A 57,024-nucleotide genomic window follows, 5' to 3' on the forward strand; every position below is an offset into this window, starting at 1 on the left:
CCCTGCCCCAACAGGATGGGTTTCAGATTTTGAATGTGGGCGATATCTTTTTCTGTAAAGCGGACGATAACTATACCGAAATCTACCTGGAACGCAAAAAAATAGTGGTGAGCAAGACCCTGAAATATTTTGAGGATGCCCTGCAGGCCTATCCCTTTGCCCGCATACACAAATCCTATCTGGTAAATGTGGCCGAAGTGGTGAAATACAAAAAAGGGAAGGGCGGGAGCGTGACCCTCTCCAATGGCAAGGAACTCTCCGTCTCCGCTTCCAAAAAAGCCGAACTATTGTCTTATTTTCAGTAATTGCAGGTCAAAAAGAAGAAATCCAGTCGCTGTCACATCGAGCGCAGTCGAGATGTCTTCGCAGTGATGTAATTTTGTAAAATCAAACAAAATAATTATGATCATCAAATCCGTTAGGGGCATATCCCCGGTCATTGGAAACGATTGTTTTATTGCTGAAAACGCCACCATCGTGGGCGAGGTCACCATGGGCGACCAATGCAGTGTTTGGTTCAATGCTGTACTGCGGGGCGATGTGCATTTCATCAAAATGGGCAACAAGGTGAACGTGCAGGACGGGGCCGTGATCCACTGTACCTATCAAAAATCACCAACCACCATCGGAAACAATGTCTCCATAGGCCACAATGCCATCGTGCACGGCTGTACCATCAAGGACAATGTGCTCGTGGGCATGGGCAGCATCATCATGGACGATTGTGTGGTGGAGAGCAATTCCATCATAGCCGCTGGGGCCGTGGTCACCAAGGGCACCCATGTAGAGGCCAACAGCATCTATGCCGGCATGCCCGCCAAGAAGATCAAGGACATCAGTCCCGAGCTCAGTTCGGGCGAAATAGACCGCATCGCCAACAACTATGTCACCTATTCCAGTTGGTTCAAATGATTTTATGTGGAATGACGTATTGCTGAGGTCCCGCCATCCAATAATCCAACCATCCAACTATCCAATCCTCCAAATTATCCCTATTTTTGTCCCACTCAAAAAAACTCGACAACTATGAATGCATATATTTTCCCCGGACAAGGCGCACAGTTCACCGGTATGGGCCTGGACCTTTACGAAAACCACTCCCTGGCACAGGAACTGTTTGAAAAGGCCAATGATATCCTTGGTTTTTCCATCACCGATATCATGTTCGAGGGCACAGCCGAAGACCTGAAGCAGACCAAAGTGACCCAACCGGCCATTTTTCTGCACTCCGTAATCTTGGGCAAAGTGCTTGGGGAGAATTTCAGGCCGGACATGGTGGCCGGACATTCCTTGGGCGAGTTTTCCGCTTTGGTGGCCAATGGAACCCTCAATTTTGAGGACGGATTGAAACTGGTCTCCCAGCGGGCCTTGGCCATGCAGAAGGCCTGTGAGATCAAGCCCAGTACCATGGCGGCCGTTTTGGGGTTGGATGATGAGGTTGTGGAGAGGGTATGTGCTGGAGTGGAGGGGATCGTAGTTCCTGCCAACTATAACTGCCCAGGGCAATTGGTCATTTCCGGAGAGGTGGATGCCGTGAACGTGGCCTGTGAAAAACTCAAGGAGGCCGGGGCAAAAAGGGCCCTCTTGCTGCCCGTAGGCGGTGCATTTCACTCCCCGTTGATGGAACCCGCCCGCGAAGAGCTCGCCGCGGCCATTGAGGCCACCCAGTTCAACGTGCCCAGTTGTCCCATCTATCAGAACGTGACCACCACGGCCGTTTCCAATGCCGATGAAATCAAGAAGAACCTGATCCTGCAGCTCACAGCCCCCGTAAAATGGACCCAGAGCGTACAGCAAATGGTGAAGGACGGAGCAACTTCCTTTGTGGAAGTGGGGCCGGGCAAAGTGCTCCAAGGCTTGGTGAAAAAGATAAGCCCAGAGGCCGAAACCAGCTCCGCGGCGGTTTAGTCGATTGGGCAAACAGTTCATCCGATTAAATAGAGATTTAAACAGATTGGTTGGGGCATTCCTTGCCTTTTTTGTAATATTGACTCATCCCAGATTACCTGCTGTTGCTTGGCCAATTGAACGAACCCCAAATAGATTGAATAGGCCATGTTGTCTTTGTTGAAAAAAACTGCTTCTGCACGCTTGATCCTTCGCGGTCAACGAAAATTCCTGTTCTTTTTAGGAGTACTTTTTGGTATGGGGATGGGGTATGGGCAAGTATCAATTTCGGTAAATAACCATGCTTCCGAACCGAGTACAAATGGTCAATTTTTTGTACAAGAATTAGGTATTTTTCCAGGGTCGGTAACAGTTAATTATCTAGTTACAGGTTCTGCCGTTCCTGATGGAGATTATACTGCTTTGTCAGGTTCTTTAACACTGGCGGGGGGCATTTTTCAAGCTTCAGGGACAATTGACGTAAATGTTATTGATGATTTACAAATTGAAAATTTGGAAACAATAACGGTAACGCTTTTAGATGGAGCCGATTATAATGTGAGTTCTATAAATGGTTCGGCTACCATGAATTTAACAAGTGACGATGTTCCAGGTCCTTGTCCCACGGCACCGAGCGCCCCACCTTTGGATGCTTCAGAACCTACTGTGTTCTGCGATGTCATCAATGTGGACCTAAACGATTATTTGACCAGCACAACAGCACCGCCAGGAACTGTCCTGACATGGAGTGTGGATCCCAATCCTTTGGAAACGGATGCCCACCTGATCAGCAGCAACGTGGTAGATCCCGGTTCATACTACGGTTTTTTCTATGATGAATCCAATGATTGCGCAAGTCCTGTATTGCAGATTACTTTGGTCAGAAATTATACCCCGGTGATGGATATGGAGGAAACAGTCGGAAGTTCCCGTTGTGGGGAAGGCACCGTGACACTTACTGCCTTGGCGACCGTGGAGGATGGCAGCACCATTACCTATAATTGGTTTGCAGCTCCCACAGGCGGTTCGTCCTTGGGCACGGGCAGCAGTTTTGAGACCCCATCCCTCACAGAGACCACCTCTTATTATGTGTCCGCTTCGGCCAATGGTTGCGTTTCGGAAAGAGTGGAAGTGGTGGCGACTATAAATGAAACTCCCTTGGCAGGTGTCCCTTTGGAAGATATTTCCGTTTGTAATGTAACAAGCGATGATGGCCCAAATACCCTGGATCTGGATGACACTTTGATCGGGCAGGACGCTGGCACATGGACCGTGGTCACCGATCCATCCGATGGGACTTTGGTCATTGGCACGGGAAACGTAGTGGATTTTACAGGTTTGCCGAGCGGGGATTATGTGTTTGAATATACCACTAACGGGGCCGTGGCCCCTTGTGAGAACACAACAGCCCAAGTGACGGTCTCTGTTTTGGATTGCGTTTCGAACGAGGCCATAGACTTGGCAGTGACCAAGCAACTGAAAGATGAAATAGCCTATCTACTGGGCGACCCCATCACCTTTATCATTACTTTGGAAAATGTAGAGGGGAAAACCGTCACCGATATTGTGGTCTCCGATCTGTTGGACGATGCCTTCCAGTATGAAGGCCATCAGGCAACCTTGGGAGATTATGATCCCACCACTGGGGAATGGACCATTGCCAATATGGCAACGACCGACGCAACCGCAACTCTGGAAATCACAGTGATATCCACAGCAACTGGAACTTTACAGAACACGGCGACGCTGGTCTCTTCTTTCCCGAATGATGATGTGGCTTCCAACAACACGGCAACGGTATCGCTGCAAGTGAACCGAAACCAGTGTGAAGACCCAGGGACCATTTGTAATATTTTTTCACCCAATGGCGATGGTGTGAATGATCGTTTGACCTTGGTGGATCACGCATCGTACCCAAACAATACATTCGAAGTGTTTGACCGTTATGGGAACAGCGTTTTTCAAATGGATGGGTATGACAGCTCATGGGACGGAACAGGAAAGAATGGAAATCTGCCCAAGGGCACCTATTTCTACATATTGGATTTAGGGGATGGTTCCGAAGTGGTCAAAGGGTGGATTCAAATTGTAAGGAAAAACTAAGATGCCAAAAACGATAGGTTTGCGAACATATAGGATGCTTTGTTGGATGCTTTTTCTGGGAGTTGGTTTCGTCCAAGCCCAAAAAGAGCCACAATACACCCAATATATGTACAACATTGGCAGTTTCAATCCGGCCTATGTGGGCACAGTGGAAAGCCCGGAGGTCATTGGTCTGTACAGGGCGCAATGGGTAGATGTTCCCGGGGCCCCGACCACCATCCGTGCAGGTGCGAATATCCCTTTTAAAAATGAAAGGACGGGACTGGGCATCAACATCGTGAACGATGAACTGGGGCCATCCCGACAGACCTATTTGGATGTGGCCTATTCCTATCAGATCCAATTGTCGGACGAGACCAGGCTTTCTTTTGGACTAAATGCAGGAGGTTCCCTGCTGGACATCGATTATTCCAGGGGAACGTTCGAGAACCCGTCCGATCCTTCCATTTTGGGAGAGAATTACAACAGTTTTTACCCCACCATCGGTGCTGGACTTTTTATGTACCACGAAGAAGATTGGTATCTGGGGGTATCCGTACCCAACTTTTTGACCAATGGACTGTATAATGACGAAGTGGCGACCATTGTGGAGGACAATATGCAGTTCAACGCCATTGGGGGCTATGTGTTCCAATTGGGGGACAGGACCAAGTTCAAGCCCGCCTTTTTGGTGAATTACCTCGAAGGGTCGCCGGTGACAGTGAACCTTTCGGCCAATTTCCAGTTTATCGATGCGCTGACCATCGGGGCCTCATACCGAATGGACAACGCGGTGAGCGGTCTTGCCGGTTTCCAGATTTCCAATGCCATGTTCATCGGCTATTCCTACGATTATGCCACCAATGGGCTGGGCGAATACAGTGGGGGATCCCATGAGGCCATATTGAAATTTTATATAGGCAGGGGAGGATTTGGTTCAGGGAACAAAGGTGACAAATCAAGGGACAAGAACAACAAGAACAAAGGCAAACAGATAGATTCCCCAAGATTCTTTTGATATGATAAAGGCAAAGAAAATACAAGCGGCAATCTGGATTTCCCTTATGGGAATGGCCCTATGTTTTGCCCAAGGAAAAAAATCCAAGGGCGATGTTTTCTTTTTTCAATACGAATACCAAAAAGCCGTGACTGCCTATGAGGCCGATCTGGCGAAGGGAACCCTGACGGAGCAACAATTCTTGAACTTGGCAGATGCCTATTTCAAGACCAACAATTTCAAAAAGGCCTCGGATATTTATCTGGAGCTCTTCAAAAAAGATACCTTATTGGATGGCCATCGGTACAACCGAATGTTACAGAGTCTTTCCAAGACCGCCGACCCAGAGCGAAAGCAAGCATTTTTGACCACCATGGCAGCAAAGTTTCCCAAGGAACTCATGGAGAATAGGGAGTTCAACGAGCAAATGTTGGCAAAGACTTCGGATGGTACGGAACTGGACTATGAAATTTTCAACCTAAGCGTGAACAGTCCGCAAACGGATTTTGCGCCTACCTTTTACAAGGACAAACTGCTCTTTTCCAGTGGCCGTATCCAAGGAAAGGGATTAACGTATGCGCCTGGAAATGAAGGATATTTCAATATTTATGAGTCCACCGTGCAGTTGGACGGACAGGCCGGGGCAGCGCAACCCTTCAAAGGTGTGGCAACTTCCAGCTACCATAAGGCGACACCCTATTATGCCGAAAAGCTCAACAGTGTGTTCTATGTGCTTTCCAACACCCAAAATGGGGAATTGGCCTTTGATCCCAATGGAAAAAATGCCCTTGCCATCGGAAAGCAGACCATGGACGGACAGTTCCAGTTATTGTTGAAAGATTTGAGCACGTCCTTCTATTATCCCTTCTACGATGAGGCCAGCGGGAAACTCTATTTTGCAGCCGATTTTGAGGACGGGTATGGGGGCACCGATATTTATTATGTGTACACCAACAGTGGGCAGGTGATGTCCGCTCCCATCAATTTGGGTCCCAGGATCAATTCTCCGGGCAATGAAGTGGCCCCTTTTATTTTTGAGAACAGTTTTTATTTTGCTTCCGATGTGTTCTACGGCCTTGGCGGTATGGACATCTATAAATCGAACATCGGGGAAGAGGGCGAAGTGGGCATCCCCATCAATTTGGGTAAAGGGATTAATACGGAATATGACGATTTTGGCCTGGTCATGAGGAACGAAGGGGAAGGCCTGTTGGGCTATTTTGCTTCCAACCGTCCGGGAGGAAAGGGAAAGGATGATCTATATGGTTTTAAAGTGGATGAAAAGCCGGGACTGAAAACCTTGGTATTCAAAGGAAAAGTCATCAAACCGTACAATGAGAACAGCATATCCAAAGCGGCCATACGCTTGTTGGATGGTGAAGGTACCTTGCTTGCCGAAACCTATTCGGATGACGGGGGCAACTATCGATTGGAGGTTCCATGGGAAAGTGGGGTGGTCCTTGAAGCATCCAAGGAACGGTATTCCAAATTCAAAAAGCAGTTTTCAGAGGAAGAATTGACAGGGCTGGAAAACAAATCCTATACCATTGGGATGTCCCTCTACGACGATTTGGTGGAAGAAAAAGAAGGACAGGCCGTCGTGAAAATGGATAAGTTCTTTTTCGGGAACGCGGCCACACAGCTGACTCCTGAAATTGAGGCAGAACTGGACCATGTGGTGGACTTCATCAAGGCATTCCCAATGGCGCAGCTCAGGATAGAGACCTATACCGACAGTAGGGGAGGCAGTAGTACCAATTTTAAGCTTACTCAAAATCGTTCAGATGCCATAAAAAAATACTTGATAAAAAAAGGAGTGCCCTCCACCAACATTCTATATTCCATTGGGTATGGGGAAGATAAGATTTTGAACAACTGCACCAACGGGGTCTTCTGCATTGAGGTCCTGCACAAGCAGAACCAACGCTCTCTGATCGTTGTGCTCAATGACAATGTACTTTTCGAATAGGTTCAGACCATCAGCATCCAACAATAATACAGCGCAAATAGCGAAAGGAAGACCATTCCGCAATAGGTGAGGATGCGCAGTCCGGTGCCGGGCCTCTGTTCCAAAGGAACATCCTTGCCCATCACGGTCTTTAGGTTCATCCACCCCAAGAGTGGAGCCAATACAAAGGAAACAAAGGTGGCCAACCCGACCAGATCGGCCATATTGGCACTGAACAACATGATGACCATCCAGTTCACCAGCATCATTAGGATCACGGTATAGGCAAAGGCATTCGTGTTCTTGAAAACAGGTTTTTCCGGGAACAATTTTTGCATCACATCCACACTGACCCTTGAAATGGCATCATGTGCCGTCATGCAGGTGCTGAACATGGTGGCAAATGCGGCCACCGCAATAAAGAAATAGGCCCAATTGCCAATGTGCACCGTAAAAAGGTTCACCAATTGGTCCGCAAAGGTCACAGCATTTCCACTGAGTTCCGTTCCTGTTCCGTACAGGGTCATCCAACCGATGATGAGAAAAAATATGGCCAGGACGGCGGTCAAGATATACCCCACGTTGAATTCCTGCAATGCAATTTTCAAGGTCGGTTTCTCTTTCATGGTTTTTAGGTTTTCCATGTCCCACAGGCTCACCCATCCTGATGCTTCTACCGCTGTGGGCATCCATCCCACCAGCCCGATGAGAAACAGAATGCCCGCTTCATTGAAGATTTTGGGACGTTGGAAACCTTCGGCGATGGATACAGGGCCTTTTTGTAGCACCATTATGGTAGTGATCAAAAGGGCGATGAACAGGATGGAAATGACGGCTTTCAATGAGGTTTCCAAAAAACGATATTTCCCTACGATGAGCAGAAGACTGATGAACAGGAACAGGCACAGGGAAATGGTACCCGCGCCCCACACCGTGATCTGGAACAGGTTGATGAAAAGTCCGGCAGTGACCACATACAGTGCAGCCAGAATGGTAAATGTGGAGATCAAGGTGACAAAGGCATAGATCCATAGATAGGTCTTGCCCATGTTCAAGTAGCCTTCCACCAGACTTTTTTCCGTGACTGTGGTGTAGCGTATGCCAAATTCAAAAAAGGGATACTTGAGCAGATTGGCCAGTAGAATGGGGATGACCATGATCCATCCGTATTGTGCCCCGGCCTTGGTGGAGAGTACCAAATGCGACGTTCCTATGGCCATGCTGGCAAACAGCAGCCCTGGGCCAAGTGCTTTCAACAATGCTCTCATCCTGTTCGTTTGTTGGTTAATTTTAGGGCAGGAAGATATGTTTTTTTGTTGAAATTTTATAGGCTTTCCGTTTGATGCACAACCCATTGTGGATTTCGAAGGTTTCTTGGGTCAAAAATGCACAATGGGTTGTTTGTCAATATTTTATTTGTCCAACAATGCTTCTTGAAACAGGTTGAAGATACGGGTATATTCATCCGTCCAACTGCTGGGCTCCACAAAACCATGGCGCTCCACGGGATAAACGGCCATTTCCCAATTTTCCTTGCCGAGCTCGATCAGTCTTTGGGACAGGCGAACCATGTCCTGAAAATGGACATTGTCGTCCACCATGCCGTGCAATATGAGGAGTTGTCCTTGGAGACCGTCCGCAAAATAGATGGGCGAACTTCTCTTGTAGGCCAGACTGTCCGTGGCAGGGGTGTTCAGGATGCGGGCCGTGTAGCCGTGGTTGTATGCGGCCCAATCGCCCACGGAGCGTATGGCCCCACCGGCACTGAACGTTTCAGGTGCGTTGAACATGCCCATCAAGGTGATGAATCCTCCGTAGGACCCACCATAAATACCGACCTTGTCCGAATCGATACCATATTTTTCCATCAACATTTTGGCCCCGTCCACTTGGTCGGACAAATCTTTTCCTCCCATGTGGCGATAGATTCCGGTACGCCAATCCCTGCCATATCCGGCACTTCCCCTATAGTCGATGTCCAACACGGTATACCCATTGTCCACCAAAAGATTGTGGAACATGTATTCCCGGAAATAGGAGCTCCACCACTTATGGGCGTTTTGCAGGTAACCGGCCCCGTGCACAAAGATTACGGCCGCTTTGTTTTTTACGGATGGATCAGGCTGGTACAAGCGGGCATAGACCTCGGCACCGTCCGAAGCCTCAAAAGTAATGATCTCTGGATCCTTCCAATCATATGCATCAAAGGCCTCGGTGTTGGAACGCGTAAGCTGTACGGCCTCCGTTTTTTGCTTGGCGTTCACTGGATTCTCCTGAAGGAAAAGTTCCGTGGGTTTGTTGGAATACGAATAAAGGATGGCCATATTTTTTTCATCAGGGGAAAGAATGACCTCGTTACCGCCCACTTGATGGGTCAATTGTTCCATTTTACCGCCCTTGAGGGGCATGGTGTAGAATTGGCGATCGCCGGGATGGTTTTTGTTCGCTGTGAAATACCATCTGGATTCGTCCTTGGAGATGAAAGGGTCATAGATTTCAAATTCGCCGGAGGTCAAGGCTTTTGCTTTTTTGGAATTGATGTCCATGGTATATAGATGGGCATAACCGGTTTTTTCGGACATGAACCAGAACTCTTTGTCGTTGGGCATCCAGCCTAGGGAGCCGCCACCCCATCCGCTGATGCCGGGCCCGGCGATCCAGGCCTCGTCATGTTGACGGTCCATTTGCTCCACAGTTCCTTTCTCAGGGTCCAAAAGTACGATCCAACGGTCCTTGTAATCATTGGCCTGTATGTCCAACAAAGCCTTGGATCCATCGTTGTTCCAAGTTGGTCCGCCAATGGAACCGATACGGTCCTCATTTTTATAAGGCTTGTCGGGATAATCTTTGGTGTATTCGGGCACGTAGTCCAATCCTTCCAAATTGTCCAAGACCACAGGGTAGCTCTTGCGTTGTGCGATATTATACACGAACATTTCAAATTTGGTGGGCTCATCACCGACCTTGGAACGGGTATTCTGGTTTTCCGTATAGCCAGATTCCGTCACAAAGTGGGGCATGATGGTACCTTTGGAATCGGGCCTGTCCACAAGGACATAGGTGATGTAGCGTCCAGAGGGATCTATTTGTTGACCGATGACGGTTTTTCCCCCGGTCTCCAATTCCAAGGGTTCCAATGCTTTCAATTTTTCTTCCAGTTTTTCCCCGGCATCCTTTTTGGCCTTTCGTTCCCGAAGCACATCAAAAAGCTCCAACTGGTCTTGGTACAGCCATTCATCCTTGGAGTCCCTTTTGGGCTCCCCATTCTTGGACTTCAAGAAATTGGTCAATTGCTCCGTCGTTCCCGTGGCGATATCCCAAACATAGAGGTCATCCCCTTTGGTGTAGGCTATTTTAGTGCCATTGTTGGTGAAGTGCGGGTCGCCTTCACGATCTTGGGTCTTGGTGATTGGGGTAGATGTATGGGTGGCGAGGTCCATTAGGAAAATATCACCGTTCTTGGAGTAGATGCCCTTGGTCTTTGCCTCATTATAAGTGATGCGGGAAGAGGGCAGTGCGGCAGCAGTCAAAAAATCCACTTTTTGGATCTTTTTGGAAGCTGTGGAATAGGCATAAAGGGAATCGCTCATGGCCCCGTCGGGGTTCCAATCAAAATAAAGGGTTTTCCCATCGGTGGACCAATGGGCGTTTGATGGCCTATGGCCGACAAAATCGTCCCCTTGCATGATGTCTTTGATTTGTAAGGAGGAGATGTTTCCCTTTTGTGCGCACAGTGTGTTAATCACAAGTACGGACACTAAAAAAAATACGGATTGCTTTCCCATTGAGGACATAAGGTTGGTAAGTTGGTTTTAAGTATTCTTCAAATATCGTTTATTTTGATGAAACTTACCAAATTGTCCACCTAAGGGAAAAGGGGAATGATTTTTATGAAAAATCAACCTTCATCAAGGTTTGGGGTCGGATAAGAAAACGTCTGCATCACCCGATATGTGAAGCTCATGCCCAGTTTCGTTCAAATCTGCGGGAATGGTGAACTTATATGTAAAAGTAAGATGGTTGTTCTTGGTTTCATCTAGCATAAAATCCTTGATTTCCATACTTGGCAGGTAAAAGTTCTCATAGGTATGGCTGAGGACAAAATATTTGGCATCGTCACCGATCACTACATATTGGTGGAGTCCATAACCAATATAGGTCACCTTTTGGGATTCCTGCCCCAGATTGGCGATTTTCAGAAAAATCCCGATACCCGTACCTTGGTACACATCTTCTGGGGCACTCAGTCTGCGTACAATGTGGATTGTATGTACATTGTTCACAGGAGGGAACAGTTGGTTGAATGAAGGCCAGAGTGACGGATCTACGGACAAAAACTTGAATATAGTGGAGTCCTGGAACGGCACACCATCGGCCCTGATGCCCTCCAATTGTAGGGAAACGTGACCGTATTTGGCTAGCTCATCATATCCAACGACGTTGGCGCCGTCCTGTCCGTTGGTGCCATCCTTTCCGTCTGTGCCATTGATCCCGTCAAAACCGTCCCTGCCGTTTACGCCATCAGTTCCGTCCTCCCCGTCGGAGCATGAGGAGAGTGAAAGGATCATGGACAGGAACAATATGGCTAGCTGACGCATGAACCCCATGGTATGTTGTGGTTTCTGTAGGATCATTCTGCGGTGGAGGTGAAAAGTTTCACGTCCACGTTGCCTGATATATGTAATTCATGCCCTGTTTCGTTATAATTTCCAGGAAGGGAGAAAGAGTACGAAAAGGTAAGGCGGTTGTCCTTCGTTTCGTCAAACACCAGCCCATCAATATTGAGGTCGGACAAATCGTTATGATCATATGAATGATCAATGACGAAATATTTGCTGTCGTCCCCGATCACTGCATATTGGTGGATGAGATATTCAAAAGACAGTACCTCCTGCTCGTCACCGCCCAAATGGGCCACCGAGAGGTCAAAATACATAAGGTTCTCTTGGTACCAATCGTCCGGGACACTCAAAAAACGGGCCACCCTGAACCGGTGCACGGGCTTGTTGCCCACTAGATGGGTGAAAGTATGTACCGTATTGGAATATTCGATGTTGTAGGGATCGGCCCCTACAAACATGCACTTGAAGAGCGCAGAATCCTGAAATGGAATGCCATCGGCACGGGTACCTTCAAGGTTTAGGGAAATGTCCCCGTACTTGGTGAATTCCGAACCCCTCCCGTCCTGGCCATCGATGCCATCCTGTCCATCGGCACCATTGGCCCCGTCAATACCGCCCCTGCCATTTACGCCATTGGTTCCGTCCTCCCCATCGGAGCAGGAGGCAAGTGAAAGGGCCACTGCCGCCATGGCCATAAAAATCAATCGTATCGATTTCATATTATTTTTTTAGGTCTCATCCGTTGTGCATCATAATGATTTATTGTTTTAAAAAATGGTCAATCAGCTTAGCTAAGTCTAGCTTTGCCTTGTACCATTCCGGTCAGGTTCCCGATACATTTCGGCCCCCAGCTCTATACAAAGTGATTTTTCTTTGGTTTTGACTCCCTTCGACTTCGCTCGGGGATCAACGTCCACCCATTGGAAAAATCACCTGGACGAACAAAGTTGAAGATTGGACGAAGCCAACTTCAGCCATTTTGCACAACGGGTGGTACATAGTGTCCCTGTTGTCATGGCACCTGCGGCCATGAAATGCCATTTATAGTGTTGGGATCAGTTCCAGATCCCGTACATCCACGGTGGCGGTGACGTGCAAATCATGACCGCTCGAATTCTCCCCCGCTTGCTGGGTGAACGAGACCGTGTACACCAAATGGTTGCCGTCGGCGTTCACCTCAAAAGACAGATCGGAAAGGATGGCCTCTGCTGGGGTGTCTAAAAAGAACAACTGAAAGTATGTGTTGTCCTCTCCTATGACCGTATAATCGTAAAGTTCAAAATACAGGTCGGTCAGCTGTTCCCCGGCCCCACCAAGGTCCTCTACAGAAACTCCCATAGTAACATAACTACTTTGGAAGACATCGCCAGGTGCGCTGAGGAAACGAGTGGTGACAAAACCATAATCGTCAGCTTCGCTCACCCAATTGTTGTTTAGGTTCCCATATGGATGTACCATGGAAGTGAATTTGAACACGGCGGTATCCTGAAAGGGCACACCATCGGGCCGGGTACCTTCCAGTTGCAGGGAAATATGGCCATATTTGGCCAATTGGTCATAACCTGCGGCATTGGCACCGTCCTTTCCGTTGGCACCGTCCTGCCCGTCCTGTCCATTGGTGCCGTCAATCCCGTCAATCCCGTCCATGCCATTGGTGCCATCCTCCCCGTCGGAACAAGAAGCCATTGCGATGGCCAATGCCAAAATGGCCATATTGAATATTCTGATCGTTTTCATGTTTTTCGATTTATGGGTTATAGGTTTCATGGGACTATCTTTTCCAAAAGGTTCACATCCACCGATCCGGACACCTGGAGCGCATTGGTGGTGTTGTTGAACGCTCCTGGGATGAGGTAGGAAAAGGTAAAGGTGAGATGGTTGTCCGCCTCGGCATCGAATATGATGTCTTGGACCATAAATTCCATAATTTCAGGGCTTACGGAGTTATATTCATGGTCTAAGGTAAAGTACTTGCCGTCCCCACCGATCACTGCATATTGGTTCAGGTCAAAACCAAAGAAGACGAGAGACTGTGTTTCCCCTTCCCCCGTGGATACCAAATTGAACTGCATGTAAGTTTCTTGATAGGCATCATCAGGTGCACTGAAAAAGCGGCCTACCTGAAAATTGTGTACCACCTGTCCCTCCTCGATACCGGAAGCCACACTATTGAAGCTTTCCACCCACTGGCCCTCCACCGGGGTATATGGGAAGGTGACAGTTTCATCAAAACTTTCCCCGTCAATCCTGACCCCTTGCAGGTTGAGGACAATCTGTCCGAAGCGGGTGAGCTCGTCAAATCCCTGTCCGTCCGCACCGTCCTGCCCATCCTGCCCGTCCTGCCCGTTGGTGCCGTTCTGTCCGTTGGTGCCGTTTATGCCATCGATGCCGTCCTTTCCGTCCTCCACGGAGCAGGAGGCCACGGTAAGGCCCAGGGCAAGCATCGCCATACTGAATAATCTGATGGTTTTCATAGTCTTGTACTTTATATATTGTTCGTTCAAAGTTTTCATTGGTCCAAATTTTCCAGAAGGTTCACGTCCACACCGCCGGATACGGATATGTCCGTATTTAGATAGTTGAAACTAGGCTTGGAGGTGAAGGTGTATGAAAAGGTGAGGTGGTTCATGTCCGCTGGGTCAAATGCCAGGTCCAAGATCTGGTGATCGGGGTTTACGTCTTGTGATGAGTAGCCCACATACATCACAAGGGTTCCGTAACCTTCTACGTATATGGGATAGAATAGCTCGAAATCGAAATTCACCTCCTGATTTTCTGTCCCAAGGTTCCACACCGTAAGAACAATGGCCACGTACACTTCCTGATACACATCATCGGGTGTGGAAAGAAAGCGGGCCATACTGAAGATATGCACCTCGTCGTCCCCGTCCTGTTCCACTCGCACACTGTTTAGTTCGTCCAAAAGGTTTCCTTGTACCAAGGTGTACCTGAGGGTGTCGATTTCCTGGAAAGGGATGTTGTCAACGGTGGTGCCCCCAAGGGAAAAAGCCACATAGCCAAAGCGGAGCAGTTCGGCAAAATCATCAGAATCTGTGCCGTCCTTTCCATTGGCACCATCGGTTCCATCGGCTCCATTGGTCCCATTGGTCCCATCAATGCCGTCAATACCGTCCGCTCCATCCTCGCCGGAGCATGAGGCCATGGAAATGCCCAAAAGGAGGATTGCCATGCTGAGTAATTTGGTAAATTTCATAGTTTAAAATGTTAAGAATTGTTTGTTATGGGATAAAGAATGAGTATGTAGTGGTGAGTCGATACAAAGTTCCCTTAGCCGCAGCCTATCATTGTATCAGTTCCAGTAAATTGACATCCACAGTACCTGAAACACTCAGGTCATGACCAGAGTCATTGTTGGCGGCATCCACGGTAAAAGCAAAGGAAAAAGTGAGATGATTGCCAGCGTTGGGGTCAAAAACAAGATCGGTAAAGACCATCTCCGAAACTCCTTCTCCCCCAGTTTCATAGGAGTCGTTGAGAATGAAGTACTTGTTGTCCGGCCCGATGACTCCCACTTTGATGACAACTACGGCCTCTTTTATTTCCTGTGAGGGCTGTCCGGGGTTGACCACGGTCAGTTCCCAGTCGGTGTAGGTGATGTTGTAGATATTGTCGGGTGAGTTTATAAAGCGGCGGAAGTTGAAGAAATATTCCGTGTCGTCGCCTATCTGCGTTGTCGTGAGGATGTTGTACTGGAAAAAGTCTTCTGGGTCTAAGGGGGTGAACTTGAAAGCGGTGGTCTGTTCAAAGAGCACGTCATCGGGTCTTGTACCGGTCAAGAGCATGCTCACTGCTCCATATTGGGCCATTTCCTCAAGTCCGGCACCATCCTGTCCATCGGCCCCGTCTTGTCCCGGTGCACCATCCTGTCCATCTGTGCCATCTTGTCCGTCGGCCCCGTTCAGGCCATCTTGTCCATCTCGACCGTCAATACCGTCCACACCATCCTTCCCATCCTCAATGGAACAAGAGGTCATGGCCACCCCTAGAGCAAGCACAGCAGTGCCAAAAAGTTTGATCAGTTTCATACCTATATCATTTTGAGTTAAATGAACCAAAGGTAATCGTGCGGAGAATTGGTAAAGGGCCCAATTGACGTATGCCCCGTTTGAATTGACGGATGGGGGTTTTGGGTTGATCTATGCAGTTTTTCATTTTTAAGGACCAGACCATCGATATGATCTGTTTTCAAATGATCGATTTTTTTTCGGACAAACGCGAACCCAAAATGGTTAATCTTGAAGTATCTTTGTTGTGTGAAAAGCAGGTATAAAATACTGGGAGTGTTGCTTTTGGCATCGATCTATGGTTTTGGGGTCGGTGCTGTGGGCAGGTCCATGGCCCCTTCGGAGGTGGGAGATTCTAGCCAGGGCAACTACTTTTCAGTGGCAAAGACATCTCTCTTCTGCCATGTTCCCCAACCTGAAAGTTCTTTTGAAAAGGTCCAGGACTATCCTGCCCCAAGTCCCAATACTTTCTTTACGGACAATGTTGGTGTGCAAAGGCCCCATGATCTGTTGCTGGGGGCCACGGGGCGGCATTACCTTAACTTTTCCATCAATTTTTTGGTAAGGCACAGAAAGGCCGACCTCATTTTCCCCTTCCATTATTTTTGGTGATGTTTTTCTGAACATTCTTGGTTGAAATGGATCTATCCAGGTCCGTGGCTTTTGCCTGTGCAAGGCCAATATCACTTTACATATCATTCAAAATCAAAAAAAATGGAAATAGATTTTGGGACCCTTTTGATAGGTTCCCTCACCGTGGCCATATGTGCCATTCCCTTTGTTCTGACCATCGGTGGCAGAAAAAAGCAGGAAAAACAGATGATGAGATCACTTTGTGCCATAGCTGCACAGTACAACTGCAAGATGGGACAACATGAGTTCTGCGGAAACTACCTTCTGGGAATTGACGAAGCAGGTCGATATGTGTTCTTTTGTCGAAAAACCAAAGAAAGCATAGAGGAGCGGACCGTTGACCTTGCCAAAGTTGTTGCCTGTAAACCCATGAACGTGGGGCGAAAGGTTGCCGGCGAGAGGATAGTCGAACGTCTAGGGCTGGAATTTGTCCCGATAGACCATAACACCCCTGAAATCACCTTGGAACTCTATAACAACGACCATAGTTTCCAACTGCGTGGGGAGCTGCAATCCATGGAAAAGTGGACAAGGCTGGTCAACGATGGGTTGAAGAAGTTACAGCCAATAGAATAGCAGTCAATAAAGCCGGGATGAATGTCCCGGCTTTTTTTGTACTAGGACCTATCGCGTGGGAGAGAGGTCATGTCTCTTTTTTTAATTCATTGTAAGGGACAAAAAGAATATCATACGTTTTTGCATAGACGTAGGTGAACTGTGCTCCGAAGAAAAGGATGAGACAGGAATAGGAGACCCAAAGCAATACGAGAACGATAGTGCCCGCTGCACCATAGGTGGAGCCAGGTTTTGCTTCACCAAAATACAGCCCCAACAAGAATTTACCGATCACGAACATGATTGCGGTGATCAAGGCCCCAAACCACACCGCTTTCCATTTGATCTTGGCATCGGGCAAAAACTTGAACATAAGGGCGAACATGACGGTGATGATGGCAATGGACGAGGTAATGTCCACGATATAGGCCAGATAGACCACGATGTCGGTCAAGAGGGTTTTTAAGTAGTCGTTCAGGGCCGATATGGCCGCAGTGATCATGAAACTGATCAACAACAAAAATCCGATGACCAAGATAAAGGTAAAGCTACGCGCCCTTTCGGAGGCCAGTTTCCAAAAACTGAAATCGGTGGGGCTGTTTATCCGCCATATTTCGTTCAGCGATATTTTTAACTGGTACAGCACACCCGAAGCACCAAAAAGCAGTGTTGCAATACCGATTATGGTAGAGATCAAGTTCTTGTCCTTGTTCTGCGTATCCTCAATGATTTTTTCGATGGTTTCGGCCGCATTGGGGCCCAGTGCCACTGCAAACTCGTCGGTCAATCTTCCTTGGACAATGTCCACCCCCCAAATGGCCCCCACCAGATTGATGATGATCACCAAGAGAGCGGGCAGGGACAATACGGCGTAGTAGGCCACCACTGCGCTCAGGCGCCAGGGCTGTGCTTTTCTCCAGGCCTTAAAGGTATCCAAGACAAGATGGGGGAAATCTCTGGGCTTAAATCGTTCGGAATATATATGGGGCTTTCCCAAAATACAAATGTTTATACGTTGAGGGGTTGTCCACACTTTAAAGTTGGCGTAGTACCACAATACTAATTTTTTTTGAAAATGGATACTGACGCAAATACGATTAATGTTGACGGGATTACGTTTAAAAACTGGATGTTGCCAAGGTAACGGAGAGGATATGCTCTTGTTCGTGGGGTAATAGATGGAAAAGAGGGCCTTTGGTCAATGAGTCCAGATGGGTTAGCACGGGGAATCATATAAGGTGTGATATGAAAATCAGAGAATGGAATACGAAGAAATACCGCTTTATAATTACATAAGTTTTGTAGAGAAACTGTCCTAAAGATTGGGGTATCTACATGGGATATACACAAAACAAATTGTTGAGAAAGTGATTAAGTCTACCGTGAGCAATGATTTATGACAAAATACCGTTATAACAACCGAAATTCTTATATATTTAGGGGTTTCCTAAAATAGTGGAAGTGAATTATATACCGGCACATCAATTTGAAATAAGATTTACAAACATATTGGATTTTCCAAGCTGCATGTATGATATTGTCGCTCCTTTTGTACAATTGACCACTGGGTTGAGAATTGAGAATGAAAACTCCCATAATGCTATCATTCATCTTTTCTTTAAAGATACTTTTGATACAATTTCAATAAGATGGGACAGGATAATTTATAAAAGCGAGAACCATAAAGAAAATCTCATTGGATCTAAATCCTTTTTTCAAGAACCCTTCCTAAATCTATTTAATAAAATAAGGGAGTCCAAGCATTTTGGGCAAATTAAAAACATTCTTTACTTTTCAATGTTTATCAAAATAAACAGAGAGATGACTTTAGATGAAGCCAGTGATAATTTCTTGAAAAATTATTTTAAGGATGGTATAACCAATATAATTCCTCAGAAAACAGATATTGGGATTACAATAGAAAGATTGACCCCTAGTGGTCAAATTTCACTTAATATGGGGCCATATTCTGGACCAATGGAAATTCAGAAACATGGTAAGGGAAACTTCATAATTGAAGACTTAGAAACATTAAAAAACATAACTGGTTTTGGGGAGATTGTAATTCTCAATATTCTCAGAAATACCAATAGTTTCAGTTTTGGAGATTATAAGGATTTACATTCAGAAGCAAAATCAATAGCGGAAAAAAGTTGGTCAAATGAGCAATAAGGGTTTAACTTTTCAAAATACGACTGATTTCCTAGAGGGGGAAATATTTGTTGAAGAGCAAGTAAAAGAAAGGAAGGAAGATCTACCTCGAGCTAACGTTGATGCAAATTATGATAAAGTAGATGTTGATTTTTTTGTTGGTCGCGAAGAACAGAAGGAAGAATACAATCTAACTCATCATGATTTTATTTCTGGAGGATTTAAGGTTGAAGAATCTTGGACAAATAAAATATCATATCAATCAAGAATAATTGAAGTTGGTTTAGATTATGTTGTCTGTGAATGTTTGGTGGATAAAGAAGAAAGGGAATTTGAAGTAAGGGAGTTTGGTAAGGTTTTATTCAAACATCTTGAAGGATTGAAAGAGAACATGCCAGTAATGATTGTATATAAAGAGAGGCCGGGGTCAATGAGGTTCGATCTGTACAACGGGGAGTATCTTGTTGACATGAAGCTTTTTGAACTCAACGATTTATATGAGGGGCTTGAAAACTCTGAATTGACCAAGCCGATTAAGTAGTTTAGAAATTGTTAGAAGTTACGTTCAAGGATGTTGGTCAAGGTGATTCTATTGTTCTTGAATGGGGTCCTGGTGATTCCATTAAGCATATAGGAATTATTGACTGCAATCGAAACAATGATAATCCTGTTTTAAAATTCATTCAGGATAAGAAGCCGGAAAGTATTGAATTTTTGATTCTTTCGCACCCGCATTATGACCATTTCTCAGGCATGCTTGAACTTATTGATTACTGTTATTCACAGAATATTAAAATCAACTACTTCTTACAGACCTGCTCTCATTTTACCTCTGATTTTATTCGGGCAGCCTTAAAAACTACGGTTTCCGAAAAGGCGTATTTAGATTTAATGAGGTATGTTAATGATAGATACGCCGCTAATGGTACCAAAGTAGGGTTGATACAAGCCGATTTAAATTTCAATATTGAATTATGTGGAAAAGGGATTATTTCCTTTTTATCTCCTACTTATGGAGATGTATTAAAATATATAAAGAAGGAGAAGTACAACGTTCATGAAGAAGATGTTCATAATAACCCGTTGGCAAATATTCTATCGACAATTTGCAGGATTGATACAGAAGAAGGCTACGTGTTATTGACCGCGGATACGTCTAAAAAGCAACTTGAAAGGCTAAAATTGGATGGAGAGCTAATAATGTGTCAAAGCCCCCATCATGGTTCTGGATATAATCACAGTAGTTCATTTTGGTCAAGAGTTGTGCGAAAGAAAAAAACGCCAGTTGTTTTTTCAGTAGGCGCAAATAAATACGGACATCCCGCACAAAAGGCAGTTGAATCATTTCTAAAAAACGATTACGACTTGTATTCAACAAATGAGGTGGGATGGCTTTCTAAAGCATCAAAACCATCTTCCAAGCCCAATCCATTGGATGTTATTAGTAAAAAAGTGAAAGCCACGTTGAAATCAAAGACTTCTGGCGATCAAAAGTTTTCTTTCAATATTTAATTTTGATTAAAGTTCTGAAGAAGTAAACTCCAAGTAAACTTAATAAAAATAAATAACCCTGAAAATCAGTTGATTAACAGGGTTAAAAGTACTCGAGGCGGGACTTGAACCCGCACGGCCAAAAAGGCCACAGGATTTTAAGTCCGGCGTGTCTACCAATTCCACCACTCGAGCTTGTCTGCCGTAGGCATGACGGGACTTAATCTTTCGTATGTTGCTTCTTCTGGTTTTGGATCAAACTCCTTAAAAACTCTTTTCCAAACCCAGATTTCAATTTTTTCTCTTCAGCTCTGGCCTCAGTCCTTGTCTGAAACTCTTTTTCAAAAATCAAACCAAAAGGTCTATAAGGCCTAGTGGTTTTGTTTTTGCCTGAATTGTGTTCATTTAACCTTCTTTCCGTATTGGATGTGATACCTACGTAAATATAGTTTCTTTCCAAACTAGATATCGCATAGGTATAGAACATAATCCACTTTTTCAATCTGTTTCTACCAACCTGCCTGCCGGCAGGCAGGTTCCACCACTCGAGCTTGTCTGCCGTAGGCATGACGGGACTTATCAGTAAAAAAAAAACTCCACCCGTGGTGACTGAGCGGAGTCGAAATCGAGCGAAAAACGGGATTCGAACCCGCGACCTCCACCTTGGCAAGGTGGCGCTCTACCAACTGAGCTATTTTCGCATTTTAAAGAACTCGCACTTTTTCCGAGCGCGGACCTGCCTTCCGGCTTAGGCAGGTGCAAATTTAAAACATTTCCTTTAAAATAAAAGAATTTTTTCAGGAAGTCGCCTTTTTCTTTTTTCCCAACAATCTTTTGATCTCGTTCAATTTCATCAATGCCTCCACAGGCGTGAGGGTGTCGATGTCCAAATGCAAGATCTCTTCCTTGATTTCTTCCAACAGTGGGTCGTCCAAGTTGAAAAAGCTCAGTTGCATCTCGTTTTGGGAGGCTTGGAGCTTATCCGAAACCTCTTCGCTGGAATGTGATTTTTCCAGTTTTTTCAGGATTTTGTTCGCTTTTTGGACCACCTGTTGGGGCATCCCCGCCATTTTGGCCACATGGATCCCGAAACTATGTTCGCTGCCCCCCGGCACCAATTTCCGAAGGAAAAGCACATTGTCCTTCAGTTCTTTTACCGAAACATTGTAGTTTTTGATCCGGGGAAAGGTGGTGGTCATTTCATTCAGTTCGTGGTAGTGCGTTGCGAAAAGCGTTTTGGCCCTGGCCGGGTGTTCGTGCAAGTATTCGGAAATGGCCCATGCGATGGAAATTCCGTCATAGGTACTGGTACCTCGACCGATTTCATCCAGCAACACCAAACTGCGTTCGGAAAGGTTATTAAGGATGGATGCCGTCTCGTTCATCTCCACCATAAAGGTCGATTCGCCCATCGAAATGTTATCGCTGGCCCCCACACGGGTGAAAATCTTGTCGATCACGCCAATTTTGGCCTCTGAAGCGGGTACAAAACTTCCCATTTGCGCCAAGAGCACTATCAAGGCCGTTTGCCGCAACAAGGCCGATTTACCGCTCATGTTCGGCCCTGTGATCATGATGATCTGTTGGTCGTCACGGTTCAGCAGCACATCATTGGTCACGTACTGTTCGCCCAAGGGCAACTGTTTTTCAATAACGGGGTGCCTGCCTTCCGTAATGTCCAATTGGGTGGACTCGTCCATGATAGGCTGGACATAATGATTTTCACTGGCCAGTTGTGCAAACCCGCAAAGGCAATCCAACTGCGCGATCAAATGGGCATTTTGCTGCACCGGGGTGATGAATTCCTGCATCCACACCAAAAGGCGTTCGAACAGTTGCTGTTCCAAGTGCAAAATGCGCTCCTCCGCACCCAAGATCTTGGCTTCGTATTCCTTGAGTTCCTCGGTGATGTACCGTTCCGCGTTCACCAAGGTCTGTTTGCGGATCCAACTTTCAGGAACCTTGTCCTTGTGGGTGTTTCGCACCTCAATATAGTAACCGAACACATTGTTGGAATCGATTTTGAGCGAGGTGATTCCTGTAAGTTCGGTTTCCCGCTCCAACATTTTGTCCAGATAATCCTTGCCCGAAAAAGCAAGGTTGCGCAATTCGTCCAATTCCTCGGAATAGCCTTGGGCGATCGTGTTGCCTTTGGCAATGTTCACGGGAGCTTCCTCGTTCAAGACCTCTTTGATTTTGGAGCGAAGGGCTTCGCAGGCGTCCAATCGCTCCCCAATGTTTTGTAGCGAAGGGTTGCTGCTGTCCTGCGCCGCCAATTTTATGGGCACAATGGCTTCCAGTGAATTTTTGAGTTGGATGACTTCCTTCGGATTGATCTTTCCGGTCGCCAATTTGGAGATGAGACGCTCCAGATCGCCCATTTGTTTGATCCAGTGCTGCATCTTTTCCAATTGATCGCCATGTTCCTTCAAATGGGTCACCACTTGATGGCGCTGTTGAATTTTCTCCAGATTTTTCAAAGGAAGGGCCAACCAACGTTTCAACAAACGTCCACCCATGGGTGATAATGTCTTGTCGATGATGTCCAGCAAGGTCACCGCATTTTGATGGGGGGAATGGTAGAGTTCCAGATTTCTTATCGTGAATCGGTCCATCCACACATATTCCTCTTCCGCAATGCGTTGGATCTGGTTGATGTGTTGTAGTCGGCTATGTTGCGTTTCCGATAGGTAATGCAACACGGCCCCCGAGGCAATGATGCCATGGTTGAGGTGCTCTATGCCAAAACCCTTAAGGGTTTTGGTGCCGAAATGGTTGTTCAGGCTTTCGTGGGCGTAATCTTCCTGAAAGATCCAATCTTCCGTGAAGAAGCTGTGGTACTGGTTGCCGAAGCATTCCACAAATTCCTTTTTATGGTTTTTGGAGACCAGCACCTCGTTGGGCGCAAAGTTTTGAAGGAGTTTGTCCACTTGCTCCACAGAACCTTCCGAGGTCAAAAACTCCCCAGTGGAAATGTCCAAAAAGGAGATGCCCAATTTGTTTCGCCCAAAATGCACGGCACATAAAAAGTTGTTGCTTTTGGCCGTCAAAATGTCGTCGTTGAGGGCCACACCGGGCGTTACCAATTCGGTTACCCCGCGTTTTACGATGCTCTTGGTCATCTTGGGGTCTTCCAACTGGTCGCAAATGGCCACCCGTTGCCCGGCTTTCACCAATTTTGGCAGATAGGTGTTGAGGGAATGGTGCGGAAATCCGGCCAGTTCCGTTTTATCGCCACCATTGTTCCTGTGGGTAAGGATGATGCCCAGAATTTTGGCGGCCTTGATGGCATCGCCCCCAAAAGTTTCGTAAAAATCGCCCACACGGAAGAGCAACAACGCATCAGGATGTTTGGTCTTGATGGCATTGTATTGTTGCATCAACGGAGTTACCTTCTTTGTCTTATTGGCTGCCAAAGCGATTTTATTCTTTTATTTTTGCCCCAAAATTGGGTGGAAGACGAATATATCGTTTTCATCAGCTTCCCAAAATTTTTGTTGATATTTTGCCCCCAATGGTTAAAAAAATGAATCGAAAACTGGAAAATAGCGAATTGGAGCGACTGGATGTGGAAGGTTTTAAGGAGGCAGAAAAATCGCCCATCATCATCATCCTGGACAATGTACGTAGCTTGAACAACATCGGCTCAGTGTTTCGGACGGCCGATGCCTTTTTGGTGCAAAAGATCTATCTCTGCGGCATAACGGCAACCCCGCCGCACAAGGATATCCGGAAAACGGCCCTTGGTGCCACCGAAAGTGTGGAATGGGAATACAGGAAGGACACCCTGGCATTGGTGGAGGAACTCAAATCAAACCATATTAAAGTCATTTCGGTGGAACAGGCGGAAAATGCCATCATGCTCAATGAATTTCAGGTGGATACCGACAAAACGGTCGCCCTTATTTTTGGAAACGAGGTCAAAGGGGTTTCGCAAGAAGTGGTATCGGCCAGTGATGCCGTTTTGGAAATTCCGCAGTTGGGCACCAAACATTCCCTCAATATTTCGGTAAGTGCAGGGGTAGTGGTGTGGGACATCTGGTCCAAACTGTATGCCCAAAAATGAAAAAAGCCCTGAAGAATCAGGGCCCGATATAAAGTTTGAGTTAGTTAGTTCCGTATTAAGAGGGCTCTAAGAAAATAAAACCAATCGTTATATCCAAACATTTTCTAAAAATTCTCCTAAAATCAAGATGAAAGGATATTATCATCGAGCATCTCCAAAATGGACTCATAGTCGGTTGGATTGTTCACAAAATCCCGTTCGCCCATGTCGATGATAAGGCTGTTCTGTTCCGGGTGGTCCTTGATGAAATCCAGATACCCCCGATTGATTTTTTCCAAATAATCGGGGTCCATATTCTGCTCATAGTCCCTGCCCCTTTTCTTGATATTGGCCAACAACCGTTCGGTATTTTGGTAGAGGTAAAGGTATATTTCGGGCTTTTTCACCTCCTTGTACATAAAGTTGAACAGCTTTCGGTACAGATTGAATTCTTCCTGCTGCAGAGTGATTTTGGCAAAGATGAGCGATTTGAAGATGTCGTAATCACTCACCATAAAATTCTTGAACAGGTCAAACTGAGAGGTGTCGTCCATGAACTGCTGGTAACGGTCCGCCAAAAAGGACATTTCCAAAGGAAATGCGTAGCGGGACTTGTCCTGATAGAACTTGGGCAGAAACGGGTTGTCGGCAAAGCGTTCCAGTACCAATTTGGCATTGAAATCCTCGGCGATCATCTTGGAAAGCGTGGTCTTGCCCGCACCGATATTCCCTTCAATGGCGATGAACTGCAATTGGGAATATAGTCCCGAACGGTCCTTGAACAGTTGGTATTTCGTTTTGGTGAGCTTGCTGCGGTCCTTGCATTCCTGCAACAGGTTTCGGGTATCCTTTTGGAGCACGGGATGGTACAGTTGTGGGGCAATGTCCGCCAACGGTTTCAACACAAAGTTCCGATGCTGCATTTGGGGATGGGGCACCACCAAGTGATCTGTTTTCACGACCTCGTTGCCATAATAAACGATGTCGATGTCCAGGGTCCGCGATCCATACGTCTTTCCTTCCGAACGCACACGGCCAAATTCCCGTTCAATCTGCATCAAGGTGTCTAATAGCTCTTCCGGCGAAAGTGGGGTCAGTAGGGAAATGCAGATGTTCAAAAAATCGTCCCCCTCAAAACCTACGGCCGGATTTTCATACACCGAAGAAATGTCCAAAATGGATCCTGCACGTTGTTGGATACGAAAAACAGCTTTTTGGAGAGTTGCCCGGCGATTGCCCAAATTGCTTCCCAGCGAAAGATATGCCTTTTGTTTTCTGACCATAATCGAAGAAACAAAGTAAACAAAACAATACAACAATGGTTATATTTGGTACGGATTAAATTTTCATTGGATGAACTTTTTGAGAAACCTATTGGCCTCGATTTTGGGGAGCCTTGTGGCATTTGGGATCATTGTGGCCATGTTCTTTATCTTTTTGGCCTTGGTGGGCAGTGCGGATGATGGTATTGTGGTAAAGAAGAACTCGGTTCTGGAGCTTGGTTTTATGGCCCCTGTACTGGATTATACGGGCAAGGACGAAACCGACCCCTTTGCGGCATTGTGGGGCCCCGAGTTGGGCATGGACGAGATCTTGCACACCATAGAAGTGGCCAAAACGGACGACCATATCGAGGGAATCAGCATCACCACCAGCTTTTTACAAGCGGGCATCGCGCAGACCCGGGAGATCAGGGAAGCCTTGCTCGATTTCAAGGCGTCGGGCAAGTTTGTGCTCGCCCATTCCGACATTTATACCCAGAAGGATTACTATTTGGCCAGTGTGGCCGATGAGGTGTACATGAACCCCGTAGGCGTACTCGATTTTAAGGGACTTGCCACAGAGGTGTTGTACTTCAAGGATCTTCAGGAAAAATCAGGCATAAAAATGGAGGTCATTCGCCATGGCAAGTACAAAAGCGCGGTGGAACCCTTTTTGTCCAATACCATGAGCGATGAGAACCGCACGCAGATCAAGGAATTGATCACTTCCATTTGGGACGTTATCGTGGACGACATTTCGGTCTCCAGAAAGATGAGCCCATCTGACCTTAACACCGTCGCCGATACTTTGGGAGGAAGGACACCTAGTCTGGCGGTAGCCTCGGGACTACTGGATGGGGTGTTGCATTTTGACGAGTACGAAGACCTCCTCCGGGAAAAAGTGGGCGTGAACGAGGGAGAAGAGCTCAACTACATCAAGTTTATGGATTATGCCCAATCGGCAAGCAAGAAAAATATATTGACAGGGGCAGACAAGATAGCCGTGATCTATGCCCAGGGGGAGATATTCTACGGTGAGGGCGGAAAAGACTATATTGGTCAGGTACTGATCGTGGAGGCATTGCAGAAAGCGGTGGAGAACGAAAGTGTAAAGGCCATCGTCTTCAGAGTGGATTCCCCCGGAGGAAGTGCTTTGGTCTCCGATATCATTTGGAGGGAGATGCAACTGGCCAAACAGGAAAAGCCCGTGGTCGTTTCCTTTGGAAACGTGGCGGCATCTGGAGGTTACTACATCGGTGTGGGCGGCGATAAGATTTTTGCCGAACCTACGACGATTACTGGGTCCATTGGGGTGTTCGGGACCATTCCCAACATCAACGAACTGGCCAAGAATGTGGGCATCAATGCCGAGCAGGTAGGTACCAATAAGAATTCGGTGGACTATTCCCTTTTTGAGCCCATGGACGATTCGTTCCGAAACGTGATCCAGGAAAGTATTGAGGAAACGTATGCCATCTTTTTGGAACGTGTGGCCCAGGGCCGCAACATGAGCATTGCCCAGGTGGACTCCCTCGCCCAAGGAAGGGTCTGGAGCGGGGTGGACGCCAAGGCGAACGGGCTGGTGGACGAGTTGGGCAGTTTGGAGGATGCCATAGCGGCTGCGGCCGAGATGGCGGGATTGGATTCCTACGGCATCCGAAAATATCCGAAGTACAAGTCGGGCCTTGAGCAATTCATGGAAAATATGGGCGGGGTAAAGACCAAGATAGGGGAGTCCATCATTCAGGAAGAAATCGGAACGGAAGCCTACCAAATCTTGAAGGAGTTCAAGGAGTTGGGCAAACAAGAGGGCATCCAAGCCAAGATGCCGTTCCGGCTGAACATTAAATAAGGATGACGCAAAAGGACAAAAAGGCGGCATTTTCCATTTATCTGTACCTTGGGGCACTTTTCATCACCTCCTTGGTGGTGTCCAACCTCATATTCCAAAAGTTTTTCCATTGGGCCCCGTTTGGTGACGTCACAGTTTTTGGAGCGCCACTTTTTGAGCTTTCGGTGGGGATCATGCCTTATCCGATCACTTTTTTGATCACCGACCTGATCTCCGAGATCTATGGTAAGAAAAAAGCCAACCAAGTGGTGACGGCGGGTATCTTTGCCTCCTTTTTTTCCATGGGCATTATTTTGTTGGCCATCTATTCCAAGGCCATTCCCGCTTCACCGGTGGATGATGTTACCTTCAGCAAGGTGTTTGGACTATCTCCCCTGGGTGTACTGGCCTCCATGTTGGCCTATTTGGCGGCGCAGTACATCGATATCAGCATCTATCACTTCTGGAAAAAGGTCACACAGGGCAGAATGTTGTGGCTCCGAAACAATTTCTCCACCTTCTCTTCCCAATTGATAGATACGGTCACCGTAGTGGGACTTTTGTGCATATTTGGTGTTTTGCCTTGGGACAAATTCTATGGTCTGGTCATCAGCGGAGTGCTTTTTAAGATAATTATAGCACTTTTGGACACCCCTTTGCTTTATCTTTTCGTATATCTGATGAGGAAAAGATTTAACTTAAAAATAGGGGAAGAAATTTCTTTGGATTGAGGACTTCTCCGTTAATTTGTTGTAAAACATTCTATTATGAAGAAAAAAGTCCTAAAGATTACCGTTATAACCCTACTTGTACTCATCGCCCTTGTTGTGGCCATTCCTTTGTTCCTCCAAGGAAAGATCGAACAGATCATCAAGGATAAGGTCAACAACAGCATCAATGCCACTTTGGATTTTGAGGATGCCAGCCTGAGCCTCCTCAAGAGCTTCCCCAATGCCAATGTACAGCTCACCAACATTTCACTGGTGAACAAGGCCCCGTTTGAGGGCGACACCCTGTTTTCTTCAGGGAACATAGAGCTTACCATGTCCATCAAGGAGCTCTTCAAGTCTGCCGATGAGCCCATCGTTATCCAAAAATTCAATGTGGATAAGGCCAAATTGAATGTCAAAGTGGATGAAAACGAGAATGCCAACTACGACATTGCCAAGGAAGATGAAAGTACACCTTCCGAAGCCACCGAGGAATCTGGGGACAGCTTCAGCCTGAACATGGATTCCTATAGCATCACCAATTCCGAGATTATGTACCACGATCTTTCCAGCGGTATGCGTTTGGCCATTTCCGAAATGAATCACTCCGGTACTGGAGATTTGTCCCTCGAAAAATCGCAATTGAAGACCATGACGGACGCCTTGGTCTCCTTTGAGATGGACAGTACCCTGTATTTGAACAAGAACAAGATCAATCTGGATGCCTTGATCGATATCGACTTGGCGGAGAACAAATATTCCTTTTTGGAGAACAAGGCGTTGGTGAACCAATTGCCCTTGGTGTTCGATGGCTTTGTAAAGGTCAATGAGAACAACCAAGAGGTGGACATTACCTTCAAGACGCCATCATCCGATTTCAAGAATTTCCTTGCCGTGATCCCTGAAACCTATTCCAAGAACATCGAGACCGTGCAGACCACGGGCAATTTTGAGGTGAACGGACAATTCAACGGCATCGTGGATGACGAGCACATCCCTACGTTCAAGATTGCCATCAATTCGGACAATGCGTCCTTCAAATACCCCGATCTGCCCAAGGCCGTGCGCAATGTGTTCATCGATACCGAGATCAACAACGAAACCGGGATCACAGAAGACACTTATGTGGACATTAACAGGCTGTCCTTTACCATTGACGAGGACAAGTTCAACATGAACGCCAAGATCAGGGAGTTGATGGGCAACACCAAGGTGGATGCCCACATGGACGGGCGAATCAATTTGGCCAACATTTCGCAGGCCTATCCCGTTCCCGATGACTACAATCTGAAAGGGATTTTGAATGCCGATGTGACCGCTGGATTTGATATGGAATCCTTGGAGAAAAAGCAGTACCAGAACACCAAGATGAGCGGTAACATGCAGCTCACAGGATTTGAATATGCTTCGGAGGAACTGAAGAATCCTGTGGCCATCAACAAGGCGGCCATGACCTTCAATCCCCAAACGGTTGCCCTGAACTCCTTTGAGGGCAAAACGGGAAGCACCGATTTCAATGCTTCGGGAACCCTGACCAACTTGTTGGGCTTTATGTTCAATGATGAGAAAGTGGAGGGGAACTTTAAACTGACCTCCAACCAGTTTGCCCTGAACGATTTTATGATGGAAGAAACGGCCGAGACGGAAACCAGCACAGGCGAAAAGGAGAACACCCCTGCGCCGACGGGAGAGGAACGCATCAAAATACCTTCCTTTTTGGACTGTACCGTGGAGGCAGCCGCAAATACCGTGATCTACGATAACCTGAAGCTGAAGAATGTGAAGGGGACCTTGGTGATCAGGGATGAAACGGCAACGGTGCAAAACCTCACTTCCAATCTTTTTGGGGGTACATTGGGCTTGTCCGGCTCCGTTTCCACCAAAGAGGCCAACTCCACGTTTGATGTGGACCTGGGCATGAACAATTTCAACATAGGGGAGTCCTTTGCAGGGTTGGACCTGTTCAAGGTGTTGACGCCCTTGGCCACCGCCATTCAAGGAAAACTGAATTCTGACATCAAGATTTCGGGGAACCTCAAGGATGACTTTACCCCCAATTTGGCGACCATATCCGGGAGCCTTTTGGCCGAACTGTTGTCACCAAAGGTGGACACCGAAAAAGCCCCTTTGATTTCGGCCTTGGACAGCAAATTGAATTTCTTGGACACCAAGGAAATCAATCTGGATGGACTAAAAACGGCCCTGAGCTTTGACAACGGGACCGTAAGTGTGAAGCCGTTCACGCTAAAGTACAAGGACATTGCCATCAATGTGGCAGGTAGCCATAGTTTTGAAAAGCAACTGGAGTACAAGGCGACGTTGGATGTCCCCGCCAAATATTTGGGCGCAGAGGTCAACAAGCTCATTGCCCAGATGAACGACAATAGTTTGGAAGAAGTCACCATTCCGGTAACCGCGAACATTGGGGGCAATTTCACCAATCCGACGGTGAGTACGGATCTGACCTCAGGGGTAAAGACCTTGACCACAAAACTGGTGGAGATCCAGAAGCAGAAATTGGTGAACCAAGGCAAAGAAAAAGCGAAGGATCTGTTGTCCGATGTGTTCAAAAAGAACGAAGGCGATACCACTTCCACCAAATCCTCTGGGGTGAAAGAAGCTTTGGGGAACCTGCTGGGTGGTGAGAAGAAATCCACTACTACCGATACCACCAAGACCACCACCAAGGAAGAAGATGTCAAGAATACGGCTAAATCCGTACTCGGCGGATTATTGGGCAAGAAGAAAAAAGATACCGTGAACTAAAAAATATAAAGGGCGATTCAATCGCCCTTTTTTTATTCTCCAAACCCAAGAATAATTGAATAAATTTCAATTCCATTTTCGGTATAGAAGTATGCATCTTCTCCACCTAATTTGTCTTTGATGAACTTATACTTTATTCGTTGTATTTTTTCTTGGTTTTTGTTATTGATGATTTCTGCCTCTCCATTTAGTAAAAGAGCATGAAATTTCAATTCAAACTCCGCAAGAGGTAAGGTCATAATAGTTTTTTCCTTTTTAAAAACCTTGTCAGATTTTAATGATTTTAAGTCCTTGATGTAGGATTCAAAACGAGGGTCGGACCATTCTTTTAAATCTTTCTCATAAAGATTAACCAGACTATTTCTATCAAATTTGATTTGGAAGCTTCCATTATCAACAACAACTTTTATGGCATTTTTTGGAATAGGAGAGAGGGATATGGTTTTGTTTTTGGTTTGAACTATAAATGAGCTTGAACAGCTAGAGATTCCAATAATAGAAGTCAGGATTAAAATTTTCAAATTGAATTTTATTCTCGATTGCATAATGAAGGTCTTTATAGATTAAACCAGTTGTGCTTATTCCTTGATTTCACTGTCCAAAAGGCGTAAAATTTCATTCAGGTCTTTCAGCAACGGAGCATAATGTGTCGTTTCAGTGGATTGACTGGTTATGATGAACAATAAAATATTGTTCTCAAAGGCTATGGATTCCAGTGCGGAAAGATTACTGGTGGGCTCGTTCTCATTGTCTATGCCCAACTGGGACGACATTCCTGTTTGGTCCAAAATGGTTCTTATCCTGTATCCTTCTGTTCGGAACCAATCCACAATAGTGGTGCGTTGATCACCAAGAAATTTCTCTTGGTTGGCAATGTCATCTATAGTGGCTACCCAATTGGTAAGCCTGATTCTAAGGGTATCATTGGTAATGTCCTTAAGGCTTCCCGAGCTTATCATTTCAAACAAAAGGGAATTGTTCGGGTTGAAGAAGATGTCAGGCGCAAAGGCATCCACGAACAATGTGGAGAGTTGTTTTTCTGAAGCTTTTTCCACATTGTCCATCATCGAAACTATATTCTTTGCGGCCTCATAACTTACTTGGTTTACCCTGATCAACTCTTCCAATTTTAATTTACTTGTCCGGAACTCTTCCCTAAGCCCCATCAGATACACCTGTTCCTTTTCCCTTTTGATGTGTTGCTCATTGGCATTGTCAATGGCCAAGGCGATAAGGATGCCGATCACCACCAAAACTATTTCTCCTATGGCATACAGGAGGTAATTGCTGATTTTTTTATCAGCGATCAGTCCCCTTCGGATTTTTCTAAAAAATTTGAGCATGGTACAAGGTTGGTTTTTGGAAAAGGCATCAACCGATGCCAATGCCCACATAATATCCCTCGCTGCCCCGTACATTGAAGACGGTACTGTCCTCAAAGATGAGGTACTGTCCTTTGATGCCCTTGAGCACTCCGGTGTAACTGGGTGTTTTGTCCAGGTTCAGGCTTTTCACCTTATCGGGATATTGCAGTACGGGGAATTCCATGTGGGTCTCCCCATTGTCCTCGATGAAATATTTGGCCGCTTCGTCGGGGATGAAGGGTTTCAGCTTGTTCCGCCATTCCACAAGGTCCACATCCTCAATATCGTTTTGGAGCATTTTTCTCCAACTGGTCTTGTCGCTCACATGGTCCTTGAGGGCCACCTCGGTAATCCCCGCCAAATACCGGTTGGGCACCTCCACAATCTCGATGGCCTCGTGCGCTCCCTGGTCGATCCAACGGGTGGGCACCTGCGATTTTCGGGTGACCCCTACCTTTATGTCGCTGGAATTGGCCAGATAAACAATGTGCGGTTGCAGCTGCATTTTCTTTTCGTATTCCAGGTCACGGTCCTCCTTGTCCAAATGGGCCGTGCTCAATTCGGGTTTCATGATCCAATCCCCGGCACGTGGGGTCTCATAAAAGCAGGATTTGCAGAAGCCCTGTCTATAGATGGGCTTGTCCTCTCCACAGTTCAGGCATTGATATTTGATGAAATCGATTTGTAACTGTTTGCCCAACGCTTGGTTCAGGTTGATAAAATCGTTCTCAAAGACCAAAAAGTACTGTATGGGCTTCCCGTTTTCAGTTTGCATTTTTCGTAAAACTCCTTCGTATAGCATGTGGAATGAATGTTTGGTACTAATTTGAAAATGAATGCCAGAAAAGCTATTTTAGCAATTGCACCCAACTAAATTATTTGGTTAAATATACCCAAAATGCCAATACCATTATTCAACTCCATAGCTTCTTGGTTATTGAAAAAGCGTTATCACCAGATAGAGCTTTTTTTAAAGTACCCCTTGGACGTCCAAGATGAGGTATTGAGACAGTTGATGGATTTTTCCCAGGACACCATGATAGGGAAGGAGTATGGGTTCAGGGATTTGCCCAAATATGAGGAGTTTAGCAGCAGGGTGCCCTTGGTGAGCTATGAGGATGTGGCGCCATTGATAGAACGTACACGAAAAGGGGAGCAGAACCTCTTCTGGCCCACCACCATCAAATGGTTCGCCAAGAGCAGTGGCACCACCAATGCCAAGAGCAAGTTCATCCCAGTGAGCAACGAGGCCTTGGAAGATTGTCATTACAAGTCCAGCAAGGACCTTTTGTGCCTTTACCTGAACAACAATGAGAATTCCCAACTGTTCACGGGAAAGAGCCTCAGGTTGGGCGGGAGCAAGGAACTCTATGAGGACAATGGGACCTTTTTCGGGGACCTGTCCGCCATTTTGATAGACAATATGCCCCTTTGGGCAGAATACAGCAGCACGCCCAGCAACAAGGTCTCCCTGATGAGCGAGTGGGAATCCAAACTGGAGGCGATTATCGAAGAGAGTATCCGGGAGAACGTTACCAGTTTGGCAGGCGTTCCCTCGTGGATGTTGGTATTGCTCAACCAGGTGTTGGAGAAAACGGGCAAAAACCATTTGTTTGAGATTTGGGAAAATCTGGAAGTCTATTTTCATGGTGGGGTGAGCTTCACTCCCTATCGCAACCAATATAAAAAATTGTTGCCCCGTAAGAGCTTCAATTACTATGAGACCTACAATGCCTCCGAAGGATTTTTCGGCATCCAGGACCAGAACAATTCGGATGATCTGTTGTTGATGTTGGACTATGGCATTTTCTATGAGTTCATCCCGATGGGGCCCGATGGTGATGGAAAGGCCATCCCTTTGTGGGAAGTGCAGTTGGGGGTAAACTACGCCATGGTAATCACCACCAATGCAGGACTTTGGCGGTACAAGATCGGGGACACGGTACGGTTTACCAGCAAGAATCCCTACCGCATCAGGATTACGGGGCGTACCAAACACCACATCAATGTTTTTGGAGAGGAATTGATTATAGAAAACGCCGAAGAAGCCTTGCGGCAAATCTGCCAAACCACCGATTCCGAGATCATGGACTACACTGCTGCCCCCATATTCATGACCGATAAGGAAAAGGGGGCCCATGAATGGATCATTGAATTCAGGAAACCACCACAGGATGTCTCCCATTTTATTGAGTCCTTGGACAATGCACTCAAATCGCTGAACTCGGATTATGAAGCGAAGCGGTACAATAACATCACCCTCAAAATGCCCAAAGTACACGTGGCACGCAAGAACCTATTCCACGATTGGCTGAAATCCAAGAACAAACTGGGGGGGCAGCACAAGATCCCTAGGCTCTCCAATGAAAGGTGTTACATAGAGGAGCTGCTTCAAATGAACATGAAATAAGGAGGTTGTTTTATAGTACGGGGAAGGGTGCAGTGAATTTACGAAAACGTTTTCGTAGATTTGGACCCTTTATCGTGGAAACGAATCTTTTGAACAAATAAAAGCGGAGTTTTTCCGTTTATTGATGAAATTTCCCCCATCAAACATTTGATAAACACTAAACCATTGAATAATGACAGAAAAATTGGTAGTCATCTCCGACATGTGGGGCGCTAAAAAAGGACTTTGGATAGCCTCTTATTTTGGATACCTCCAGCAGTATTATGACATCGTGTTCCACGATTGCCAACAACTAGGGGGCATTGATGTGCCGCTTGGCACGGAAGAGAACATCCACAAGGCCTTTGTTGAAGGTGGGATTGACACAGCAGTAGCCCAATTGCTCAAAAAAGAAACAAACCCTGCACATTACTTGGCCTTCAGCACTGGAGGGACCATTGCCTATAAAGCCGCACTTCAAGGATTGCCCATGAAATCCCTTACTTCCTTATCGGCTACACGGATCAGGTTGGAAAGCCAAAGGCCAAACGTGCCACTGAACTTGATCTATGGGGCACATGACGAGTTTATGCCCAGCCAAAAATGGGCACAGGAAATAGGGGTGGACCTCACTGTGGTTCCCCATTTTGGGCATAGCCTTTACACTGATGAAAAAATCATTTCAGAAGTATGCCTAGGGCTTTTGGAGCAAGTGACACAAGTGGTTACCAAGAAAGCGGTTTAGACCCTAAAGGGTCTAGGATACCACTTTCAGTTTTTTGATGGTCTCGTAGGAGAGCATTTTCTCGGCGTAGGCCTTGGTGACCTTGAATTCGGTTTCGTCACTGCTTGGCAGGGTGAACATGGCATCGGTGAAAACGGCCTCGCAGAGCGAACGCAGTCCACGGGCTCCCAATTTGTACTCCACCGCCTTTTCTACAATATAGTCAAGTGCTTGTTCCGTGATGGTGAACGAAATACCATCCATGGCGAACAGCTTTTCGTATTGTTTGATGATGGCATTCCTTGGCTCGGTCAAAATGGCGCGCAAAGTTACGGCATCCAAAGGATTCATGTGGGTGAGCACAGGTAGCCTACCGATGATTTCAGGGATGAGCCCAAATTCCTTCAGGTCTTTTGGGATGATGTATTGCAGGATGTTCTCACTGTCCAGTTTGTCCTCCGCTTTGGAAGCGCTGTAGCCAACGGCCTGCATGTTCAAGCGTTTGGTGATGATACGTTCGATACCGTCAAATGCACCGCCCGCCACAAAAAGGATGTTCTCGGTGTTCACCTCGATGAACTTTTGGTCGGGGTGCTTGCGCCCACCTTTGGGCGGAACGTTCACAACGGTACCTTCCAAAAGTTTCAACAGTCCTTGCTGCACACCTTCCCCGGAAACATCACGGGTTATGGAAGGATTGTCACTTTTTCGGGCAATCTTGTCAATCTCATCGATGAAAACAATGCCCCTTTCCGCTTTCTCCAGATTGTAATCCGCCGCTTGCAACAAACGGGTGAGTATGCTTTCCACATCCTCACCCACATAACCGGCCTCCGTGAGCACGGTGGCATCCACAATGGCCAAAGGCACGTTCAGCATGCGGGCTATGGTCTTGGCGATAAGGGTTTTTCCGGTCCCGGTCTGCCCCACCATGATGATGTTGCTCTTCTGGATCTCTACCTCATTGTCCTTGCCCTTGGGCTGTAAAAGCCTTTTATAGTGGTTGTACACGGCAACCGACATCACTCTCTTCGTTCTTTCCTGGCCAATGACAAAAGTGTCCAGGAAATCGTGGATTTCCATGGGCTTTTTCAGGACCAGTTCGGAAGAGAGGTCTTGGTTCTTGGATTGTTTGGATTCTTCAGCGACTATGCTGTGGGCCTGTTCGATGCATCTATCGCAGATGTGCGCATCAAGCCCGGCGATCAATAAATTGGTTTCCGGTTTTTTCCTACCACAAAAAGAACATTCCAGATTTTCCTTTGCCATACTTCATCAATATTCTGCATTCAACCTACAATAACGTAAAAAAAATGGTTTTGGTTTGCGCTAAGTGGTTGTTTTTTAATAATCTAATTTATTAGGATTTGTCCCGTGCCAAAATTTCGTCGATCATTCCATATGCCTTGGCTTCATCGGCCTTCATCCAGTAATCGCGGTCACTGTCATCATACACCTTGTCAAAAGGTTGACCGGAATGCTTGGCGATGATCTGGTACAGTTCGTCCTTGATCTTCAACACTTCCTTGGCTGCAATTTCAATATCGCTTGCCTGTCCCTGTGCTCCTGACAGTGGCTGATGGATCATTACCCTGGAGTGGGTAAGCCCGCTTCGCTTGCCTTCCTGTCCGGCGCAAAGCAGCACAGCGGCCATGGATGCGGCAATACCGGTACAAATGGTGGCCACATCGGGTTTGATGAACTGCATGGTGTCATAAATACCCAATCCGGCGTACACACTACCGCCCGGAGAGTTGATATATATTTGGATGTCCTTGGAGGCATCCGCGCTTTCCAAGAACAGCAATTGTGCCTGTACAATGTTGGCTACCTGATCGTTGATCCCTGTGCCCAAAAAGATGATGCGGTCCATCATCAATCGGGAGAAAACATCCATGGCAATGGCGTTCAACTGCCTTTCCTCGATGATGTTCGGGGTCATGTTCATGGGGTACATGCTGCTCATGATCTGGTCGTAGTGCATGCTGTTCATGCCATGGTGCTGGGTGGCGTATTTTTTGAATTCTTTTCCGTAATCCATAGGATTTCTTTCGATTTATCTTAAAAAAAAGGTGCCGAAAAAGTTGCTTTTCGGCACCGTAAAGATACTTATTTTTCTTTTAGCGATAGCCTAGCTATATGCTTCCTTGATAAAGTCGTCGTAAGAGACTTCCTTTACCTTGAGGTTGGCCTTTTCTTTGTAAAGGTCCAATAGTTTTTGGCTCATCAACTGCTCCGAAAGCCTTCTGACCTCGTCTTGGTTGCCCAATACCCTGGCGGCAATGCCTTCCAGTTCCTCGTCCTTGGGGTCCAAGTGGCCATATTGCGCCATTTGTGACTTGATGAAGCCTTTGGCAAATTCCTTGAGTTCATCAAACTGTACCTGAAGGTTGTTCTCCTGAATGATCTTGCCTTCAATAAGCTGATAACGAAGTCCTTTTTCGGATCTTTCAAACTCTTCTTTGGCCTCATCTTCGGAAAGTGGTTTTTCGCCGCTGATCTGGATCCACTTTCTCAAGAACTCGGCAGGAAGTTCAAACTTCGTCTCGTCGATCAGTTTTTCAGTGATGTCGTTCAACAACTTCTGGTCGGACTGTTGCTCAAATTGCTTTTCAGAATCTTCCTTGATGCGATCCTTCAACTCCTTTTCAGAGGTTACCTTGTCCTTTCCGAACAATTTATCGAACAGGTCTTGGTCCAAAGCAGCGGGTTCGCGCTCATTGATCTCTTCGATGGTGAAGGTGACGTTGGTGTCCAATTTGTCCGCTTTGTCACGGTTGATGCCCAAGGCACTGGACAAAAGATAGTCTTCCTTGAAAAGTCCTTTGGTGGAAAGGGTCACGGTTTCGCCCACTTTCTTTCCGGTAAGGGCTTCCAAGGCTTTTTTGCCCTTGATCTTGTCTATTTCGATGGTGGTCTTGTGGTCAATGTCCTCGGCCTCATTGGTAAAAGTGCCGGTAACCTCGTCCTTCTTGCCCACTTCGTTTTTGGAAACAAGTTTTCCATATTGTTTCTGGATACGCTCCACTTGCTCGTCGATCATTTTCTTGTCGGCGACAATTTTGTATTGGGTCACCGCCTTTTTGGTCTTGAGTTGTACGTCGAAACTGGGGGCCAGTCCAAGTTCAAACTCAAAATCGAGATGGTCCTTGTCCCAATCAAAGTTTTCCTGTTGCTTGGGCAGAGGATTGCCCAATACATCCAATTTTTCCTCGGTAAGGTATTTGTTCAAGTTGTCTTGGAGCAGTTTGTTCACTTCATCCACCAAAACGGCCTTGCCATATTGCTTTTTGATCAGTCCCATGGGAACCTGACCTTTTCTGAAACCAGGGATATTGGCCTGTTTTCTGTAATCCTTTAGGATTTTTTCTACCTTGTCCTGATAGTCTTCCTTGCTTATGGCGACTTTTACAACTGCATTAAGATCGTCAATCTGCTCTTTAGTAATATTCATCTCCTACCTAATTTGCTATTCAAAAATGGGTGGCAAAAGTAATGCATTTTTGATTTGGTAGCAACTTTTTAAACGCTTGAATGTCAAACAAAATCAATTCTATTGGTCCTCTTTCAAAATGGAGTGCAAAATGGCCTGTAAAAAAGCCAACAATAAACTGAAGATGATGGCCCACCAAAAGTTTACCACCTGAAACCCGTCTATCAGCTTTGCTGCAAGGAGTATGATGATGGCATTGATAACCAGAAGGAAAAGTCCGAGGGTGAGCACGGTGATGGGAAGTGTGAGGATAACCAATATGGGCTTGACCAAAAAATTCAGGATGCTCAGGACCACGGCGACAATGATGGCAGTGAACATCGAGTCCACACCCACACCGGGCAGGATATAGGAAAGGATCACAACGGCCAAGGCGTTCAGTAAAAGTCTCAAAATAAGTTTCATAGGGTTGTTTTAGATTTTTGTGATACTAAAAAAGGCACCGCTTCTGACGGTGCCTTTAAGATAGTGAAATAAAATGTTGTTTAGTTAATATATAGTCCAGTATAATCCAAAGGATTTACACCGGGCAAATTTGATCCGTATTTGGTGTTGATGGCCGCAATGAAGGCATTGGCCAAAATGGCGTAGCCCCTTGGGGTCGGGTGGACACCGTCCAGTGAGAACCCTCCACCAGTGGCAAAGGCCGCAGTTACAGTGCTGCCGTCCGCCAATTGAACACCGTTTGTTTTGATATTGGTCATCAAAGCGTTCGCATCTACAAAGGCCAGATCGTATGAAGTGGCCAAAGCGGAAAGGGTCTGGTTGTACGCATCTGTCGCGTCCTTGACCATTTTTTGCTCTTCAGGGGTCAAAACCCATTTGTCGGCCAAAGGAACCGCTACCCCATTAATGGACGTGGGGTTGTTGGGATCGGCCAGGGTGCCGATGAACGTTCTTGAGGTGAGCACCATAAGGTCTTCCTCGGTAGCTTGCCTCATATTGATCAATGCTGGGTTGAAACCGGTCAAATCAGTAAGGTCCTCATCAATGATGACCACAGCATTGCCTTCACCTGCGGAAAAAGTAATGGTTCTTTTTTCCAACTCATCTTCTGTTATGATGTCCAAGGACTGCAATTGCTGAAGGCCTGCGTTGTAAGCCCCATAAGCGGCCTCGCTGTTCAAAAATGCTGCCGTGTTCGCATCCAAAGGGATGGGATTGTGTGGTACTGTAGTGAAATAGGGAATGTCGGTAACGTAGGGGATGTTGGCAATGGCACCTTTGGCCCCGTTTGCGGTCATCGTCATTAAAATTCCATTCATGACGTTAGCATATACGTTGGGGTCGGTGATATCATCGCGGGAGTAGGTGCTTGGATCCAGATTTCCTGTTTGATCTTCTCCTGCACCTCCGCCAACGGCAAAAAGAACCACATCGTTGGTACCTGTCCATAAGGTAAAGAAAGTGGGATTCTGTGCAGCTGCATCACCAATAACAGTAGCTGATTCTGAGGAGGAGAACCGCACAAAATAGGGATTGGCCACTCCTATGGCCAAACCGGCCAAGCTACCATAGCCCGGTGCCAACAGCTCATAACTTTTGGCTCCCGGAACACCCATATTGTTGAAAGGGCCTGAAAGCTTATTGGTGATTTCGGTACTTCCTTGTCCGGCCACGGGGACGGGGGCGGGTCCAGCGGCAAAGCTCAGTATCAATCGGTTACCTATGTCGGGAGAGCCGTCCATGTTCAGGTCGGTTTCTCCGTTTATGGTCGCGCCGCCCAAATTGTCCGCCATATAAGGTATCTTGAATTCACCTCCGCCGACAAGGGCAAAATTGGCAGCCAACATGTTGGGCATGGAAGCCTCTTGTCCATCAATAAAGAGTGCATTGTCCGAGAAACCGGCGGTCAAGGAATTGCCTACGGCAACATACTTGGAAAAATCTGCTGCTCCTGCGGTGTATTCCACAGGGTCTGGGCCTGGTGGGTTGGTCGGGGTAGTATCATCCTCACATGCAATTAAGAATAGGCCTAAAAAGGGGAGTAAGGCATAAAACTTTTTCATATCGAATAATCTGTTAGAGTTAGTTCCTGATAAAACCAGAATTAACCAAAGCTATATCAAAATTGTTATACAGACAATTAAATGGATGAAAAAATTATGCATGCATAATAAAAAGGGTAAAATTTTAGGAATTTAGAAAATGGAGGCTCTTTTCAAAAAAATGTTGGGGATTCTCAGCGTGGAGCCAGTGTCCCGCATTGTCCACGGTCTCAATATGGGCGTTGGGGAAATGTTTTTTGATCTCGGGAAGATCGGTGGGTTGTATGTATTCGGAACGGTCGCCCCTGAGAAATAGGGTAGGGCCTTCGTAAAGGGCCGTGGGGCTGATATTGTCCCCGATTTCTTCCATTTTGTTCCTGAGCACCTCAAAATTGAAGCGGAACCCCAACTTTCCCTGCTCCACCCAATACAGGTTTTTCAAGAGGAACTGCCTCACACCAAAATTCCTGATGCTTTTGGAGAGGATCTCATCGGCCTCGGTACGACTGGATATTTGGTCAAAATCCAATGTGGACAGCCCATTGACGATATCTTGGTGATGCGGAGGGTAGAATTTGGGCGCTATGTCCGCCACAATGAGTTTGGAGACCAATTCGGGGTGGGAGGTGGCCAACTGCATTGCGGTTTTGCCGCCCATGGAGTGCCCCATCACAATGGCCGGACCCATGTTGTGGTGTGCCATGTAATCCTGTACGTCCTTGGCGAGCAACTCATATTCAAAATCAGGCGAATGGAAACTTTTGCCGTGATTGCGCTGGTCCAGCAAATGCACTTCGTACCCATTCTCGGCATATTGGGTGCCGAGGGTCTTCCAGTTGTCGGACATGCCCAAAAAACCATGTAGGATCACAAACGGTTTGCCTTCTCCCAGTATTTTTGAATGTAGTAGTTCCATTATTTCAGTCGGTGTAGATACATGTTCACCACATTTTCCAGTCCCATATGGATGGATTCGCAGATCAGGGCGTGCCCAATGGAGACTTCCAAAAGGTGGGGGATGTGTTCCTTGAAAAATTTGATATTGTCCAGATTGAGGTCGTGCCCGGCATTGATGCCCAATCCGAGTTCATGCGCCATTTTCGCCGCTTCGGCAAAAGGGGCAATGCTCTTTTCTTTTTGGCCTTCGGCAAACTGATGGGCAAAACTCTCGGTATAGAGTTCTATTCGGTCCGTGCCCGTTTTGGCGGCTCCCTTCACCATCTCCACATCAGGGTCCACAAAAATGGAGGTCCGGATGCCATTTTCCTTGAATGTTTTAATGACGTCCACCAAAAAATCCTTGTGTTTTAGGGTGTCCCATCCGGCATTGGAAGTGATGGCATCTTCCGCATCAGGAACCAGTGTGACCTGGGTGGGCTTCACTTCCAGCACCAAATCGATGAACTTGGGCACTGGGTTGCCTTCTATATTGAATTCGGTGGTAACGATTTTCTTGAGGTCCCTGGCATCTTGGTAGCGGATGTGTCGCTCATCCGGTCTGGGGTGGATGGTAATTCCCTGGGCGCCAAACGACTCAATGTCCTTGGCCGATGTGATCAGGTTGGGGACATTGCCGCCGCGGGAATTCCGTAAAGTTGCCAGTTTGTTGATGTTGACACTCAACTTTGTCATAAACTTCTTTTTTAGAGAGGCAAAAATAAGGATTAGGCACGCCTTTTGCCATTTTAAATTAGTATTTTGCACCTAATAGAACTGTCATGCACATACAAGACCAAATTGTGACCAACGTTCCCATTTTTGAGGTTTCGGAAACCTTGAAGGATGTCATCAAGTTTTTTGAGGAGACCACTTTTTCGCATGTGGCCGTCACTGAAAATGGGATTTATTTGGGGCTGTTGTCCGAAAACGACCTCGCCTGTTTTGAACCTGAAAAGAAAATTGAGGATTTCAGGTATGAAGTGGAAGGATTCTTCGTGACCAAGGAAACGGCTTGGCTGGATGTACTGGAAATGTTCTCCAGGAACGAGTCCAACATTTTGCCCGTTTTGGATGAGAACCAGGTCATTCTGGGCTATTATCGGCTTGAGGACATTGTCAGTGTTTTCATCGACACCCCATTTTTTAGGGAGCCCGGAGCCATCCTTGTGGTTTCCACGGGAATCAAGGACTATTCCTTCAGTGAGATTGCCCAGATCGTGGAAAGCAACAATGCCCGGTTGTTGGGCGCCTTCATCACGGATTCCGAGAACGATGTGGTGCAGATCACCCTCAAGATCGGCACACAGAGCCTCAATGAGGTGACACAGACCTTTAGGCGATACAACTACAGCATCATTTTTGGAAACAGCGACGATCAATTTATGGAAGATCTCAAACAGCGATCGGACTATCTTGAAAAATATCTTAACGTTTAGCATGAAGGTAGCCATCTACGGTCAAACTTTTCTGGAAGAAGACAAACAATGTGTGGAGGAACTGCTGGAAGAGCTGGAGAAGCTGAATGCCAGTATTTTTGTGGAAGAAAAATTCAACCGATTGATTTCCAGTTCCACCAATGGGCATATTGAAGGCACTTTTTCCCAATCCAAAGGATTGGATTCCACTTTTGACATGTTCGTGAGTTTTGGCGGGGACGGTACCATGCTTCGGGCCGTTACCTATATTAAGGACCTGGGCATTCCCATTGTTGGGGTGAACACGGGCAGGTTGGGCTTTTTGTCCACCTTCAAAAAGGAAAACGTGCGCAAACTGGTCACGGAATTTGTGGCGGGTCACTATACCATTGAAGAGCGTGCCTTGGTAGAGGTGGAACTGAATTCCGACCTGGATGAGTTCAACGGGCTCAACTTTGCACTGAACGAAGTCACCGTTAGCCGAAAGGACACCACATCCATGATCACTGTGGAAACCTACCTGAACGATGAATACTTGACCTCATATTGGGCAGACGGCCTGATCGTCTCCACGCCCACAGGATCTACGGGCTACTCCCTGAGCTGCGGCGGACCGGTGATCGCGCCGACGGCAAAGTCCTTGGTGCTCACCCCGATCGCCCCGCACAACCTGAATGCTAGGCCCTTGGTCATTTCGGATGATACCCAGATCAGGCTCAAGGTCTCCGGAAGGGAAAAGACCCATTTGGTGTCCTTGGATTCCAGGATAGCCGACATTCCGAACGGCAAGGAAATCAAGATCAGAAAATCGGACGTTGTCATAAAAATGATCGAATACAAATCGGAGAGCTTTCTGAAAACATTGCGCAACAAATTGCTTTGGGGGGAAGATAGACGCAATTGAACCCATCAAAAACAATAAAAGGAGCGAAAAGCTGTTTAACAAAGGAGAACAATGCAAACATCGTACTTATTGACCTTCCTTTACTCTTAACACGTGAAATTTTTTGGATAGTATGCGGATAGTTTTGGCTGTTTTTCTATGCTGTGTGGTCAAGCTCAGTGCCCAGACCTATGAGGTGGGGGTGTTTGCCGGTGGTGCCAATATGGTGGGCGATGTGGGGAGGACAAACTATATATTGCCTTCCGGTCCGGCCTTTGGCGGAATCTTCAAATGGAACAAGAGTAAAAGATATGCATGGCGCGCCAGTGTCATCTATGGTGACTTTACGGCAGACGACACAAAATCCAGCATGGAATCCAGACAGGAACGCGCCTATATCGTGGACAATTCCGTTCTGGAAGCCTCCTTGGGGCTGGAGATCAACTTTGTGGAATATAATCTGCACAAGCTCGGACCGGCCTTTACACCATACCTTTACACGGGTTTGACCTACTTCAGATACGATTTTAATTATATTGATGCCCTTCAAGTGCAGGATATTAACCAAAAAGAAGGTAGTTTTGCAATTCCAATGACGGTTGGGGCAAAGTATCGGTTAAATCAATTCCTGATCCTCGGCGCCGAAATTGGGGCCAGGTACACGTTTACGGACAATTTGGACGCAAGCAATCCCGAAGGTTCCAATTATGAGCAGTTCCGGTTCGGGAACATATTGAGCGATGACTGGTATGTCTTTACAGGGTTTACGTTGACGTACACCTTTGGACGCAAGCCCTGCCAGGATTGTTTTCAATAAGAATGCACACACTAGAGGACGTAAACAAGGACAGACTTCCCCAACACGTGGCCATCATCATGGACGGTAACGGTCGTTGGGCCAAGCAGCGCGGCAAACTCAGGGTCTTTGGCCATGAGAATGGTGTGGAGTCCGTGAGGCAAACCGTGGAAAGTTGCGCCAAGCTCCAAATCCCCTTTCTGACCCTATACGCTTTTTCCACTGAAAACTGGAACCGACCAAAAGTTGAGGTGGACACCTTGATGAAATTGTTGGTGACCGCGTTGAAGAAAGAACTCAAGACCTTGCACGAGAACAATATACGGTTGAAGGCCATCGGTAAAATGGACACTTTGCCCGAGAAAGTGCGCAAGGAATTGGAGGAGGTCATTTTCAAAACATCAAAAAATACAGGGATGACAGTTACCCTGGCCCTCAGCTATGGCTCGCGGGAAGAGATAAAAACAGCCGTACAGCAGATTGCGACCAAAGTTAAAAATAATATAATTTCACCTGAAAATATTGACGAAGCCGTTATAAATACACATCTTTACGCACACTTCCTGCCCGATGTGGACCTGCTAATCCGCACCAGTGGCGAGTGTAGGATAAGCAATTTTCTGCTTTGGCAGATTGCATATGCCGAATTATATTTTATTGATGTATTTTGGCCGGATTTTAGAGAGCATCATTTGGTAGAAGCAATATTAAGTTACCAAAATAGAGAACGACGATTTGGAAAAACTAGCGAACAACTCAATTAAGGGTATTAGGAACTCTATACATTCATACCTTAAACTACTTCTCCCCCTATTATTTTTTTCCGGCCAGGGCCTCGCCCAGGAAACCTCGTTTGAGGACGGAAAGCAATATATCTTGGGAGATTTGACGGTCACCGGGCTCCAGAGCTATAATGAGCAGACCGTAAAAACGTATACCGGACTACGAGTGGGCCAACCCATAACAGTACCCGGGGACGAGATCAGTGCAGTGATCAAAAAATTGTGGAGCCTTGACCTGTTCAGCAATGTGGAGATGTACTACACCAAGATCGAAGGTGACAAGATCTTTTTGGAACTCAATATCCAAGAGCGCCCAACCCTGAACAATGTCACGGTGTATGGTGTCAAAAAGCGCAAGGTCGAGGACATCATCAACGATACCGACCTCAAAAAAGGCAAAAAGATAACGGAAAGTCTTATTGCCAATACGAAGAACTACCTTCAGAACAAGTACAAAAAGCAAGGATACCTGAATGCCAAGGTGAACATAGCCACTTCTGCGGACACCTCTGGCGTCAATGTCCAGAACATGGTCATCAACCTGAACAAGGGAGACAAGGTCAAGATCAGAAAGATCGTGTTTGAGGGCAATGAACAACTTTCGGACAAGAGACTTCGCAAATCCTTGAAAAAGACCAAGAAGAAGAAATTTTATCGATTCTGGAAAAAGTCGAAGTATATCGAGGAAGACTATAGGGAAGACCTCTCCAATTTGATAGACACCTATGCCGAAAGAGGCTACAGGGACGCCCGTATCTTGATGGACACCTTCACCAAGGTCGATGAGAACAATATCGACTTGAAGATCAAACTGGAAGAAGGCAATAAATATTATTTTGGGGATATCGATTTTGTCGGGAACACGGTCTATACCGACAGGCAATTGAGCCAAATATTGGGAATCAAAAAAGGGGATACCTATAATGGGGTATTGTTGAAGGAACGGATTGCCGACGACAGTAAGCCCGATGCCGTGGATATCACCAACCAATATCAGAACAACGGATATCTCTTTTCCAGCATCAATCCTGTGGAGGTTTCCGCAGTGAACGACACCATTGATTTTGAGATAAGGATCATTGAGGGTAAAGAGACCTTTTTGGATCACGTCACCGTGGTGGGCAACGACAAGACCAACGACCACGTGATCTTTAGGGAACTGCGCACACGGCCCGGTCAAAAATACAGTAAGGACAATATAGTAAGGAGTATCCGTGAGTTGGGCCAATTGGGCTTTTTCGATGCGGAACAGATTGTGCCGAATATCGAAAACCCCAACCCAAATGAGGGCACTGTGGATATTGAGTATAGTCTTGTAGAGGCAGGTTCCAGCCAAATAGAACTACAAGGTGGTTTTGGAGGCGGAGGTTTCATCGGTACCTTGGGACTTTCCTTCAGCAACTTCTCATTGAAGAACATTTTCAACGGCGAGGCATATAAACCCGTTCCAATGGGAGATGGGCAGACCTTTGCCCTGCGTTTGCAGGCCAGTAGGACCTTTAGGGTGTATAGCTTGAACTTCTCCGAACCTTGGTTGGGCGGTAAGAAACCGGTAAGGTTCAACCTTTCCCTCTCAAGGACACAACAATTTGCAACCGGCTATGACAGCCGGGGAAGGATAGATGTGGACAAATCAAGAGGTTTTGCCATCACGGGAGTTTCGGCAGGACTGGCGAAAAGGGTACAATGGCCAGATGACTTCTTTACCATTTCCCATGCTGTGAGTTATCAGAGATACGATTTCAACGATTACAGGAGCGGTCTTTTTAATTTTGGAAATGGTAGTTCCAACTCCCTCAACTATACCATAGGGATTTCAAGGAGCTCCCAAGGACCTAGTAGGATTTTCCCCATGACGGGATCCAACTTTGAGCTTACGGCCAAGTTCACGCCTCCTTACTCTCTTTTTAGCTCCAAGGATTTTAAGCAGCTTAGGGAAGACATAGAAGCAACGACCGATCGGTTGAGAGAAATAGGGCTTGAGCCTAGTACACCAGAAGAACAATTGGAATACACTCAACTCAGTAGTGAATTGGAACAAAAAGAAGAGGAACGGTTCAAACTGTTGGAATTCTATAAGGTCAAGTTCAAAGGAGATTGGTACACCCGTTTGGTGGACAAACTGGTGCTACGCACCAATGCCGAATTTGGCTTTTTGGGTGCCTATAACCACGATATCGGGGATGTGCCCTTCGAGCGTTTCTATGTGGGGGGTGACGGTCTCGGAAACTTTACGCTGGATGGTAGGGACATTGTACAGTTACGTGGATATGAGAACCAATCCTTGACCCCATACATCAACAATGCCATAACTGGAAGGTTGGAACAAGAGGGGGGCACGGTTTATAACAAATTCTCTTTGGAGCTCCGTTATCCCTTCACCCTGAAACCCTCTGCATCCATTTATGGACTAACATTTTTGGAAGCAGGGAACTCGTTCAACAATTTTAATGACTATAATCCGTTTGAGTTAAAAAGATCTGCCGGAGTGGGGCTACGTATTTTTATGCCGGCATTCGGACTCTTGGGAATCGATTTTGGATATGGCTTCGACACTGATGCCAGACCAGGATCGGTCGGACCAAGCGGCTGGCAAACGCACTTCATCATCGGGCAGCAGTTTTAATCAAGGGAAAATAATGTCTTGATAAACGATAAACATTTCATTTTAAATGGATTGTTTATTTTGGCACGATATTTTCTATGTAAAAAGCGGAAGTAAAGATGAATACAAAAGTTCTTTTGTCATTGGTGGTCCTCATGTCGTCCCTCTATGGGTTTTCCCAACGGGGCGTGCGCATAGGATACGTGGATATGGAGTATATCCTGGATAATGTGGAGGAATATAGGGATGCCACCCAGCAGTTGGACATCAAGGCGCAGAAGTGGAAACAGGAGATAGAGCTGAAGCAGAGCGCCATCGAACAAATGAAAAAAGACCTGATGGCGGAAAAGGTGCTCCTCACGGATGAGCTTATCGCTGAGCGGGAAGAAGAGATCCAAATGTTAGAAAAGGAAATGCTGGACTACCAACAGGACCGTTTTGGCCCGCAGGGAGATTTGGTGATGCAGAAACAACTGTTGATCCAGCCCATCCAGGACCAAGTTTTCAACGAGGTACAAAAAATCGGGGCCAATAAAAGATATGATTTTATTTTTGATAAATCGGCAGATGTTGTAATGTTGTACTCCGAAAAAAGACATGACGTCAGCGACTTGGTTTTAAGGGAAATAGCACGGACCAGAAAAGTAAGTGCCTCCAACACCAAGCAAGAACAGCAAAACCGATTGGATAGGTTCATTGAAGAGGAAGGGGACGAAGAGGAAGAAATAAGTGAGGCCTTATTGGAGCGCCAACAACGGACAGACTCCATACAACAGGCCAATACCAAGGCGGTGGAAGACAGAAGGGCCGAACAGTTGAGGCTCCGGGAAGAACGTAAGAAAGCTTACGAAGAACGAAGAAAAAAATTATTGGAAGAGCGCGAGGCCAAACGTGATGCCAAATTGGATGAACGGAAAAAAGCGCAGGAACAACAAAAAGATTCAATAGATTAACATATATTGAACCACTAAATTTAATATCAAATAGTAACTTAGAACCATGAGAAATGTAAAAAGGATTGCTGTGGCCCTTGTATTGTTTGTAGCGGCTACGGGTTTTGTGAGCGCACAGAGTAAAGTTGCACACATCAATGTGCAGCAACTACTGTCCGATATGCCAGAGATGAAGGCCGCACAGGCGGAATTGAAGAAATTGCAGGAAACCTACAGGGCGGACATACAAAACTCCATGAAGGAGCTTCAGACTAAATTGACCCAATACCAGAATGAAGCTACCTCCAAAACAAACGAGGAAAACGAGCAAAGGGCGTTGGAGCTCCAAGGTTTTGAAAGAAACATTCAGGAAGCTGAGCAGGCTGCCATGCAGGAAATGCAGAAAAAACAACAGGAACTGTTCGCACCGATTTCCGATAAGGCCAAAGCAGCCATCGAAAAAGTGGCAGCTGCACAAGGTTTTGACTATGTGATCGATGCCAGCCCAGGATTGAGCCTTATCGTGGCCAAAGGAAAAGACCTTTTGCCCGAAGTAAAGAAAGAATTGGGCTTCTAAGCCAATACCGTATACCATTCCTAAAACCGCTTTTCATTGTGAAGAGCGGTTTTTTTGTTCCATGAACTTTTTAGTCTTTATTTTTGGGTATGGACAAACCAATTGGCATCTTCGATTCAGGCGTAGGCGGAACTTCCATTTGGAAGGAAATCCACAAAATGCTGCCCCACGAGGATACCTTGTACCTTGCCGACAGTGCCAATGCCCCTTACGGCGTGAAATCCAAAGAGGAAATCCAGCGGCTCAGTATCAAGAACACGGAGTTTCTATTGGAGCGTGGGAGTAAGATCATCGTTGTGGCCTGCAATACTGCCACCACCAACGCAATAGATCATTTAAGGGCCAATTACGATGTTCCATTTATCGGCATAGAGCCCGCCATCAAACCGGCTGCACTTCAGACCAAGACCAAAAAAGTGGGGGTACTCGCTACAAAGGGTACACTCGCCAGTAGCCTCTTTCACAATACCTCCAAACTGTTCGCCGAAGGCATCACTGTATTGGAGCAGGAGGGAAAGGGACTGGTAGAACTCATTGAAACGGGAAAGATCCAGTCAAAGGAGATGTACGACCTATTGGACGAGATTTTGCAACCCATGCTGGCACAGCATATAGACTGTCTCGTTTTGGGGTGTACACATTATCCCTATTTGCTGCCCGTACTCAAGGAACTATTGCCCGAGGACATCACCATCATCGATTCTGGGGAGGCAGTGGCACGGCAGACCAAAGCCGTTTTAGAAAAGAATGCCCTTTTACGGACCGATGGGAGTGCCCAAACATCTATTTTTTATTCCAATAAGGACATTGAGGTACTGAAAAGTCTCATCGACTGTCCAAAGGCCCAAGTTTCCTATCTTGATTTTTGATTATTGAAAAGTTAGGCAAGAAAATGGATAAATAGGATTCCGACTTGACAAAAACATCAAGCTCAAGTTCAAACATCAAATCCAAGTGTATTCGTGCAATTCCCGCTCACGCAGGCGAGTGTGCCAAAAAGGTCATAAACTTGAAACTCCTAACTCAGGACTCTTAACTCTTAACCTGATACATACCACCTATGACCCTTTTCTTCGATACGTAAGATAGGTAAAGGCATACTTGTGCCTATCATCCTTTGGATGGTGTTCCTCGCTCACGAGCTCCCATTGGCTTTCATCAATCTTTGGGAAAAAAGTGTCGGCCTCAAAAATACCGTGCACCCGGGTCAGTTCCAGGTCCGTGGCCAACCGCATGGACTGTTTATAGATTTCACCTCCACCAATGATGAACGCCGTTTCCCCCTCATTGACCAATCTAATGGCTTCTTCCAATGAGTGTACCACCGTACAAGGGAATTTCGGGGTATAATCCGTGTCTCGGGTAATCACAATATGTTCCCGATCGGGCAGCGGTTTGGGGAAACTTTCCAAGGTTTTCCGTCCCATAATGATTTGATGGCCCGTGGTGAGGATCTTGAACCGTTTGAAATCGTCAGGAAGGTGCCACACCAAATCGTTGTCCTTGCCCAAAGCGTCGTTCTCCGCAGCTGCGGCAATGATGATCAATCGCTTCATTGATCTTTTTTTTTATTGATAGTGGAAAGTGGGAAATCCGTCTCAATTTCCTTTTGGATCTCGGCAATACGTTTCTTTTGCAATGCAACCAGTTTTTCACGCTGGGCGCGCTCCCAGTCCTGTCCCATGAACCTGTGGGTCACGAACACATTGACGGCGTGGACCACGAACAGGAATGCCCAAATGAGGATGGCCCACACGAACCAATCATAAGTCTCCCCATATTTCAAGACCTTGTTGATCAGCACCAAAAAGACACTGCCGATCAAAAAGATCACAAAGTGGGAAAACAGCCGTTTCTTTTGTTTGATGCGCTTATGGGCATTCTCCAAAAGTTCGTGCTGTTCCAGATCTATTTCAGGTTTCTTCTTTTTTCCGAATGACAACATGGAATGGCTATCTTTAACAACAAATATAAAGGAATTGTACCCAAAACAGTAGCAATGCAAAACCTCAGAAAAAAATTCCCCGTACTCAAACAATGTATCTATGCGAATACCGCCTCGGCGGGCCTGTTGAGCGAAGACCTGATGGAATGGCGGCAGGGACACGACCTGGACTTCCTCATCGGTGGGAGTAAAATGAAGAACAAGGGATTTGCCCATATGCCCGAGATCAAGAAAGTGGTAGGTAAGTTTTTTCATTGCAGTCCGGAGAATGTGGCCCTGGTGCCCAACTTCAGTTTGGGGCTGAACCTCTTGCTGGAGGGCCTGTTCAAGGACAAAACGGTGCTGTTGCTCCAAAACGATTATCCGTCGGTGAACTGGCCTTTCGAGACCCGGAATTTTAAAAGGGAATATGTGAATATCGATGTGGACATGGAAGCGGACATCCGTGAAAAGGTCAAATCGGGAAAGATTGACGTGTTGGCCCTGAGCTTGGTGCAGTGGGTGGACGGCGTTCGCATCGACCTTGATTTTTTAAAGGAGTTGAAAAAGGATTTTCCCGACCTGATGATCATTGCCGATGGCACCCAATATTGTGGGGTTGAAGAGTTTGATTTTGAGGCATCGGGCATAGACATTTTGGGAGCCAGTGCCTACAAATGGCTCTTGGCGGGCTATGGTAACGGATTTTTTCTGGTAAAGGACGGGGTGAAGGATCAATTTGACCTGAAGGGCATTGGCAATGGTTCCGTGAACAATGATCTTTCCCAGCGCAACAACATTTCGTTCTGCAAGTTCTTGGAACCGGGCCATTTGGATTCCCTCAACTTTGGGAGTCTGGAATTTGCGCTCCACTTTTTGGAGGATATCGGTCTGGAAAATGTGCAGACCCAATTGCGAAAACTTTCCGTGAAGGCCATGCAGACCTTTTCGGAACTGGACCTCTTGGAGTCCCATATTGCCCAAAGAAAACAGCACAGCACCATCTTCAACATCAAAGGGGATGAAAAGCTCTTCAACAGGCTGAACGAGGAAAACATCGTGGCCTCACCGCGGGGTGGGGGCATACGGCTCAGCTTCCATTTTTACAATACCGAGGAGGAAATTGATGTGATTGGTACACTTCTAAAGCGTTGGATGTCAAAAAGATAATTGGTAAAAAAGCAGGAACTAATTTGCCAAAAGTAACCTTATGGTTAGGCACATTTTATCAATTTGATAAATCGGTGCTAACTAATTGTAAGTAAGCAGTTTTATGTATTGCTTTGTACCGGAATTAAATTTTTGGTACCATGGCAATTAAGAAACAATACCTAAAAAGCAAGCCTATCTGCAAGGTGACCTTCACCGTTCCCGCAGATGAGGCAGAGACCGTTGCCGTAGTCGGCGATTTCAACAATTGGAACCCTACTGCAAGCGAATTGAAGAAGTTGAAGAACGGGACCTTCAAAGGGACCTTCGAACTTCCGATGGAGAACAGCTACGAGTTCAGATATCTGATAGACGGATCGTACACCAACGATGACGAGGCGGACCGTTTCCAGTGGAACGAGTATGCCGGCACCGAGAACGCCGTTTTGGAAGTATAAGATGTATGTCGCCATCAGGATTCCCCAAGACTGATGGCGGTCTTTTTTTTGGAAATTCTTTCCATCAAATCAAATCTTGCCCATCAACCCTTCTCCGGTTGTTCGGTCCACAAAACCCCTCTCAAGTCCGGATTTAGGGTCTAGGTTTTCATGGACTTCCATGTTTTCGCCCAACCCAAATTGGGATTGCAACCCCTCCACATCCAGAACCACATCAAAATAGATCCAAGGTGCAGTTGCATTGGACCAAGCTAGCCCAAATGAGGTGATGGCAATCCGCTTTTCATCTGCCAGATAATAGGCCATTTCCCTAATGGGGTCCGATTGTATTTCTTTGATCTTTAGGTACAGTTCAAATCGGTTCATAGTGTAGGTTTAAAAGATTGTGCTGGGACAGAAAAGCTGGAATGGATCCACTCCACAATTTATTCCGTCCAGTAATCCACCACAAGGACATCCTCGATGTGTGGGCCTGCAATCTCTCCAAAAACCTTATGGTCGGGATGGGGGAGATAGGCATCGCGGTCGGCCTCACTGTGGAACGTGAGGAAAAAGCAGTGGGTAAAACCCTTGTTCAAGTTTTCTGGACTGTTGTTCAGCCCCCATTCGTACCCTTTGATGATCGGAATTTTGGAAGGCAGGGCATCAAAGGCCTGTTTTACCTGCTCAATATCTTCGGCGGTGGAGGTCTCCTTAAATTTGAACAGCACCACATGGCGCAACTGACGGGTGGTGGTTTCTTCGGTTTTTTTCACATTCTCTTCCGTTTTTTTGGTGGTTTCTTTTTGGGTCGAATTGCCACAACTCATCATAAGCAATGCAGCAAATAGGGTGATGGAAATGGTTTTCATTTGTTTTGGGATTGTTTTTTATTGAATAAAATACACTTTTTTGATCTTACCGTTTTCAACGTGGTACATAGCGACCGCCTCTACGGTTTCCGTGCCAAATTGAACCCGCTCTTTGTCGATCACCACATTGCCCTGAACAATCCGTTCCTTGAGTTCACAATGCAGGTCCGGGGTGTTCTTGAACATTTGGCCATACTGTTTTCTCATCGTTTCTTTGCCCTTATAGAGCAATTGGTTGGGGAAAGCATAGACTTCCACGTCCTCGGCATAGGGTTCCAGAAAGGCCTCGATGTTCCCCAAATTATAGGCGTTCAGTTGTCGCTGGGCCAAATCGGTCGGGGAATCTTGCAGAATGTCGTTGGGCTTGAAAGCCTCTCCCAAATTGAAGACTGTATGTATTTGGGTGATATTTTCGAGATTCTCGATGGGGTTCGCATCCAGGAGCAAAAGATTCGCCTTTTTTCCTGTAGTCACCGTTCCAAACTCATTTTCCTTGCCGAAGAGCTTTGCTCCGTTTACAGTGGAAGCCTGCATGATGTCCCAGTTGCTCATGCCGCTCTGTTGCATGGCCTTCAGTTCGGGCAGGTAGGACGATGTGTGCAAGGTGCCAATATTTCCAGCATCCGTTCCGGTCACGATCAAAACGCCCGCATCGGACAGTTTTTTCAGGTTGACCCTGGAGATGGAATCGCTCTTTTGGAGTTTGGCAACATTCTTCGGGTCGTTTGCATAGGTTTTATAGTTCTCGATGAGCGAAGTCTCGGGCAGGTGTTTCAGGTCCAGTAGTGTTCCCAATTGGTAAGGGTCGGCTTTTTGGAGGTCGTGGGTGTCAAAGTCCAGTTTTTGGCCAAAAGTGTCCATGTATCCGCCCGGAACGACCAGTGTTGGGCAGAGGGCCACGTTGTTTTTCTTCAGCAAAGCCACAAAATCGTCCGTTATGACCTCGTCATCCACACTATGGACCAAAAAATCGGCACCGTTTTCAACGGCCAATTGTGCCGTGACCCGTTCCGTGGCATGGACTGCCACCTTTAAATTGTGCTTATGGGCCTCTTCAATGATCGCTTTTACAATGGGCAGGTTTTTGCGCGCACTTTCTTCGACACTCAACCCGTCCGCCCCTGCGATGTACCATATTTTGATAAAGTCCGGTTGGTGGGGCAATTGCTGCCGTACGCCCTTGATGCCTTCTTCAATGGTCTTTGTCAAGGTAAATACACCGTCATTTCCAAGGTTTGCCAGAGCTGCCGGCTCGTAGGTGGTCAATAGGGGCCCCGTCATGAATATTTGGGGCGTAGCGGCTTTGTCCTTGAAATTAGTTCTTGCATCGAGCAGGTTGAACGACGAGCCCACATCCACCACTGTGGTGATCCCGTTTTGGAGGTATCGCTTCAATTTGGTCTCCATGTCGGATCTTGCAAGTGCAATCTAGTCCTTGTAGTCCATATATTTTCTCAGGTCGATGGCATCCGGGCGGGTGTACAGCCCCCCATTTTGGGAGAAATGGATATGGGCATCCACAAGGCCGGGAAAAAGGAACTTGCCACGTCCGTCGATTACGGTCGCATTTTGTGGGATTTTAACGGTACTGCTTTTTTTGATGTTGGAAATCAGGCCATCGGTGATCACCACGGTCTGATCGGGCAGCAATCGTTGTTTTTCCACATCGGCCACGGTCACATGGGTGATGTAGGTTTGTGCGAACAGGGAAAACGTGCTGATCAGAAAGGCGCAAGCCAAAAGATGTTTTCGTGTCATAAAATGGAGGTTGGTGTTTTTTGAGTACAATCACAGCTAACCGTCTCGTAGCGATGGGATTGTAAGAGGGAAGATACTGATTTTTTGGGCAGGGTGGTGTCGTGGGGTGGAGATTCTGGAGTCTTGGGATTTGCAGGAGGTAAAAGGCAGGCGTTTGGTTTTAGGAAGGAATATCTGTTTTTAAAGAGTCAGGGTTTTGTCTGGTGTCAAAGACGGTGACAATTTCAATTTCACTTGTGTTCGCTAGGATGCGATAGAAAAATGTAGATTGTTTGGTGACCACACATTTGTAAAGGCCCTTCAATTCGGTCGATTGTGGGCAGCTTTCAGGTTGTGATGAGATTTGGGAAATCTTTTGGTCGAGTTTTTGAAAGAATCTATCCCTTGCTCTGACGCCCCACTTTTCAATGAGAAAATCATTTAGTTTTAAAAGCTTTGATTCGGCAAGCTCGGATAAAAATACCTTCATCAAGAGATTTTCTTTACAAAGGAATTGTATGGAACCCTTTTTCCTTCATCGAGTTCCGCCAACCCTTTTTTTATCTCTCGTTGCTGTTCCGTGGACAGTTCATTCCAGAAATCCCCTTGCTCTTTTCGGAGCAGATGGGTCATTTTTTCGATAATGGTTTCATTATCGATTTTCAATATGGCCTGAATCAATTCCAACTTGGACGTCTTTAAATCCATAGCATTAGGGTTTATTTCAAAGATACAATTTTAATCGGTTCCCTATTGCTGGGCACGGGCCAAGAGGCTCGCACTAGTGGAGGGCTTCACTACCAATATTCAAAGATCCGGGATATTTTTCCGTTTTTGAACTCGAAAAGTGTCATTTGTGGTTCTCCTTCCTTGATCCCATCTTCTTTTTTTTCAACAAATATTCTTTGTACAACTACAGCGTTCAGCCCGATGATTTTATTGATGATCTTTATATTGGTGACTGTCCCGTCGTAACCTCCATTTTTTTGGTTCGTCACATATCCGCTGTGCAG

58 protein-coding genes and 2 tRNA genes (2 of these 60 cut by a window edge) are annotated in these 57,024 nt (G+C 46.4%); 27 read left to right on the plus strand and 33 right to left on the minus strand.

Going from position 1 to position 57,024, the window contains the following annotated elements; all coding sequences use genetic code 11:
- The 6 genes from SD450_RS07765 to SD450_RS07790 form a co-directional block, all read left to right on the plus strand.
- A protein-coding gene (locus SD450_RS07765; protein ID WP_318344162.1) for a LytR/AlgR family response regulator transcription factor crosses the window boundary here: on the plus strand, positions 1-305 show its 3' end. It extends 427 nt beyond the left edge of the window; only the last 305 of its 732 coding nucleotides appear in the window; its start codon lies beyond the left edge, outside the window; its stop codon occupies positions 303-305.
- 97 nt (positions 306-402) lie between these two features.
- On the plus strand, positions 403-912 hold the full coding sequence (locus SD450_RS07770; RefSeq protein WP_318344020.1) for a gamma carbonic anhydrase family protein: 510 nt from the start codon (positions 403-405) through the stop codon (positions 910-912).
- Positions 913-1,026: 114 nt separating this feature from the next.
- A complete protein-coding gene (fabD, locus tag SD450_RS07775) occupies positions 1,027-1,908 on the plus strand; it encodes an ACP S-malonyltransferase (protein ID WP_318344021.1) in 882 nt (293 codons plus the stop codon).
- 564 nt (positions 1,909-2,472) lie between these two features.
- Positions 2,473-3,990, plus strand: coding sequence for a T9SS type B sorting domain-containing protein (locus tag SD450_RS07780; RefSeq protein WP_318344022.1), 1,518 nt, complete (start codon positions 2,473-2,475; stop codon positions 3,988-3,990).
- A gap of 19 nt (positions 3,991-4,009) precedes the next feature.
- The gene (locus SD450_RS07785) at positions 4,010-4,987 is read left to right on the plus strand and encodes a PorP/SprF family type IX secretion system membrane protein (RefSeq protein WP_318344023.1); all 978 of its coding nucleotides are present in this window, start codon (positions 4,010-4,012) and stop codon (positions 4,985-4,987) included.
- Position 4,988: 1 nt separating this feature from the next.
- Complete coding sequence (locus SD450_RS07790; RefSeq protein ID WP_318344024.1) at positions 4,989-6,935, plus strand: OmpA family protein; 1,947 nt, start codon at positions 4,989-4,991, stop codon at positions 6,933-6,935.
- A 2-nt stretch (positions 6,936-6,937) separates the two neighbouring features.
- On the opposite strand, the gene SD450_RS07795 is transcribed toward SD450_RS07790, so the two are convergent.
- The 8 genes from SD450_RS07795 to SD450_RS07830 all read right to left on the minus strand — a co-directional run bounded on the left by SD450_RS07795 (position 6,938) and on the right by SD450_RS07830 (position 15,582).
- Entirely contained in the window at positions 6,938-8,182 is a 1,245-nt protein-coding gene (locus SD450_RS07795) for an NRAMP family divalent metal transporter (RefSeq protein ID WP_318344025.1), read from the minus strand.
- Positions 8,183-8,326: 144 nt separating this feature from the next.
- Complete coding sequence (locus SD450_RS07800) at positions 8,327-10,699, minus strand: prolyl oligopeptidase family serine peptidase (RefSeq protein WP_449757762.1); 2,373 nt, start codon at positions 10,697-10,699, stop codon at positions 8,327-8,329.
- Positions 10,700-10,822: 123 nt separating this feature from the next.
- Complete coding sequence (locus SD450_RS07805) at positions 10,823-11,512, minus strand: hypothetical protein (protein WP_318344027.1); 690 nt, start codon at positions 11,510-11,512, stop codon at positions 10,823-10,825.
- A gap of 32 nt (positions 11,513-11,544) precedes the next feature.
- The gene (locus SD450_RS07810; RefSeq protein WP_318344028.1) at positions 11,545-12,255 is read right to left on the minus strand and encodes a hypothetical protein; all 711 of its coding nucleotides are present in this window, start codon (positions 12,253-12,255) and stop codon (positions 11,545-11,547) included.
- Positions 12,256-12,577: 322 nt separating this feature from the next.
- On the minus strand, positions 12,578-13,273 hold the full coding sequence (locus tag SD450_RS07815; protein WP_318344029.1) for a hypothetical protein: 696 nt from the start codon (positions 13,271-13,273) through the stop codon (positions 12,578-12,580).
- A 26-nt stretch (positions 13,274-13,299) separates the two neighbouring features.
- A complete protein-coding gene (locus SD450_RS07820) occupies positions 13,300-14,010 on the minus strand; it encodes a hypothetical protein (RefSeq protein WP_318344030.1) in 711 nt (236 codons plus the stop codon).
- 35 nt (positions 14,011-14,045) lie between these two features.
- Positions 14,046-14,726: a hypothetical protein gene (locus tag SD450_RS07825; RefSeq protein ID WP_318344031.1), complete on the minus strand. Its 681-nt coding sequence runs from the start codon at positions 14,724-14,726 to the stop codon at positions 14,046-14,048.
- 112 nt (positions 14,727-14,838) lie between these two features.
- Positions 14,839-15,582, minus strand: a complete 744-nt coding sequence (locus SD450_RS07830; protein WP_318344032.1) for a hypothetical protein — start codon at positions 15,580-15,582, stop codon at positions 14,839-14,841.
- 210 nt (positions 15,583-15,792) lie between these two features.
- On the opposite strand from SD450_RS07830, the gene SD450_RS07835 reads away from it, so the two are divergent.
- Positions 15,793-16,173, plus strand: coding sequence for a hypothetical protein (locus SD450_RS07835; RefSeq protein ID WP_318344033.1), 381 nt, complete (start codon positions 15,793-15,795; stop codon positions 16,171-16,173).
- A 102-nt stretch (positions 16,174-16,275) separates the two neighbouring features.
- Positions 16,276-16,770, plus strand: coding sequence for a hypothetical protein (locus SD450_RS07840; RefSeq protein ID WP_318344034.1), 495 nt, complete (start codon positions 16,276-16,278; stop codon positions 16,768-16,770).
- Between the two features lie 67 nt (positions 16,771-16,837).
- Here the strand turns inward: SD450_RS07840 and SD450_RS07845 are convergent, their stop codons facing one another.
- Positions 16,838-17,746: a YihY/virulence factor BrkB family protein gene (locus SD450_RS07845; protein WP_318344035.1), complete on the minus strand. Its 909-nt coding sequence runs from the start codon at positions 17,744-17,746 to the stop codon at positions 16,838-16,840.
- A 464-nt stretch (positions 17,747-18,210) separates the two neighbouring features.
- On the opposite strand from SD450_RS07845, the gene SD450_RS07850 reads away from it, so the two are divergent.
- Genes SD450_RS07850 through SD450_RS07860 form a run of 3 tightly spaced genes read left to right on the plus strand, consistent with a single transcriptional unit; the run spans position 18,211 to position 20,412 of the window.
- Positions 18,211-18,921 (plus strand): hypothetical protein, encoded by a 711-nt coding sequence (locus SD450_RS07850; RefSeq protein ID WP_318344036.1) that lies wholly within the window; start codon positions 18,211-18,213, stop codon positions 18,919-18,921.
- Positions 18,911-19,441 (plus strand): hypothetical protein, encoded by a 531-nt coding sequence (locus SD450_RS07855; protein WP_318344037.1) that lies wholly within the window; start codon positions 18,911-18,913, stop codon positions 19,439-19,441. The genes SD450_RS07850 and SD450_RS07855 overlap by 11 nt, the downstream gene beginning before the upstream one ends.
- Positions 19,442-19,449: 8 nt before the next feature.
- On the plus strand, positions 19,450-20,412 hold the full coding sequence (locus tag SD450_RS07860; RefSeq protein WP_318344038.1) for a ComEC/Rec2 family competence protein: 963 nt from the start codon (positions 19,450-19,452) through the stop codon (positions 20,410-20,412).
- 89 nt (positions 20,413-20,501) lie between these two features.
- On the opposite strand, the gene SD450_RS07865 is transcribed toward SD450_RS07860, so the two are convergent.
- The 4 genes from SD450_RS07865 to mutS all read right to left on the minus strand — a co-directional run bounded on the left by SD450_RS07865 (position 20,502) and on the right by mutS (position 23,771).
- Positions 20,502-20,586 (minus strand) — tRNA-Leu (locus SD450_RS07865).
- A gap of 25 nt (positions 20,587-20,611) precedes the next feature.
- Positions 20,612-20,959: a GIY-YIG nuclease family protein gene (locus tag SD450_RS07870; protein WP_318344039.1), complete on the minus strand. Its 348-nt coding sequence runs from the start codon at positions 20,957-20,959 to the stop codon at positions 20,612-20,614.
- Between the two features lie 60 nt (positions 20,960-21,019).
- A tRNA-Gly gene (locus tag SD450_RS07875) sits at positions 21,020-21,092 on the minus strand.
- Between the two features lie 96 nt (positions 21,093-21,188).
- Complete coding sequence (gene mutS / locus SD450_RS07880; RefSeq protein ID WP_318344163.1) at positions 21,189-23,771, minus strand: DNA mismatch repair protein MutS; 2,583 nt, start codon at positions 23,769-23,771, stop codon at positions 21,189-21,191.
- A gap of 146 nt (positions 23,772-23,917) precedes the next feature.
- On the opposite strand from mutS, the gene SD450_RS07885 reads away from it, so the two are divergent.
- On the plus strand, positions 23,918-24,457 hold the full coding sequence (locus SD450_RS07885; protein WP_318344040.1) for an RNA methyltransferase: 540 nt from the start codon (positions 23,918-23,920) through the stop codon (positions 24,455-24,457).
- 122 nt (positions 24,458-24,579) lie between these two features.
- Here the strand turns inward: SD450_RS07885 and folK are convergent, their stop codons facing one another.
- Positions 24,580-25,719 (minus strand): 2-amino-4-hydroxy-6-hydroxymethyldihydropteridine diphosphokinase, encoded by a 1,140-nt coding sequence (folK, locus tag SD450_RS07890; protein ID WP_318344041.1) that lies wholly within the window; start codon positions 25,717-25,719, stop codon positions 24,580-24,582.
- A gap of 70 nt (positions 25,720-25,789) precedes the next feature.
- On the opposite strand from folK, the gene sppA reads away from it, so the two are divergent.
- Genes sppA through SD450_RS07905 form a run of 3 tightly spaced genes read left to right on the plus strand, consistent with a single transcriptional unit; the run spans position 25,790 to position 31,005 of the window.
- Entirely contained in the window at positions 25,790-27,550 is a 1,761-nt protein-coding gene (gene sppA, locus SD450_RS07895; protein ID WP_318344042.1) for a signal peptide peptidase SppA, read from the plus strand.
- Between the two features lie 2 nt (positions 27,551-27,552).
- Positions 27,553-28,260, plus strand: coding sequence for a queuosine precursor transporter (locus tag SD450_RS07900; RefSeq protein WP_318344043.1), 708 nt, complete (start codon positions 27,553-27,555; stop codon positions 28,258-28,260).
- Positions 28,261-28,296: 36 nt separating this feature from the next.
- Entirely contained in the window at positions 28,297-31,005 is a 2,709-nt protein-coding gene (locus tag SD450_RS07905) for an AsmA-like C-terminal region-containing protein (RefSeq protein WP_318344044.1), read from the plus strand.
- Between the two features lie 32 nt (positions 31,006-31,037).
- Here SD450_RS07905 and SD450_RS07910 read toward each other — a convergent pair whose 3' ends face one another.
- From SD450_RS07910 to SD450_RS07920, 3 genes are read right to left on the minus strand one after another with little or no spacing between them, the layout of a single operon-like run.
- Positions 31,038-31,526 carry a hypothetical protein gene (locus SD450_RS07910; protein WP_318344045.1) on the minus strand — a complete coding sequence of 163 codons (489 nt, stop codon included), beginning with the start codon at positions 31,524-31,526 and terminating at the stop codon, positions 31,038-31,040.
- A gap of 57 nt (positions 31,527-31,583) precedes the next feature.
- On the minus strand, positions 31,584-32,348 hold the full coding sequence (locus tag SD450_RS07915) for a DUF6090 family protein (protein WP_318344046.1): 765 nt from the start codon (positions 32,346-32,348) through the stop codon (positions 31,584-31,586).
- 28 nt (positions 32,349-32,376) lie between these two features.
- A complete protein-coding gene (locus SD450_RS07920) occupies positions 32,377-33,171 on the minus strand; it encodes a DUF2797 domain-containing protein (protein ID WP_318344047.1) in 795 nt (264 codons plus the stop codon).
- Between the two features lie 96 nt (positions 33,172-33,267).
- On the opposite strand from SD450_RS07920, the gene SD450_RS07925 reads away from it, so the two are divergent.
- Positions 33,268-34,779 carry a GH3 auxin-responsive promoter family protein gene (locus tag SD450_RS07925; protein WP_318344048.1) on the plus strand — a complete coding sequence of 504 codons (1,512 nt, stop codon included), beginning with the start codon at positions 33,268-33,270 and terminating at the stop codon, positions 34,777-34,779.
- A 172-nt stretch (positions 34,780-34,951) separates the two neighbouring features.
- Entirely contained in the window at positions 34,952-35,503 is a 552-nt protein-coding gene (locus SD450_RS07930; protein ID WP_318344049.1) for an alpha/beta fold hydrolase, read from the plus strand.
- Positions 35,504-35,515: 12 nt separating this feature from the next.
- On the opposite strand, the gene clpX is transcribed toward SD450_RS07930, so the two are convergent.
- The 7 genes from clpX to SD450_RS07965 form a co-directional block, all read right to left on the minus strand.
- Complete coding sequence (clpX, locus tag SD450_RS07935) at positions 35,516-36,751, minus strand: ATP-dependent Clp protease ATP-binding subunit ClpX (protein WP_318344050.1); 1,236 nt, start codon at positions 36,749-36,751, stop codon at positions 35,516-35,518.
- A gap of 91 nt (positions 36,752-36,842) precedes the next feature.
- Positions 36,843-37,523 (minus strand): ATP-dependent Clp endopeptidase proteolytic subunit ClpP, encoded by a 681-nt coding sequence (gene clpP / locus SD450_RS07940; protein WP_318344051.1) that lies wholly within the window; start codon positions 37,521-37,523, stop codon positions 36,843-36,845.
- 90 nt (positions 37,524-37,613) lie between these two features.
- Entirely contained in the window at positions 37,614-38,936 is a 1,323-nt protein-coding gene (tig, locus tag SD450_RS07945; protein WP_318344052.1) for a trigger factor, read from the minus strand.
- Between the two features lie 99 nt (positions 38,937-39,035).
- Positions 39,036-39,380, minus strand: coding sequence for a phage holin family protein (locus SD450_RS07950; protein ID WP_318344053.1), 345 nt, complete (start codon positions 39,378-39,380; stop codon positions 39,036-39,038).
- 80 nt (positions 39,381-39,460) lie between these two features.
- The gene (locus SD450_RS07955) at positions 39,461-40,984 is read right to left on the minus strand and encodes an SGNH/GDSL hydrolase family protein (RefSeq protein WP_318344054.1); all 1,524 of its coding nucleotides are present in this window, start codon (positions 40,982-40,984) and stop codon (positions 39,461-39,463) included.
- Positions 40,985-41,108: 124 nt separating this feature from the next.
- Complete coding sequence (locus SD450_RS07960) at positions 41,109-41,879, minus strand: alpha/beta fold hydrolase (RefSeq protein WP_318344055.1); 771 nt, start codon at positions 41,877-41,879, stop codon at positions 41,109-41,111.
- Positions 41,879-42,595: a pyridoxine 5'-phosphate synthase gene (locus SD450_RS07965; RefSeq protein ID WP_318344056.1), complete on the minus strand. Its 717-nt coding sequence runs from the start codon at positions 42,593-42,595 to the stop codon at positions 41,879-41,881. The genes SD450_RS07960 and SD450_RS07965 overlap by 1 nt, the downstream gene beginning before the upstream one ends.
- A gap of 86 nt (positions 42,596-42,681) precedes the next feature.
- Here SD450_RS07965 and SD450_RS07970 point away from each other — a divergent pair, with 86 nt between their 5' ends.
- From SD450_RS07970 to murI, 8 genes are all read left to right on the plus strand, one after another.
- Positions 42,682-43,338: a CBS domain-containing protein gene (locus SD450_RS07970; protein WP_318344057.1), complete on the plus strand. Its 657-nt coding sequence runs from the start codon at positions 42,682-42,684 to the stop codon at positions 43,336-43,338.
- 1 nt (position 43,339) lies between these two features.
- Positions 43,340-44,221, plus strand: coding sequence for an NAD kinase (locus tag SD450_RS07975; RefSeq protein ID WP_318344058.1), 882 nt, complete (start codon positions 43,340-43,342; stop codon positions 44,219-44,221).
- A gap of 112 nt (positions 44,222-44,333) precedes the next feature.
- A complete protein-coding gene (gene porG, locus SD450_RS07980) occupies positions 44,334-45,017 on the plus strand; it encodes a type IX secretion system protein PorG (RefSeq protein WP_318344059.1) in 684 nt (227 codons plus the stop codon).
- Between the two features lie 2 nt (positions 45,018-45,019).
- Positions 45,020-45,760 carry an isoprenyl transferase gene (locus SD450_RS07985; protein WP_318344060.1) on the plus strand — a complete coding sequence of 247 codons (741 nt, stop codon included), beginning with the start codon at positions 45,020-45,022 and terminating at the stop codon, positions 45,758-45,760.
- Entirely contained in the window at positions 45,732-48,404 is a 2,673-nt protein-coding gene (locus SD450_RS07990; protein ID WP_404828233.1) for a BamA/OMP85 family outer membrane protein, read from the plus strand. Before SD450_RS07985 ends, SD450_RS07990 begins: the two co-directional genes overlap by 29 nt.
- 98 nt (positions 48,405-48,502) lie before the next feature.
- Positions 48,503-49,336, plus strand: a complete 834-nt coding sequence (locus SD450_RS07995) for an OmpH family outer membrane protein (protein WP_318344061.1) — start codon at positions 48,503-48,505, stop codon at positions 49,334-49,336.
- 46 nt (positions 49,337-49,382) lie between these two features.
- Complete coding sequence (locus SD450_RS08000) at positions 49,383-49,892, plus strand: OmpH family outer membrane protein (protein WP_318344062.1); 510 nt, start codon at positions 49,383-49,385, stop codon at positions 49,890-49,892.
- 89 nt (positions 49,893-49,981) lie between these two features.
- On the plus strand, positions 49,982-50,761 hold the full coding sequence (murI, locus tag SD450_RS08005) for a glutamate racemase (RefSeq protein ID WP_318344063.1): 780 nt from the start codon (positions 49,982-49,984) through the stop codon (positions 50,759-50,761).
- A 189-nt stretch (positions 50,762-50,950) separates the two neighbouring features.
- On the opposite strand, the gene SD450_RS08010 is transcribed toward murI, so the two are convergent.
- Both SD450_RS08010 and SD450_RS08015 read right to left on the minus strand, forming a co-directional pair.
- Positions 50,951-51,448 carry a dihydrofolate reductase gene (locus tag SD450_RS08010; RefSeq protein ID WP_318344064.1) on the minus strand — a complete coding sequence of 166 codons (498 nt, stop codon included), beginning with the start codon at positions 51,446-51,448 and terminating at the stop codon, positions 50,951-50,953.
- Positions 51,445-51,837, minus strand: coding sequence for a 2TM domain-containing protein (locus tag SD450_RS08015; protein WP_318344065.1), 393 nt, complete (start codon positions 51,835-51,837; stop codon positions 51,445-51,447). The genes SD450_RS08010 and SD450_RS08015 overlap by 4 nt, the downstream gene beginning before the upstream one ends.
- Positions 51,838-51,891: 54 nt before the next feature.
- On the opposite strand from SD450_RS08015, the gene SD450_RS08020 reads away from it, so the two are divergent.
- Positions 51,892-52,986: an aminotransferase class V-fold PLP-dependent enzyme gene (locus SD450_RS08020; protein ID WP_318344066.1), complete on the plus strand. Its 1,095-nt coding sequence runs from the start codon at positions 51,892-51,894 to the stop codon at positions 52,984-52,986.
- A gap of 140 nt (positions 52,987-53,126) precedes the next feature.
- A complete protein-coding gene (locus tag SD450_RS08025; RefSeq protein WP_108424352.1) occupies positions 53,127-53,423 on the plus strand; it encodes an isoamylase early set domain-containing protein in 297 nt (98 codons plus the stop codon).
- Between the two features lie 69 nt (positions 53,424-53,492).
- Here SD450_RS08025 and SD450_RS08030 read toward each other — a convergent pair whose 3' ends face one another.
- The 7 genes from SD450_RS08030 to SD450_RS08060 form a co-directional block, all read right to left on the minus strand.
- Positions 53,493-53,789, minus strand: a complete 297-nt coding sequence (locus tag SD450_RS08030; RefSeq protein ID WP_318344067.1) for a hypothetical protein — start codon at positions 53,787-53,789, stop codon at positions 53,493-53,495.
- Between the two features lie 59 nt (positions 53,790-53,848).
- The gene (locus tag SD450_RS08035; RefSeq protein ID WP_318344068.1) at positions 53,849-54,274 is read right to left on the minus strand and encodes a Dabb family protein; all 426 of its coding nucleotides are present in this window, start codon (positions 54,272-54,274) and stop codon (positions 53,849-53,851) included.
- Positions 54,275-54,292: 18 nt separating this feature from the next.
- Positions 54,293-55,681 (minus strand): amidohydrolase family protein, encoded by a 1,389-nt coding sequence (locus SD450_RS08040; RefSeq protein ID WP_318344069.1) that lies wholly within the window; start codon positions 55,679-55,681, stop codon positions 54,293-54,295.
- Positions 55,682-55,702: 21 nt separating this feature from the next.
- Positions 55,703-56,032: an amidohydrolase family protein gene (locus SD450_RS08045; protein ID WP_318344070.1), complete on the minus strand. Its 330-nt coding sequence runs from the start codon at positions 56,030-56,032 to the stop codon at positions 55,703-55,705.
- Positions 56,033-56,192: 160 nt separating this feature from the next.
- Positions 56,193-56,501, minus strand: coding sequence for a type II toxin-antitoxin system RelE/ParE family toxin (locus SD450_RS08050; RefSeq protein WP_318344071.1), 309 nt, complete (start codon positions 56,499-56,501; stop codon positions 56,193-56,195).
- On the minus strand, positions 56,501-56,719 hold the full coding sequence (locus SD450_RS08055; protein WP_318344072.1) for a hypothetical protein: 219 nt from the start codon (positions 56,717-56,719) through the stop codon (positions 56,501-56,503). The genes SD450_RS08050 and SD450_RS08055 overlap by 1 nt, the downstream gene beginning before the upstream one ends.
- Before the next feature lie 89 nt (positions 56,720-56,808).
- On the minus strand, positions 56,809-57,024 hold the 3' portion of the coding sequence (locus tag SD450_RS08060; protein WP_318344073.1) for a nuclear transport factor 2-like protein. 252 nt of this gene lie beyond the right edge of the window; 216 of the gene's 468 nt are visible here — the last part of the coding sequence; its start codon lies beyond the right edge, outside the window; it ends in the stop codon at positions 56,809-56,811.

The organism is Flagellimonas baculiformis (assembly GCF_033441575.1).
Classification (GTDB): domain Bacteria; phylum Bacteroidota; class Bacteroidia; order Flavobacteriales; family Flavobacteriaceae; genus Flagellimonas; species Flagellimonas baculiformis.

What these genes read in the sequence shown, in the direction of transcription:
- SD450_RS07820 (WP_318344030.1), bottom strand. Translation starts at nt 14,010, where the DNA reads ATGAAAACCATCAGATTATTCAGTATGGCGATGCTTGCCCTGGGCCTT.
- SD450_RS07780 (WP_318344022.1), top strand. Translation starts at nt 2,473, where the DNA reads ATGAATTTAACAAGTGACGATGTTCCAGGTCCTTGTCCCACGGCACCG.
- SD450_RS07955 (WP_318344054.1), bottom strand. Translation starts at nt 40,984, where the DNA reads ATGAAAAAGTTTTATGCCTTACTCCCCTTTTTAGGCCTATTCTTAATT.
- sppA (WP_318344042.1), top strand. Translation starts at nt 25,790, where the DNA reads ATGAACTTTTTGAGAAACCTATTGGCCTCGATTTTGGGGAGCCTTGTG.
- SD450_RS08045 (WP_318344070.1), bottom strand. Translation starts at nt 56,032, where the DNA reads ATGACACGAAAACATCTTTTGGCTTGCGCCTTTCTGATCAGCACGTTT.
- SD450_RS08055 (WP_318344072.1), bottom strand. Translation starts at nt 56,719, where the DNA reads ATGGATTTAAAGACGTCCAAGTTGGAATTGATTCAGGCCATATTGAAA.
- SD450_RS08050 (WP_318344071.1), bottom strand. Translation starts at nt 56,501, where the DNA reads ATGAAGGTATTTTTATCCGAGCTTGCCGAATCAAAGCTTTTAAAACTA.
- clpX (WP_318344050.1), bottom strand. Translation starts at nt 36,751, where the DNA reads ATGGCAAAGGAAAATCTGGAATGTTCTTTTTGTGGTAGGAAAAAACCG.
- SD450_RS07870 (WP_318344039.1), bottom strand. Translation starts at nt 20,959, where the DNA reads ATGCCTACGGCAGACAAGCTCGAGTGGTGGAACCTGCCTGCCGGCAGG.
- SD450_RS08020 (WP_318344066.1), top strand. Translation starts at nt 51,892, where the DNA reads ATGCAAAACCTCAGAAAAAAATTCCCCGTACTCAAACAATGTATCTAT.
- SD450_RS08035 (WP_318344068.1), bottom strand. Translation starts at nt 54,274, where the DNA reads ATGAAAACCATTTCCATCACCCTATTTGCTGCATTGCTTATGATGAGT.
- SD450_RS07800 (WP_449757762.1), bottom strand. Translation starts at nt 10,699, where the DNA reads ATGGGAAAGCAATCCGTATTTTTTTTAGTGTCCGTACTTGTGATTAAC.
- SD450_RS07950 (WP_318344053.1), bottom strand. Translation starts at nt 39,380, where the DNA reads ATGAAACTTATTTTGAGACTTTTACTGAACGCCTTGGCCGTTGTGATC.
- tig (WP_318344052.1), bottom strand. Translation starts at nt 38,936, where the DNA reads ATGAATATTACTAAAGAGCAGATTGACGATCTTAATGCAGTTGTAAAA.
- SD450_RS07985 (WP_318344060.1), top strand. Translation starts at nt 45,020, where the DNA reads ATGCACACACTAGAGGACGTAAACAAGGACAGACTTCCCCAACACGTG.
- SD450_RS07795 (WP_318344025.1), bottom strand. Translation starts at nt 8,182, where the DNA reads ATGAGAGCATTGTTGAAAGCACTTGGCCCAGGGCTGCTGTTTGCCAGC.
- SD450_RS07915 (WP_318344046.1), bottom strand. Translation starts at nt 32,348, where the DNA reads ATGCTCAAATTTTTTAGAAAAATCCGAAGGGGACTGATCGCTGATAAA.
- SD450_RS08015 (WP_318344065.1), bottom strand. Translation starts at nt 51,837, where the DNA reads ATGTTGTCATTCGGAAAAAAGAAGAAACCTGAAATAGATCTGGAACAG.
- SD450_RS07960 (WP_318344055.1), bottom strand. Translation starts at nt 41,879, where the DNA reads ATGGAACTACTACATTCAAAAATACTGGGAGAAGGCAAACCGTTTGTG.
- SD450_RS07885 (WP_318344040.1), top strand. Translation starts at nt 23,918, where the DNA reads ATGAATCGAAAACTGGAAAATAGCGAATTGGAGCGACTGGATGTGGAA.
- SD450_RS07830 (WP_318344032.1), bottom strand. Translation starts at nt 15,582, where the DNA reads ATGAAACTGATCAAACTTTTTGGCACTGCTGTGCTTGCTCTAGGGGTG.
- SD450_RS07805 (WP_318344027.1), bottom strand. Translation starts at nt 11,512, where the DNA reads ATGCGTCAGCTAGCCATATTGTTCCTGTCCATGATCCTTTCACTCTCC.
- SD450_RS07965 (WP_318344056.1), bottom strand. Translation starts at nt 42,595, where the DNA reads ATGACAAAGTTGAGTGTCAACATCAACAAACTGGCAACTTTACGGAAT.
- SD450_RS07970 (WP_318344057.1), top strand. Translation starts at nt 42,682, where the DNA reads ATGCACATACAAGACCAAATTGTGACCAACGTTCCCATTTTTGAGGTT.
- SD450_RS08030 (WP_318344067.1), bottom strand. Translation starts at nt 53,789, where the DNA reads ATGAACCGATTTGAACTGTACCTAAAGATCAAAGAAATACAATCGGAC.
- SD450_RS07975 (WP_318344058.1), top strand. Translation starts at nt 43,340, where the DNA reads ATGAAGGTAGCCATCTACGGTCAAACTTTTCTGGAAGAAGACAAACAA.
- SD450_RS07840 (WP_318344034.1), top strand. Translation starts at nt 16,276, where the DNA reads ATGGAAATAGATTTTGGGACCCTTTTGATAGGTTCCCTCACCGTGGCC.
- folK (WP_318344041.1), bottom strand. Translation starts at nt 25,719, where the DNA reads ATGGTCAGAAAACAAAAGGCATATCTTTCGCTGGGAAGCAATTTGGGC.
- SD450_RS07855 (WP_318344037.1), top strand. Translation starts at nt 18,911, where the DNA reads ATGAGCAATAAGGGTTTAACTTTTCAAAATACGACTGATTTCCTAGAG.
- SD450_RS08010 (WP_318344064.1), bottom strand. Translation starts at nt 51,448, where the DNA reads ATGAAGCGATTGATCATCATTGCCGCAGCTGCGGAGAACGACGCTTTG.
- SD450_RS07790 (WP_318344024.1), top strand. Translation starts at nt 4,989, where the DNA reads ATGATAAAGGCAAAGAAAATACAAGCGGCAATCTGGATTTCCCTTATG.
- SD450_RS07770 (WP_318344020.1), top strand. Translation starts at nt 403, where the DNA reads ATGATCATCAAATCCGTTAGGGGCATATCCCCGGTCATTGGAAACGAT.
- SD450_RS07995 (WP_318344061.1), top strand. Translation starts at nt 48,503, where the DNA reads ATGAATACAAAAGTTCTTTTGTCATTGGTGGTCCTCATGTCGTCCCTC.
- SD450_RS07930 (WP_318344049.1), top strand. Translation starts at nt 34,952, where the DNA reads ATGACAGAAAAATTGGTAGTCATCTCCGACATGTGGGGCGCTAAAAAA.
- porG (WP_318344059.1), top strand. Translation starts at nt 44,334, where the DNA reads ATGCGGATAGTTTTGGCTGTTTTTCTATGCTGTGTGGTCAAGCTCAGT.
- SD450_RS07925 (WP_318344048.1), top strand. Translation starts at nt 33,268, where the DNA reads ATGCCAATACCATTATTCAACTCCATAGCTTCTTGGTTATTGAAAAAG.
- SD450_RS08040 (WP_318344069.1), bottom strand. Translation starts at nt 55,681, where the DNA reads ATGGAGACCAAATTGAAGCGATACCTCCAAAACGGGATCACCACAGTG.
- fabD (WP_318344021.1), top strand. Translation starts at nt 1,027, where the DNA reads ATGAATGCATATATTTTCCCCGGACAAGGCGCACAGTTCACCGGTATG.
- SD450_RS07815 (WP_318344029.1), bottom strand. Translation starts at nt 13,273, where the DNA reads ATGAAAACGATCAGAATATTCAATATGGCCATTTTGGCATTGGCCATC.
- mutS (WP_318344163.1), bottom strand. Translation starts at nt 23,771, where the DNA reads ATGCAACAATACAATGCCATCAAGACCAAACATCCTGATGCGTTGTTG.
- SD450_RS07810 (WP_318344028.1), bottom strand. Translation starts at nt 12,255, where the DNA reads ATGAAATCGATACGATTGATTTTTATGGCCATGGCGGCAGTGGCCCTT.
- SD450_RS07920 (WP_318344047.1), bottom strand. Translation starts at nt 33,171, where the DNA reads ATGCTATACGAAGGAGTTTTACGAAAAATGCAAACTGAAAACGGGAAG.
- SD450_RS07825 (WP_318344031.1), bottom strand. Translation starts at nt 14,726, where the DNA reads ATGGCAATCCTCCTTTTGGGCATTTCCATGGCCTCATGCTCCGGCGAG.
- murI (WP_318344063.1), top strand. Translation starts at nt 49,982, where the DNA reads ATGGACAAACCAATTGGCATCTTCGATTCAGGCGTAGGCGGAACTTCC.
- SD450_RS08000 (WP_318344062.1), top strand. Translation starts at nt 49,383, where the DNA reads ATGAGAAATGTAAAAAGGATTGCTGTGGCCCTTGTATTGTTTGTAGCG.
- SD450_RS08025 (WP_108424352.1), top strand. Translation starts at nt 53,127, where the DNA reads ATGGCAATTAAGAAACAATACCTAAAAAGCAAGCCTATCTGCAAGGTG.
- SD450_RS07900 (WP_318344043.1), top strand. Translation starts at nt 27,553, where the DNA reads ATGACGCAAAAGGACAAAAAGGCGGCATTTTCCATTTATCTGTACCTT.
- clpP (WP_318344051.1), bottom strand. Translation starts at nt 37,523, where the DNA reads ATGGATTACGGAAAAGAATTCAAAAAATACGCCACCCAGCACCATGGC.
- SD450_RS07905 (WP_318344044.1), top strand. Translation starts at nt 28,297, where the DNA reads ATGAAGAAAAAAGTCCTAAAGATTACCGTTATAACCCTACTTGTACTC.